The 44,133-nt window shown below is 63.2% G+C and carries 43 protein-coding genes; 30 read left to right on the top strand and 13 right to left on the bottom strand.

Going from position 1 to position 44,133, the window contains the following annotated elements:
* The first annotated feature begins 336 nt into the window (after nucleotides 1-336).
* Nucleotides 337-933, top strand: coding sequence for a hypothetical protein (locus C8J40_RS18505; protein ID WP_132898256.1), 597 nt, complete (start codon nucleotides 337-339; stop codon nucleotides 931-933).
* A gap of 97 nt (nucleotides 934-1,030) precedes the next feature.
* The gene (locus C8J40_RS18500; protein WP_132898255.1) at nucleotides 1,031-1,567 is read left to right on the top strand and encodes a hypothetical protein; all 537 of its coding nucleotides are present in this window, start codon (nucleotides 1,031-1,033) and stop codon (nucleotides 1,565-1,567) included.
* Between the two features lie 652 nt (nucleotides 1,568-2,219).
* Here C8J40_RS18500 and C8J40_RS20600 read toward each other — a convergent pair.
* On the bottom strand, nucleotides 2,220-2,465 hold the full coding sequence (locus C8J40_RS20600) for a hypothetical protein (protein ID WP_132898254.1): 246 nt from the start codon (nucleotides 2,463-2,465) through the stop codon (nucleotides 2,220-2,222).
* Nucleotides 2,466-2,685: 220 nt separating this feature from the next.
* Here C8J40_RS20600 and C8J40_RS20445 point away from each other — a divergent pair, with 220 nt between their 5' ends.
* On the top strand, nucleotides 2,686-2,865 hold the full coding sequence (locus C8J40_RS20445; protein WP_165911508.1) for a hypothetical protein: 180 nt from the start codon (nucleotides 2,686-2,688) through the stop codon (nucleotides 2,863-2,865).
* Nucleotides 2,866-3,017: 152 nt separating this feature from the next.
* On the top strand, nucleotides 3,018-3,482 hold the full coding sequence (locus C8J40_RS18490; protein ID WP_132898253.1) for a GAF domain-containing protein: 465 nt from the start codon (nucleotides 3,018-3,020) through the stop codon (nucleotides 3,480-3,482).
* 207 nt (nucleotides 3,483-3,689) lie between these two features.
* Here C8J40_RS18490 and C8J40_RS20440 read toward each other — a convergent pair whose 3' ends face one another.
* The 4 genes from C8J40_RS20440 to C8J40_RS18470 all read right to left on the bottom strand — a co-directional run bounded on the left by C8J40_RS20440 (nucleotide 3,690) and on the right by C8J40_RS18470 (nucleotide 6,993).
* Nucleotides 3,690-3,830 carry a hypothetical protein gene (locus C8J40_RS20440; protein WP_156362132.1) on the bottom strand — a complete coding sequence of 47 codons (141 nt, stop codon included), beginning with the start codon at nucleotides 3,828-3,830 and terminating at the stop codon, nucleotides 3,690-3,692.
* A gap of 389 nt (nucleotides 3,831-4,219) precedes the next feature.
* Nucleotides 4,220-4,957: a Crp/Fnr family transcriptional regulator gene (locus C8J40_RS18485; RefSeq protein WP_132898252.1), complete on the bottom strand. Its 738-nt coding sequence runs from the start codon at nucleotides 4,955-4,957 to the stop codon at nucleotides 4,220-4,222.
* 741 nt (nucleotides 4,958-5,698) lie between these two features.
* Nucleotides 5,699-6,109 (bottom strand): cupin domain-containing protein, encoded by a 411-nt coding sequence (locus C8J40_RS18475; protein WP_056024474.1) that lies wholly within the window; start codon nucleotides 6,107-6,109, stop codon nucleotides 5,699-5,701.
* Nucleotides 6,110-6,246: 137 nt separating this feature from the next.
* Nucleotides 6,247-6,993 carry an SDR family oxidoreductase gene (locus tag C8J40_RS18470; protein WP_132898251.1) on the bottom strand — a complete coding sequence of 249 codons (747 nt, stop codon included), beginning with the start codon at nucleotides 6,991-6,993 and terminating at the stop codon, nucleotides 6,247-6,249.
* Between the two features lie 287 nt (nucleotides 6,994-7,280).
* Between C8J40_RS18470 and C8J40_RS18465 the strand changes: the two genes are divergently transcribed.
* Complete coding sequence (locus C8J40_RS18465; RefSeq protein WP_243693490.1) at nucleotides 7,281-8,363, top strand: glycoside hydrolase family 43 protein; 1,083 nt, start codon at nucleotides 7,281-7,283, stop codon at nucleotides 8,361-8,363.
* On the opposite strand, the gene C8J40_RS18460 is transcribed toward C8J40_RS18465, so the two are convergent.
* Together C8J40_RS18460 and C8J40_RS18455 are read right to left on the bottom strand one after the other, a co-directional pair.
* Nucleotides 8,360-8,845, bottom strand: coding sequence for a PaaI family thioesterase (locus C8J40_RS18460; protein ID WP_056024468.1), 486 nt, complete (start codon nucleotides 8,843-8,845; stop codon nucleotides 8,360-8,362). The genes C8J40_RS18465 and C8J40_RS18460 overlap by 4 nt on opposite strands.
* Nucleotides 8,846-8,969: 124 nt before the next feature.
* Nucleotides 8,970-9,752, bottom strand: coding sequence for a glucose 1-dehydrogenase (locus C8J40_RS18455; protein ID WP_132898250.1), 783 nt, complete (start codon nucleotides 9,750-9,752; stop codon nucleotides 8,970-8,972).
* 179 nt (nucleotides 9,753-9,931) lie between these two features.
* On the opposite strand from C8J40_RS18455, the gene C8J40_RS18450 reads away from it, so the two are divergent.
* The 8 genes from C8J40_RS18450 (at nucleotide 9,932) to paoC (C8J40_RS18415) (ending at nucleotide 19,832) form a co-directional block, all read left to right on the top strand.
* The gene (locus C8J40_RS18450) at nucleotides 9,932-10,627 is read left to right on the top strand and encodes a RibD family protein (protein ID WP_056024461.1); all 696 of its coding nucleotides are present in this window, start codon (nucleotides 9,932-9,934) and stop codon (nucleotides 10,625-10,627) included.
* 210 nt (nucleotides 10,628-10,837) lie between these two features.
* Nucleotides 10,838-12,070, top strand: a complete 1,233-nt coding sequence (locus C8J40_RS18445; RefSeq protein WP_132898249.1) for an MFS transporter — start codon at nucleotides 10,838-10,840, stop codon at nucleotides 12,068-12,070.
* Nucleotides 12,067-13,185, top strand: coding sequence for an XdhC family protein (locus C8J40_RS18440; protein WP_056024456.1), 1,119 nt, complete (start codon nucleotides 12,067-12,069; stop codon nucleotides 13,183-13,185). The genes C8J40_RS18445 and C8J40_RS18440 overlap by 4 nt, the downstream gene beginning before the upstream one ends.
* Nucleotides 13,169-13,807: an aldehyde dehydrogenase iron-sulfur subunit PaoA gene (gene paoA, locus C8J40_RS18435; protein WP_132898248.1), complete on the top strand. Its 639-nt coding sequence runs from the start codon at nucleotides 13,169-13,171 to the stop codon at nucleotides 13,805-13,807. Before C8J40_RS18440 ends, paoA begins: the two co-directional genes overlap by 17 nt.
* Nucleotides 13,804-14,754: a xanthine dehydrogenase family protein subunit M gene (locus C8J40_RS18430; protein WP_132898247.1), complete on the top strand. Its 951-nt coding sequence runs from the start codon at nucleotides 13,804-13,806 to the stop codon at nucleotides 14,752-14,754. The genes paoA and C8J40_RS18430 overlap by 4 nt, the downstream gene beginning before the upstream one ends.
* Before the next feature lie 4 nt (nucleotides 14,755-14,758).
* Entirely contained in the window at nucleotides 14,759-16,966 is a 2,208-nt protein-coding gene (gene paoC, locus C8J40_RS18425) for an aldehyde oxidoreductase molybdenum-binding subunit PaoC (RefSeq protein WP_132898246.1), read from the top strand.
* Nucleotides 16,967-17,016: 50 nt separating this feature from the next.
* The gene (locus tag C8J40_RS18420; RefSeq protein ID WP_132898274.1) at nucleotides 17,017-17,625 is read left to right on the top strand and encodes a cysteine hydrolase; all 609 of its coding nucleotides are present in this window, start codon (nucleotides 17,017-17,019) and stop codon (nucleotides 17,623-17,625) included.
* Nucleotides 17,622-19,832 carry an aldehyde oxidoreductase molybdenum-binding subunit PaoC gene (paoC, locus tag C8J40_RS18415; RefSeq protein ID WP_132898245.1) on the top strand — a complete coding sequence of 737 codons (2,211 nt, stop codon included), beginning with the start codon at nucleotides 17,622-17,624 and terminating at the stop codon, nucleotides 19,830-19,832. The genes C8J40_RS18420 and paoC (C8J40_RS18415) overlap by 4 nt, the downstream gene beginning before the upstream one ends.
* 87 nt (nucleotides 19,833-19,919) lie before the next feature.
* Here paoC (C8J40_RS18415) and C8J40_RS18410 read toward each other — a convergent pair whose 3' ends face one another.
* Both C8J40_RS18410 and C8J40_RS20940 read right to left on the bottom strand, forming a co-directional pair.
* The gene (locus tag C8J40_RS18410) at nucleotides 19,920-21,116 is read right to left on the bottom strand and encodes an MFS transporter (RefSeq protein ID WP_200912158.1); all 1,197 of its coding nucleotides are present in this window, start codon (nucleotides 21,114-21,116) and stop codon (nucleotides 19,920-19,922) included.
* 218 nt (nucleotides 21,117-21,334) lie between these two features.
* Nucleotides 21,335-21,469 (bottom strand): hypothetical protein, encoded by a 135-nt coding sequence (locus C8J40_RS20940; RefSeq protein WP_261362621.1) that lies wholly within the window; start codon nucleotides 21,467-21,469, stop codon nucleotides 21,335-21,337.
* A 158-nt stretch (nucleotides 21,470-21,627) separates the two neighbouring features.
* Between C8J40_RS20940 and C8J40_RS18405 the strand changes: the two genes are divergently transcribed.
* Nucleotides 21,628-21,999, top strand: a complete 372-nt coding sequence (locus C8J40_RS18405; protein ID WP_056024445.1) for a cyclophilin-like fold protein — start codon at nucleotides 21,628-21,630, stop codon at nucleotides 21,997-21,999.
* A gap of 84 nt (nucleotides 22,000-22,083) precedes the next feature.
* Complete coding sequence (locus C8J40_RS18400; protein ID WP_132898244.1) at nucleotides 22,084-22,992, top strand: LysR family transcriptional regulator; 909 nt, start codon at nucleotides 22,084-22,086, stop codon at nucleotides 22,990-22,992.
* A 225-nt stretch (nucleotides 22,993-23,217) separates the two neighbouring features.
* Here C8J40_RS18400 and C8J40_RS18395 read toward each other — a convergent pair whose 3' ends face one another.
* Nucleotides 23,218-23,754: a J domain-containing protein gene (locus tag C8J40_RS18395; RefSeq protein ID WP_132898243.1), complete on the bottom strand. Its 537-nt coding sequence runs from the start codon at nucleotides 23,752-23,754 to the stop codon at nucleotides 23,218-23,220.
* Nucleotides 23,755-24,085: 331 nt separating this feature from the next.
* Here C8J40_RS18395 and C8J40_RS18390 point away from each other — a divergent pair, with 331 nt between their 5' ends.
* The 11 genes from C8J40_RS18390 (at nucleotide 24,086) to C8J40_RS18340 (ending at nucleotide 36,483) form a co-directional block, all read left to right on the top strand.
* Nucleotides 24,086-24,403, top strand: a complete 318-nt coding sequence (locus C8J40_RS18390) for an antibiotic biosynthesis monooxygenase (RefSeq protein WP_132898242.1) — start codon at nucleotides 24,086-24,088, stop codon at nucleotides 24,401-24,403.
* A complete protein-coding gene (locus tag C8J40_RS18385; protein WP_243693489.1) occupies nucleotides 24,400-25,866 on the top strand; it encodes a carotenoid oxygenase family protein in 1,467 nt (488 codons plus the stop codon). The genes C8J40_RS18390 and C8J40_RS18385 overlap by 4 nt, the downstream gene beginning before the upstream one ends.
* A 285-nt stretch (nucleotides 25,867-26,151) precedes the next feature.
* On the top strand, nucleotides 26,152-27,252 hold the full coding sequence (locus C8J40_RS18380; RefSeq protein ID WP_132898241.1) for a histidine kinase dimerization/phosphoacceptor domain -containing protein: 1,101 nt from the start codon (nucleotides 26,152-26,154) through the stop codon (nucleotides 27,250-27,252).
* The gene (locus C8J40_RS18375; RefSeq protein ID WP_132898240.1) at nucleotides 27,252-27,716 is read left to right on the top strand and encodes a response regulator; all 465 of its coding nucleotides are present in this window, start codon (nucleotides 27,252-27,254) and stop codon (nucleotides 27,714-27,716) included. The genes C8J40_RS18380 and C8J40_RS18375 overlap by 1 nt, the downstream gene beginning before the upstream one ends.
* A 118-nt stretch (nucleotides 27,717-27,834) precedes the next feature.
* Nucleotides 27,835-29,325, top strand: a complete 1,491-nt coding sequence (locus C8J40_RS18370; protein WP_132898239.1) for an HWE histidine kinase domain-containing protein — start codon at nucleotides 27,835-27,837, stop codon at nucleotides 29,323-29,325.
* Between the two features lie 91 nt (nucleotides 29,326-29,416).
* Nucleotides 29,417-29,767 (top strand): response regulator, encoded by a 351-nt coding sequence (locus tag C8J40_RS18365; protein WP_093401120.1) that lies wholly within the window; start codon nucleotides 29,417-29,419, stop codon nucleotides 29,765-29,767.
* 137 nt (nucleotides 29,768-29,904) lie between these two features.
* The gene (locus tag C8J40_RS18360) at nucleotides 29,905-30,786 is read left to right on the top strand and encodes an MBL fold metallo-hydrolase (RefSeq protein WP_165911507.1); all 882 of its coding nucleotides are present in this window, start codon (nucleotides 29,905-29,907) and stop codon (nucleotides 30,784-30,786) included.
* 90 nt (nucleotides 30,787-30,876) lie between these two features.
* Complete coding sequence (locus C8J40_RS18355; RefSeq protein WP_056476130.1) at nucleotides 30,877-31,752, top strand: SDR family oxidoreductase; 876 nt, start codon at nucleotides 30,877-30,879, stop codon at nucleotides 31,750-31,752.
* Between the two features lie 347 nt (nucleotides 31,753-32,099).
* Entirely contained in the window at nucleotides 32,100-33,611 is a 1,512-nt protein-coding gene (locus C8J40_RS18350; RefSeq protein ID WP_132898238.1) for an FAD-dependent oxidoreductase, read from the top strand.
* Nucleotides 33,596-34,939, top strand: coding sequence for an alpha/beta hydrolase (locus C8J40_RS18345; RefSeq protein WP_207901268.1), 1,344 nt, complete (start codon nucleotides 33,596-33,598; stop codon nucleotides 34,937-34,939). Before C8J40_RS18350 ends, C8J40_RS18345 begins: the two co-directional genes overlap by 16 nt.
* On the top strand, nucleotides 34,936-36,483 hold the full coding sequence (locus tag C8J40_RS18340; RefSeq protein ID WP_243693487.1) for a GMC family oxidoreductase: 1,548 nt from the start codon (nucleotides 34,936-34,938) through the stop codon (nucleotides 36,481-36,483). Before C8J40_RS18345 ends, C8J40_RS18340 begins: the two co-directional genes overlap by 4 nt.
* A 140-nt stretch (nucleotides 36,484-36,623) precedes the next feature.
* On the opposite strand, the gene C8J40_RS18335 is transcribed toward C8J40_RS18340, so the two are convergent.
* Nucleotides 36,624-37,400 carry an SDR family oxidoreductase gene (locus tag C8J40_RS18335; RefSeq protein WP_132898237.1) on the bottom strand — a complete coding sequence of 259 codons (777 nt, stop codon included), beginning with the start codon at nucleotides 37,398-37,400 and terminating at the stop codon, nucleotides 36,624-36,626.
* Between the two features lie 113 nt (nucleotides 37,401-37,513).
* Between C8J40_RS18335 and C8J40_RS20975 the strand changes: the two genes are divergently transcribed.
* A complete protein-coding gene (locus C8J40_RS20975) occupies nucleotides 37,514-37,870 on the top strand; it encodes a LysR family transcriptional regulator (RefSeq protein ID WP_347812485.1) in 357 nt (118 codons plus the stop codon).
* A gap of 6 nt (nucleotides 37,871-37,876) precedes the next feature.
* Nucleotides 37,877-38,425, top strand: coding sequence for a LysR substrate-binding domain-containing protein (locus C8J40_RS20970; RefSeq protein ID WP_347812486.1), 549 nt, complete (start codon nucleotides 37,877-37,879; stop codon nucleotides 38,423-38,425).
* Nucleotides 38,426-38,434: 9 nt separating this feature from the next.
* Here the strand turns inward: C8J40_RS20970 and C8J40_RS18325 are convergent, their stop codons facing one another.
* The gene (locus C8J40_RS18325; protein WP_243693486.1) at nucleotides 38,435-39,031 is read right to left on the bottom strand and encodes a TMEM175 family protein; all 597 of its coding nucleotides are present in this window, start codon (nucleotides 39,029-39,031) and stop codon (nucleotides 38,435-38,437) included.
* Between the two features lie 186 nt (nucleotides 39,032-39,217).
* Here C8J40_RS18325 and C8J40_RS18320 point away from each other — a divergent pair, with 186 nt between their 5' ends.
* Both C8J40_RS18320 and C8J40_RS18315 read left to right on the top strand, forming a co-directional pair.
* Nucleotides 39,218-40,000 (top strand): alpha/beta hydrolase, encoded by a 783-nt coding sequence (locus C8J40_RS18320; protein ID WP_132898236.1) that lies wholly within the window; start codon nucleotides 39,218-39,220, stop codon nucleotides 39,998-40,000.
* Between the two features lie 169 nt (nucleotides 40,001-40,169).
* A complete protein-coding gene (locus tag C8J40_RS18315) occupies nucleotides 40,170-41,012 on the top strand; it encodes an alpha/beta hydrolase (protein WP_165911506.1) in 843 nt (280 codons plus the stop codon).
* Between the two features lie 46 nt (nucleotides 41,013-41,058).
* Here the strand turns inward: C8J40_RS18315 and C8J40_RS18310 are convergent, their stop codons facing one another.
* Complete coding sequence (locus C8J40_RS18310; protein ID WP_243693485.1) at nucleotides 41,059-44,070, bottom strand: sensor histidine kinase; 3,012 nt, start codon at nucleotides 44,068-44,070, stop codon at nucleotides 41,059-41,061.
* Between the last annotated feature and the right edge of the window lie 63 nt (nucleotides 44,071-44,133).

The raw sequence follows: 44,133 nt of genomic DNA, 5'->3' as shown, positions 1-44,133 counted from the left end.
GTTGAAGAGTGGTCGGACGCGAAAGGCTACTCCCAGATCATAGCGTTAGATCAGGCGGTGCTCGAAGTGACGACATGGACCGGGCGTTGCCACGTCGATGCCGAGGACGGTCGCGTGGTCAACTGCTGGTTCACGAAGGTAATGTAGGAGCTTCTCAGCGTTCCCAAAAAACGAACCCTTTTGCAATCGACGTGCTGCTCGGGAAGCATCAGAGTTCTTCATCGAGGAAGGCCGCAAATTGGGCCGCCTTGAGGCCGATGCGAAATCCGTGAGTTTTGCATCAGATGGGTGCGGAAAGTCATAGGAAACGGGTCTGAGCCATTATAGCCTGCCCCTATGAAACATGCCGAACTACGGTCCATCGTTCACAACGTCGCCGATTCCCTCGGGAGCGGCATTGGTCTCATGATCGGCCATTACGAGATGGACGTTTATGGAGATGCCGAGCGCTCTCACGAGCGCGCGATCACGGTCGATTTCCTACACGGCGTTGTCATCGAAGGTGAACCGTCTACCTCGCTGGTGGAGTCGGTAGCGCTCTATAAGACCGCATTCGCTGACCTCTGTTCGAAAGCCGGTGGATCAATCGCTAACGTGGTAGAAGCAAAGGCCCGCTTTTGGTCCGACGCGTTGAACTGCCACTTCACAGTGACGATCACTGACCGCGACGGTCACCGCTCCGCAACAGACTATGCGGGCATACCTGGCCAACGGGTGAAGATCCTAGATCCCCTTGGGCGCTTGCGGCCTCGGCCAAGCGCCCAGGCCCGATGCAAAACTTTTGATTTTGCATCGGGATGGCCGGAATGGGAGGAAAGCGGAATGGCCGCTTTGGAGGCCACACCCCAAGAAACCGACCACTTAACGGGTATCCCAGATGCATCAATATTCTGCATCACAGGGGCCCTCGGCTTCCCGCTGTTTATGCGCTGATGCGAAATCCGTGAATTGTGCATCACGCCAACCCAAGCGCCATTTGTAGAAACAGTCATCACCGATACTGTATGAGACGTAAAAACACGGAGGGTTTATGGGCTTCTCGATATCATGGGTGGCGCTTCGACTACCGAAGGATCGCGCGCTCGAGATAATGGGTTTCAAAGACACTGGCGTGGCGGACGAGGCCAACGAAGCGCCATTTTCTGCCGCCTCACTACCAACTGGGTGGACAATCATTTGGTCTAATGATTTCGAATATGCGGTCAGTCCGAGTACCATTGGTCGCTCCTCCGATACCGAAATCGTTGGATGTCAGGTCGAAGAGCATGTGATGTTCAGTTCGTGTTTTGCGGCACAAAACGGCATCGTCACATGGAATGTCAGTCATGATGCACAGGAAGGAACATACGATGTTTCCTCAACCGGTCCGGTCCCGCACCAATTACGACAAATAGAAATTTCCAAGGTAGATTCGCAAAACGCAAGCGGTGGCGTAGATAGCGACGTTGATCACTTAATTGACGTTCCCATCGATCTAGCAGCGTCTTTTACAGGATATCGCTATGACGAATTCAACTATGATTGGGGTAGCCCAGAGTTCTCCATAATTGAGCAAGATCATAGTTGATCGCACGATTTGGCAGACACTCATAGTTACCGAAAAACGTTGTGGCCTGATGCAAAATTTTTGATTTCTGAATCAAGGAATGTCCGGGATGGGAAGGATAAGCGACGGTCCGCTTTCGGGCGAGAACCAGCACATAACTGCCGTTCACGGAATGCCGTGCATCCGATCCTTCTCAGTCCCAAGCCTTGTCCGAATAGTGACAAAACCGGCTCGCCGAACGGCACGCGTAGCCTCGCGAACGCATCGAACAGGCGTATCGGGAGTCGTAAGAACTTCAGCCCCTCTACCGACCTCATAGCCATTCTGCGTCAACGCGTCGGTAAGCTGGCGAGGGTTCAAGCCCGTGTCAGTAAGCGAGTAGGTGCAACTACGCCGATCTGCGGAAACCCAAACTCGATAGCTTTGGGAGAAATCCGCTTCGTTGGGGGCCGTCAGGGCGGCGGTAGCGAGAAGGGTGGCGAGCAGCATCAGCGGCGATGGTTGCACCAACCGTTGGTGTCCGCAATCAGGAACGGCTCAGGCTCTTCGCAATGTCTCGAAGTGGGCGTTCCGGTACGATCCGGCTTTCTCGCGAGGGATCGAGAAACGGGAAAGCGCCGGCATTCCCGATTGGGACCGATACGGGAATGGCCAGATTGTGGCGTCCGTTCGCTTACGAGTGCATTCTCGCCATCAAGTACATTAGCAGCAGCAAGACGGCGATCGTGATGACGATGAGCATCGCGATTGGGAACAACAGCCCGGCGCTGTTGTCGTGCCGCCAGGCCAGCACGAGAAACGTCACTACCACGCCTATCGTAAGCCCACGCGGACCAAAGCCGAAGCTTCCGATACCGACAATCAGGACGGCTAGGCCGACTGAAACCCCGACGCGTGAAGCCGTTTTTGAGAGTTCCATCGATCATTCATGTCATTGACGATCGTGAGGCGCAACATGACCTGCACGCCGACGCCGACGCCGACGCACTTCTCAAATGGTATGGTGAAACGGGAATGCGTATACCTTCCCAAATCCCCCGGTCGCATTGCAACTGAGGAGTAAACGAGCTTCGCCTTCTAACACCAAGATTGTATCGATCCCGCTCGACCCGATTGTTGCCTTCGAGCGTTACCAAACAATGAAACCAGACGAACCATTGTTAAGCGATGCGTATGAAGCGGGCTTAAAAAGCGGTCAAAGCGAAGGGGTTCCAGACCAATGCCCTTTTGAAGTTCATGATAAAATGTCAGAGCGTTTCGCGTGGCTTTCCGGTTTCAGCGTTGGAAAAGCTGTACGAAGGTTAAAGTACCAGTCCTGAGTTTGCTTCAAACGAAGGAAACGCGAGCTGGGAATGCAGGGCACCGGGTTTCGCCGCCTCCAGTTCGGTAAAGCGGCATCTACGCAAACCAAGTTGATGCGTGACGGTTCGGAACAGTTGCCGTCCTACCGCAGGACCGGGTAACGACCGGTATGCTCGATGAATTTGCAGCTGGCGCCGCTCGCGACGGTGATGACGACGGTATCCGCCAGATTTTAGACGAAGTTGCCGCTTCAACCGGAATGGGGTTTGTCGCCCTTGCTCGTGTTACCGATACACGCTGGATTGCCTGTCAAGTCGTCGATCAAATCGACTTTGGGATGTCACCAGGTGAGGAACTGAGGGTTTCAACGACTATCTGCAACGACATACGCGAGCACGGTAATACAGTGGTGATAGACGACGTGGCGGGAAATCCGAAGTGGCTAAGCCATCCCGCTCCGGCCCTATACGGGTTTAAGAGCTATGTTTCACTTCCCATCGTTCTCACCGACGGCTCGTTCTATGGCACTCTTTGCGCCATCGATCCCGAACCACGGAAGCTAGCTGGTCTCGGCAAAGTTTCGATGCTGAAGGGGTTTGCGGACAGGATCGCCTCGATACTATCTGCCGCTTGAACCAGACGCGAGTTAGGATAACGAACAGTGTTCCGTCGCGACCCCTAGTCCGGACGGGTCGCATCGTCCGGCGCAGACGATTATGGCGGAGCGCAGATCGCCCGCATAAACGTCCAGGTGTGGGCGTAAGCGGAATGGCCGGAATGGGAAACGAAGCGGACCGTCTTCTCATGGTGAGACAGGCGGCGATACCAGACATCGAACCGCTTAACGCCGAACGTTGGGCGTCAGGGTATCTAGTGCCTGAACAATGTAGAGGGCGAGAACACCACGCCCCTCCATTTTGTCGGCTATTACCAGCGCTTCCAGCAGAAGCGCTTTCAATTTTTCCTGTTGGTCGAACGTCATCCTCGGCCTCCTGTCTAGCATTCCGACGTGCACCGTAAGGCCTCTCGGGGATAACTTAGATCAAGAAAGGTAAATGATCCTACCAATATAGAATTGATTAGGATCAAGTGGGCTGACTATAGCGCCCTCGTCGATGGGGCCAGGGGCCGACCGAACGCGATTGATCTATCGCTTGCGCTTTTATCGATCGCATTCGGCTACGTTAAACAGGGATCTCCAGATGAATTTGACGGCAAAATGATCGACCTTAGCGTCCTTGTCGGGGCGCCAGCGGCATGGCTGGAATGGTTAGGAAAGTGGCCGGCCCCGCTTTTTTAGAGTTGAGTGACGATCGCCGAATTTGGACCAGACACCGAACGTCGGCCATCATGGTATCCATGATATGGCAATCAATGAGGCAGGTCGTCGACTAAGAGAAACCTTTCCGTGAATTGACCAGCCTGTCTAAAAGCATTGAGATCAACTATTTCATATCTTCTATTATTGTGCTTGATTAAGTCACTTTCAACTAGTGACCTGATAGATCTATTAACGTGAACAGGTGTGATTCCGACGCTCTCCCCAATCTGCTCCTGCGACATAGGTAGGGAAAAGCGCAACCCATCACTCAAGCCGCGCAACTTGGTTCTGGCAGCAAATTCGTTCAAGAAATGAGCTACACGAGTCCGTGCAGATCGCGCACTTATATTTAACAGCCACTCCCGTAACTGTCGAGACTCCGCCGTTGTGATTATATCCAAAGCCAACCGAATGGATGGGTGGGAATCAATTAACGATTCAAACTCGGATTTTTGCACAAACGCGATGATAGATTTTTCCGTACAGACCACGTTATAGTCCAGATTATTCACAAATCTATTTTCTGGATTAACTACGTCTCCGGGGATTATTAACGATACAATTTGTCGATGACCGTCTATATTCTGCTTTTGACGGAATAGATGTCCTGATATTACAAACGCATAGTCAGAAAATGACAAGCCTTCCCTGAATACGTAGCTTCCCGACTCAAAGGTTCTTGTTCGAGCTTTCAAACGGCCTAAAGCTTCGCTGTCGAATACTTGCTTCTGCGAATGCGCCGATAGGTTTTTTGCAATCAGACCACGAGAGTCAATTTCCGAGATCAAAACAAGGGTCCCGTTATATCGGCGGGAGCATTGCGTCTCTCAGTTGCCAAGGGCCGTGATCGGTCAGCAATTTATGATTTATACCATAGGTTGCCGAATGAACCTTGATTTAAATTAAAGTTGACGTCGGCAATCACGGTACAGCGGCAGTTAGGCCAGCAGTTCGGGGCATATGGGCAACTTTAAACCGGGAACGATGCGCTGAACGAATGGCCGTTACTGGGAGCTTTGATCGCCAGCCCGGGTGTCCGGATGTGGGCGAGCGGCCCCCTGCCCTACGGCTGCCGGCCAGACCCATAGCCGGTCATTCGCGGTTCGTTTTCGGCTTCCCAACTTCAGACATTTGTTCATCGAAATATTTGTGGTCGGCTTCCGGGCTGCCGACGCGGGAGCGAACTTATAAGACGCGATCGCTCGCCATCGACCGCGTGCCAAGCCTCAGTTTAGGATGGCGCCGCTGTTCGCCCGCGTGAAGGCTTCGTCCGGATCAGGCGTCGCGCCTCTGTCCTGAGGGCGATCGCCGTATCCCGGTCGCTTGGCGAGATCGTTCCATCGACCCAAAATATCGACCTTGTAGACCGGTTCGCTCCAGTCGTTCGCACGACCTCGTCAAACGCGATCGATACTGCGTCATCGCCATAGCGGAGGATGCCGGTCACCCTCTCCGTGATCGCGTCAGCAAGCCGGCTTCTGATCGTCCGACTTGCCCGGCCATAGCTTGACGATGACGTGCGGTACCACTCAGCCCTTCGCCAACGGCGCGAGATATTGCTCGTCGCTCACCTTTTCCATCCAGGTTACGGGTGTGCCATTCACAGATTCCTGGATGGCGATGTGAGTCATGGCGTCATGCGCGGTCGCGCCATGCCAGTGCTTGTGTTCAGGGGGACACCAGAGCTGGTCGCCCGCATGGAATTCGAGCTTCGGTCCGCCCTCGACCTGCGTCCAGCCGACACCTTCGGTGACGATGAGCGTCTGCCCGGCCGGGTGGGTATGCCAGGCGGTGCGTGCGCCCGGCTCGAAATGGACCACGGCACCGCCGACGCGCGACGGCTCGGGCCGCTGGAATTGTCCGGTGATCGTGACCTTGCCGGTGAAATACGCGTCGGGGCCGGGGACCGTCTTCAGGTCTGCCTTGCGGGATATATCCATCTTGCTCTTTCCTTGCTGTGCGTGTGCGACGCCATTGGACGCCAGGAGAATTGCCGAAATTGTCAGAACTCTGATCATCATCGTCCTCGATAAACAGTGCGCAACGCTGCGGTGGCCCTCTGCTGTGAAGCCAAAAATCATAATTGCTGCGCGGTCGGGCGGAAGATGATCTCGTTGACGTCGACATCATCGGGCTGACTGATCGCAAACGCCGCCATCCTGGCAAAGCTGTCGGCTGAGATACCGACCTTGCCGACATAATCGCTGTTTGCGGAGCGGACGCCCTCGGCCGAGATCTGCTCGAGCAACTCGGTCTTCACCGCGCCGGGGCACAGGATAGTGGTCCGGATGTTGTAGTCCTTCACTTCCTGACAGAAGCCTTCGCAGATGGCGCGGACCGCGAACTTCGTGCCGGAATAGACCGCCGATGCTGGGAAGACGACGTGGCCGGCAACGGAAGAGGTCGTGATCACCTGGCCCGATTTCTGCGCCTTCATATGCGGCAGCGCGGCCGCGATTCCGTACAGCACGCCCTTGATGTTGACGTCGACCATGCGGTCCCATTCATCCACCTTGAGGCTTTCCAAAGCCGACAGGGGCATAATCCCGGCATTGTTGATGAGGACGTCGATCCCGCCAAAGCGCTGTACGGCGGTGTCGACGAGGTTGGCGACCGCTGCACGGTCGGTAACGTCGGTCTGCACAGCCAGAGCCTGTCCGCCCGCCGCCACGATCTCTGCGACGAGCGTTTCGAGGCGACCTGTACGGCGCGCGCCGAGCACGACCGTCGCGCCGCACGCCGCCAGATGCCGTGCCGCCGCCTCGCCGAGGCCGCTCGAGGCGCCGGTAATCACGACGACCTTATCTTTGATACGGTCAGTCATTTCACTGCCCTCCATTTCAGCAATTGATCGGGGCGGCGATACGCCGACCTCGATGTGCTTACGTTGCAGACGGAATATGGGACACGCGGCAGGCTAGATTACCCGCTATCTGGTTGATGCTTCGATGAACAGATTTCATCAATCCGAACCATCAGCATCCAACGCGACTCCGCGATCGATTGGTCGACAAATCCGGGAGATTGTCTGGATGACACGCTGGTCATTCGCGTTAAATACGGCGAATACCGTTTCAAAGCACACCCGTCCAAACTGCAACGGACCCAGTAATGCCTTTGATCGATCGACGAATGCTGTTGGCGGGACTCGCCGTTGGCGCTGCCACTTCGAGGACTGCGTGGGCAGCCAATCCCGTTCTGCCGGGCTGGTACGCCGATCCGGAGATCCGCATTTTCGGCGATCGATACTGGATCTATCCGACCTATTCCGCCGACGGGCCCGTCCCCGCCCCGCCCAGCCGGTTCACCCGTTGGCAAACCCATGAACGCGCCTCGCCGACGATATGGAGCCCGTTTCTGCGACAGACGTTTCTCGACGCGTTCTCCTCGCCAGACCTGGTATCCTGGACCCGCCATCCGCGCGTCCTCGACGTCAAGGACGTCGACTGGGCGGCCTATGCGGTGTGGGCCCCTTCGGCGATCGAGCAGGATGGCCGCTATTTCCTGTTCTTCGGCGCGAACGACATCAAGACCGACCGACAGCGCGGCGGAATCGGCGTGGCGGTCAGCGACCGCCCGGAAGGCCCGTTCCGCGACGCGATCGGCAAACCCCTGATCGGCAGCATCGTCAACGGCGCGCAGCCGATCGACCAGATGGTGTTCCGCGACGACGATGGAACCTGCTACCTGTATTATGGCGGCTGGAAACACTGCAACGTTGTGAAGCTGTCGCGAGACCTCACCAGCCTCACCCCGTTCGCGGACGGCGAGACGTACAAGGCGATCACCCCCTCCGCCGACTATGTCGAGGGACCGTTCATGCTGAAGCGGCGCGGAATCTATTACCTGATGTGGTCGGAAGGCGAGTGGACGGGACCGCTGTACAGCGTCGCCTACGCTACGGCTTCCAACCCTCTCGGACCGTTCACACCGCGCGGCAAGATTCTCGAGCAGGACGCGCGCGTCGCTCGCGGCGCGGGGCATCATTCCGCTGTCTGCATCCCTGGAACGGATGATTGGTATATCGTCTATCACCGACGTCCCCTGGGTGAGACGAACGGCAATCATCGTCAGGTCGCGATCGAGCGGATGCATTTCCGTAAAGACGGCAGCATAGCGCCGGTCGTTCTGACCCAGGGCGGCGTGACGGCCCGACGCCTGCCGGTGGCGACTAAAGCGAGGCCAGGCTCTTAGGAGGCGCCATCAGCCGGATTTGCTACCGCTTTTCGTGGTCGAAGTTCGAAGACGAGCAGCGTCGACGTCGCCGTCGCGCAGAGCTGCCCCTTCTCGTTGACCAGGGTCGCCTCCGAAAATGCGGCGCGACCGCCCATCGACACAAGGCGTCCGACCGCCCGGATCTTCCCGCTGGAATCGTTCAGCGGGCGTAGAAACGACACCTTCAACTCCAGCGTCGTATAGCCGAAGCCCGGTTTCAACCCGGTGTGCGCAGCGATGCCGCAGGCACTGTCGAGGATTGCCGAGATATACCCGCCGTGCACCGTTCCCATCGGATTGTAGGACGTGCCGTCCGGCGTGGCTTCGAAGACGGCATGCCCGTATTCGACCTCGACCAGCGAGATGCCGAGCTTTTCCCCGAGCGGAGGCTGCCGCCCGGTCGCCAGCATCGCGCGAACCTGGGCAAGCCCGTCAGGAGTGATCGGAAGGTCAGTCGTCATGGGTCGATCTCACATAGCGGTTCTTGGTAAAGCAGAGGCAACGACTGGATCTCAACGATTTCCAGGCGCTCGGAACGAGGCAGCGGCGCCACGACTGGCCGCTGCGCGCGCTGCCAGTACCTGATCAACCGCCAAGACCGACCGTCTGTCCACCATCCACGACCATCGCATGACCGACCATGAACGCAGCCGAGTCGGAGCAAATGTAGAGCACCGCGGCGGCGATCTCCTCGGGCTTGCCCATGCGGCCGATCGGCTCCTGCGCGATCATCTTCTTCTGGCCTTCCTCGGTACCGCCAGACACCCGGTCGGTGATCATCGGCGTTTCGATGATGCCGGGGCAGATGACGTTCACGCGGACATTGTCGCCGATATATTCGAGCGCAGCCGACTTGCTCATTCCGATCACGCCGTGCTTGACGGCAACGTACCCGGCCTGCCCTGCAATTCCGACGACGCCTGCGCCCGACGAGGTGTTGACGATCGCGCCGCCGCCCCGCTTCTGCATCAGCGGAATCTGGTATTTCATGCAGAGGAACACGCCGCGCAGATCGATCGCGGTCATGCGGTCGAAATCCTCCTCACTGAGGTCCGCCAGCAGGATCTGCTGCTGCTCGATACCGGCGTTGTTGAACGCGATGTCGATGCCGCCAAAGGCCTCGACCGTCTTGTCGAGCGCGGTACGAACGTCCTCGCTCTTCGAGACGTCGCAGGTGATCCCGACCGCGCTGCCCCCCGCTGCCTCGATCGCCGCGACGACCTCGGCAACGCCGTCTCCGTTCAGATCAACGACGGCGACATGTGCACCAGCCTCGGCGAAGGCGATGGCAGTGGTGCGCCCGATTCCATTGGCGGCGCCGGTGACGAAGGCGATCTTGCCTGCGTAATTCTGGTTCTGGTCGGCCATCTCGATTTCCTTCGCGCTGAAGCGGCTCGATCGCCGCGGATATGGTTCAGAACGAAGTCGGTCGATGCCGCTTCCATGAAATCCCCTCACCGATCCGGTGCAGTAGCCTCATTGGGCCGACAGGCCGCTGCGGTCGTTCCTCGTGACTAGATTTAAAGACAAGCCCGGGATGCCCGTACATGAAGCCGCATATCATCTGTCACATGGCCAGCAGCATCGACGGCAGGATCCTGCCTGAACGCTGGACGCCAAGCGGCGCGCATTCGCATGATATTTACGAGGACCTGCATGACAGGCTCGGAGGCGGGTCATGGCTCGTCGGCCGTGTCACCGGCCAAGAGTTCGCCAAGCGCGACGCGTATCCGGACCAGCCGGAGGCGAGCTTTCTCCGTACCGCCTGGCTCCCGAACCACGCGGCGGAAGCGTATGGCATCGTGTTGGACGCTCATGGCAAGATCGCGTGGGGGCGTAGCGATGTAAGCGGCGATCCTATCGTGGTCGTGCTAACCAAGGCGGTATCGGACGCGCATCTCGCGGGACTGCGCGAGGACGGCGTCGGCTATGTCTTTGCCGGCGAGACCGACCTCGACCCGCACGAGGTCGTAGAAATTCTGAATACCGAACTGGGGATCGACCGCCTGCTCCTCGAAGGCGGCGGTCACCTCAACGGCGGCTTTCTCCGTGCCGGCCTCATCGACGAGATCAGCCTGATGCTCGTGCCTGCGATCGACGGGGCATCGGGCGCTCCGGCCGTTTTCGAAGGCTCCGGCACGGCGGCTTCGGAACGGTTGCCGATCGATACTCTGGCGTTGATGAGTCATGACGTCATGGACGGCGGGACCGTCTGGCTTCGGTACCGGGTCACTCCAGCCTGACGGTTCGCGGTTTTACGGGCGTGTGCATGAGCAGCGCTCACCAAGGCATCAACGTCTGGCTGAATTGTCGGTCGGATCGTCCTTCCCTAAATTAGCATTCTTCGCAGCCAACCGTTCGTCCCCGAACCGGCACGGCACGAGCGCCCGGATCCGTCGCGATCCCCCTCCACGACGGGTCCGGGCGCATTTGGCACAATCAGGAGAGCCATCATGGCAAGTCCCATCGCCGCGGTTGCGGACACGGATGCCGCGCGCATCGACGATCGGCCCGCCCGCTGGGGCGCGGTATATGCAATGGCGCTGTGCAGCTTCGTGCTGATCGCGTCCGAGTTCATGCCGGTCAGCCTGCTGAGCCCGATCGCACACACGCTGAATCTGACCGAGGGCAAGGCCGGACAGGCGATTTCCATATCCGGGCTGTTCGCGGTCATCACTAGCCTGTCGCTGTCCTCCGTACTGGGGAAAACGGACCGTCGGATCGTGCTGCTCGTCCTGACCAGCCTGCTGGTGGTCTCCGGTGCCATCGTCGCGTTTGCGCCGACCTATCTGGTCTTCATGGCCGGCCGCGCGCTGCTCGGTATCGCCATCGGCGGGTTCTGGTCGATGTCGGCTGCGATCGCCATGCGACTGGTGCCGAGCCACGCGGTCCCCAAAGCGCTCGCGGTCATCAGTGGCGGCAATGCACTGGCCACCGTGCTCGCGGCGCCGCTGGGCAGTTTCGTCGGCAGCCTGATCGGGTGGCGCGGCGCATTCTTCTGCGTGGTACCGGTCGCCGTCGCGGCCGTGATCTGGCAGGCGCTGACGCTGCCACCGCTTCCGGTTGCAGAACGACAGAGCGCCCGCGGCATGTTCGCCCTGCTGCGCCGGTCGCCCGTGGTATTCGGCCTGCTGACCGTCGCGATGCTGTTCGTCGGGCAGTTCGCGCTGTTCACCTATCTCCGCCCGTTCCTCGAGCAGGTGACGCATGTCTCGCCGGCCATGCTGTCGATCATGCTGCTCATTCTCGGCGTATCCGGATTCATCGGCACCGTCCTGATCGGGCGGGTGCTGAACGGGGGCCTGTTCCTCACCCTTGCCGTGCTGCCAGCGTTGATGGCGGCAACGGCGGCGGCACTGACGGTGCTTGGTACGTCCGTCGTGGCGGTCGGAATATTGCTTGCGGTTTGGGGTTTCGCAGGCACGTCCGCGCCGGTGGCGTGGTGGACATGGCTGGCGCGCACGGTGCCCGACGAGGCCGAGGCTGGCGGCGGGCTGATGGTGGCGATCGTGCAGCTCGCGATTACGCTGGGCGCGACGATGGGCGGCATCGTCTTCGATGCAGCGGGTCCGCGCGCCGAGTTTCTCGCCAGCGCCGGCCTTCTTGCGATTGCAGCACTCGCCGCGGTCGCGATCGGCCGAGCCGATCGTCGCCCCGCCGCCCCTGCCCAAGCCGTAGCGGCATGAAGCAGGCGCTGGCGATCCTGCGCTTCCTGCGCGACTGTGACGAACGGGGAGAGCGGGCCGCGCTGGTGACGCTGACCGACGTCACCGGCAGCGCGGCCCGCGCGCCGGGCGAGCATATGGCGGTGGCCGAAAGCGGACGGTCGCTGGGCTCGTTTTCCGGTGGGTGCGTGGAAGCCGCCGTGATCGCAGAGGCGCAGGAGGCCCTTGCCGAAGGGCGCGCACGTCACGTGCGCTATGGCGACGGTTCGCGCTACATCGACATTCGGCTGCCCTGCGGCGGGGGCATCGACCTGCTGTTCACGCCGACACCGGATCGTCGGCAGATCGATCGCGCCATCGCCATTCTGGAACGGCGCGAGCCGGTCGTGCTCCACCTCTCGCTCGACGGGACTATCATTGCCGCTTGGTCTCGCGACGGTGATCGCACGCGGTGGCTCGATACGATTTTCAGCGTACGTCACGATCCGGTCCTTCGGCTGGTCGTCATGGGACATGGCGCAGAGCCCGCCGCGATGCTCGACATCGCCCACGCCTATGGCGCCGACGCGACGCTGTTGAGCCCCCAGGCCTCGCTCGTCGAGGACACACGGCGGCAGGGACGATCCGCGGATCTTCTCCGGTTCGTCGGCCGCGTGGACGGATTGGCGATCGATCCCTGGACCGCGGTCGTGACGCTGTTCCACGATCACGACTGGGAGACGCCACTCCTGCTCCAGGTCCTGGAGCAACGCCCGTTCTTCATCGGCGCGATGGGCAGCATGAAAACGCATATCGAGCGTCAGCGGCGCCTTCTGGAAGCATGGGCGGAGCGCGATGATATCGCGCGGGTTGTCGGCCCCGTCGGTCTGATCAAGGCGACACGCGATCCCCAGACGCTAGCGCTCTCGATCATGGCGCAATTGGTCCAGGCCTATGAAGCGACAACGGCGCTCGAAAAGCCTCGCCCGGAGAGTTGGGCCATGAGCCATCCTCATGGTTTCATTGAACATCATGCACGCTCCAAACGGCACGGCGACGCGTTACAGTCCGAGACAATCGTTGATGTAGATCAGACAGTTACCGCGGACGCGCGGTACGGCAGCAAGAGAGATGAAGCCCATGCCCAGCATATCTGAAGTAGAGCTTTCGCGCCGTGGGCTCCTCGCGGGCAGCGCGGCGACAGCCGTGATCGCCGCATCGCCGGCCGGCGCCGTCGCGACGACGCCGCCCCAGGCTAGCGCCACGCCGACCATGCCGGCGCGGTTCAAGGTCAATGGTGAGAAGCGCGAGCTCAGCCTCGATCCGCGGACGACCCTGCTCGACGCGCTGCGCGAACACCTGCACCTGACGGGCACCAAGAAGGGCTGCGATCATGGCCAGTGCGGCGCCTGCACCGTGATGGTCGATGGGGTCCGCATCAATTCCTGCCTGAGCCTCGCGGTGATGCACGAAGGCGACGAGATCACGACGATCGAGGGCCTCGGCACGCCGGACAAGCTGCACCCGATGCAGGCGGCCTTCATCAAGCATGACGGCTATCAATGCGGCTATTGCACGCCGGGTCAGATCTGCTCGGCCGTCGCGGTCCTCGACGAGATCAAGCGTGGCGTGCCCAGCCATGCGCAGGGCGACCTGATGACCAAGCCGACCGCGACGAACGTCGAGATGCGCGAGCGCATGAGCGGCAACATCTGCCGCTGCGGTGCCTATTCCAACATCGCCGAGGCCATGGCCGAAGTCGCGGGAGCAAAAGCATGAGAGCTTTCACCTATGAGCGCGCGAAGGATGCGAGCGCCGCGGCGCGCGCGGTCGCCGGCAACCCGGCGGCCAAGTTCATCGCCGGCGGGACCAACCTGCTCGACCTGATGAAGATCGAGGTCGAGACGCCGACGCATCTCGTCGACGTGCAGGATCTCGGTTTCGACAAGATCGAGGCGACGCGTGAAGGCGGGCTGCGCATCGGCGCACTGGTGACCAACACTAACCTCGCCGCCGACGAGCGGGTTATGCGCGATTACGGCGTGCTGACGCGCGCGATCGTCGCGGGGGCATCGGGCCAGTTGCGTAACAAGGCGTCGACCGCCGGCAATCTGCTCCAGCGCACGCGATGCCCGTATTTCTACGACACCAACATGGCGTGCAACAAGCGCAAGCCGGGTTCGGGCTGCGCCGCGATCGGCGGATACTCGCGCCAGTTGGGCGTCATCGGCGTCAGCGACAGCTGCATCGCGACGTTCCCGGGTGACATGGCCGTGGCGATGCGCGTGCTGGATGCGGTGGTCGAGACGGTCGATGCGACCGGCCAGCGCCGGTCGATCGCGATCGCCGACTTCCACCGGCTATGGGGTGACACGCCCGAGCAGGATACCGTGCTGAAGCAGGGCGAACTGATCACCGCGGTGACGTTGCCCAAGCCGCTAGGTGGCAAGCATTTCTACGAGAAGGTGCGCGATCGTGCGTCCTACGCCTACGCGCTGGTGTCAGTGGCGGCGGTGATCCAGCCAGACGGTACCGGGCGCGTCGCGTTCGGCGGCGTGGCCCCCCGCCCCTGGCGTGTCGAGGCAGCGGACGCGCTGCTGCCACGCGGTGCCGCCGCGGTGACCGCGCGTGCGTTCCAGGGCGCGACGCCGACCAAGGACAACGCGTTCAAGCTCCCGCTTGCCACCCGCGCACTGGCCTCGGTCATCGCCGAAGCGAAGGCATAATCGCATGAAGTTCGATACACCCGCCGTCGCCAACCCGATCGACCGGATGAAGGTTGTCGGGCGCGCGCATACCCGCATCGACGGCCCGCTCAAGACGACCGGGCTGGCGCCCTATGCCTATGAGCATCATCGCGAGATCGAGAACGCCGCTTATGGCTATGCCGTAGGCACAGCCGTCGCCAAGGGCCGCATCAACGCGATCGACACGGTCGCGGCGAAGGCTGCACCGGGCGTAATCGCGATCGTCACCGCCGCGGATGTGGGCAAGCTTGGCAAGGGTAAGTTCAACACCGTCAAGCTACTCGCCGGGCCGGACGTCGATCATTATCACCAGGCAGTGGCGGTCGTCGTCGCCGAGACGTTCGAGCAGGCCCGCGCCGCGGCCGGCTTGGTCCGCGTCGATTATGCGCGCGGCAAGGGCAGGTTCGATCTGGATGCGGCGTTGAAGACGGCGCCGCTGACCGACGCGGACAAGCCCGGCAAGGGCGAAGACCGGGTCGGCACGTTCGAAACCGCCTTCGCATCCGCGCCGGTCAAGCTCGATGCGCACTATACCACGCCGGATCACAGCCATGCGATGATGGAGCCGTTCGCCTCGATCGCCGCCTGGAACGGCGACGCGCTGACGGTGTGGACGTCGAACCAGATGATCGACTGGGGTCGCACCGATCTCGCCACCACGCTGAACATGCCGAAGGAGAAGGTCACCTTCCTTTCGCCCTATGTCGGCGGCGGTTTTGGCGGGAAGCTGTTCCTGCGCAGCGATGCGGTCCTCGCGGCGCTCGGCGCGAAGGCGGCAGGGCGTCCGGTCAAGCTGGCGATGAGCCGGCCGTTCATGGCCAACAACACGACGCATCGGCCGGCGACGCGCCAGCGCATCCGCATCGGCGCAGCGAAGGACGGCACGATCACCGCGATCGCGCATGAGAGCGGCTCGGGCGACCAGCCGAACGGCAGTCCGGAAGCGGCAGTCCTGCAGACGAACCTGCTCTATGCTGGCGCGAACCGCCTGACGTCGATGCGCCTCGCGGTGCTCGACCTGCCCGAGGGCAACGCGATGCGCGCGCCGGGCGAAGCGCCGGGCCTGATGGCGCTTGAGATCGCGATGGACGAGATGGCGGAAAAGCTCCGCATGGATCCGATCGCCTTCCGCGTGAAGAACGACACGCAGGTCGATCCGAAGGATCCCAAGCGACGCTTCTCGCAGCGTGAGCTGGTCCGCTGCCTGACCGAGGGTGCACAGCAGTTCGGCTGGTCGCGTCGCAACGCGCAGCCCGGCCAGGTTCGCGACGGGCGCTGGCTGGTCGGGATGGGCGTGGCATCCGCGTTCCGTAATCACATGAACATGACGTCGGGTGCTCGCGTCCGGCTCGGCAATGACGGCATCGTCACCGTCGAGACCGACATGACCGACATCGGCACCGGCAGCTACACGATCATCGCGCAGACCGCGGCGGAGATGATGGGCGTCCCCCTCGACGCGGTCGTCGTCAAGCTCGGCAGCTCGGCATTCCCGGTCTCCGCCGGGTCGGGCGGCCAGTTCGGCGCCGCCAACGCGACGGCGGGGGTGTATGCGGCGTGCGTCAAGCTGCGCGAGGCCGTCGCCCAGCGTCTCGGCTATAATTCGGCCGATGCGGTGTTCGACGGCGGCAAGGTCACGAGCGGCAATCGCTCGGCCGACCTTCGCCAAGCCGCCTCCTCAGGCGAGTTGGTTGCCGAGGACAAGATCGAATATGGCGATCTCGACAAGAGCTGGCAGCTGTCAACCTTCGGCGCACACTTCGTCGAGGTCGGCGTCGATAGCTATACGGGCGCGACCCGCCTGCGTCGCATGCTGGCGGTCTGCGCATCCGGGCGGATCATCAATCCGACCTCGGCGCGTAGCCAGGTGATCGGCGCGATGACGATGGGTGTCGGCTCAGCGTTGATGGAGGAACTGGCGGTCGACAAGCGCTTCGGCTTCTTCGTCAACCACGACCTGGCCAGCTACGAGGTGCCGGTCCACGCCGACATCCCGCACCAGGACGTGATCTTGCTCGACGAGGCCGACGACAAGGCCAATCCGATGAAGGCTAAGGGCATCGGCGAGCTCGGCCTGTGCGGCGTCGGCGCGGCGGTAGCGAACGCCATGTACAACGCGACGGGCGTCCGCCTTCGCGATTATCCACTGACCCTCGACAAGCATTTCGATCGGCTGCCGGCGGTGGCGTGAGCCACGCCGCACTGGTCGAATGTGCTCTAGGGCGAATGGGAGACAAGATGATGATACCCGAAAAGACCGCCCTGTTGCTGATCGAGTACCAGAACGACTTCGTCAGCGAAGGCGGCGCCCAGCATGATGCGGTGAAGGCGGTGATGGCCGACACCGACATGCTGGCGCACAGCCGGGCGGTCGTCGAACGAGCGCGCGCGCAGGGCGTGACCGTGATGCACGCGCCAATCACCTTTGCGGAGGGTTATCCGGAGATCCCGTCCGATCCTTACGGTATCCTCGCCGGCATCAAGCAGGCTAACGCGTTCCGGAAAGACAGCTGGGGCGCGGCGATTGCCGATGCGATGGCACCGGTCGACGGCGACATCGTGATCGAGGGCAAGCGGGGCCTCGATTGCTTCGCGAGCACCAATATCGACTTCATCCTGCGTCAGCGTGGCATCACCGATCTGGCGATCGCCGGGTTCCTGACAAATTGCTGCGTCGAATCGACCATGCGCTCGGCGTACGAACGCGGCTTTCGCGTTGTCACGCTGACCGACTGCACGGCGACGCTGAGCCCCGAAGAGGAGCACGCTGCGGTCACGAAGAACTTCCCGATGTTCTCCAAGCCGATGACGCACGACCAGTTCCTGGCCGATCTGGAGACGAGTGCATGAAGTTCGACACGCCTGCGGGCACGACTCCAATCGACCGCCTGACCGTGGTTGGACGCGCACACACGCGCGTCGAAGGTCCCCTGAAGACGACCGGCACGGCACGCTACGCCGCCGAGCATCACGATTTCGCGCCAGATGCGGCCCATGGCTACATCCTGGGTGCAGCGATCGGCAAGGGACGCATCGACCGCATCGATACCGCGGCGGCACATGCCGCGCCCGGCGTCCGTGCGATCGTCACCTATGAAAATTCGGGCCCGATCGGCAAGGGCGAGTTCTACACCCAGCGCATTCTGGCCGGCCCGATGGTCGATCATTATCATCAGGCGGTCGCGGTCGTCGTCGCCGACACCTTCGAACAGGCGCGCGCGGCGGCGTCGCTGATCCGCGTCACGTATGCGCGCGGGAAGGGGCGCTTCGATCTGGCCGCGCAAAAATCATCGGCCCCGATCGCGCCGGAGGAACCGTTCGGTGGCTCGACGAACGCGTCGGTCGGCAACTTCGCAAGCGCGTTTGCCAGCGCGCCGGTCAAGGTCGACGAATCTTATACGGTCCCCGATCAGGCGCATGCGATGATGGAACCCCATGCGAGTATTGCGCGGTGGGATGGTGACAAGCTCACCTGCTGGACGTCGATTCAGGCGATGAACTGGGGCTGTCGCGACCTGGGCCTCATCATCGGCACGCCAAAAGAAAATATCCGCCTGCATTCCCCCTTCATCGGCGGCGGCTTTGGCGGCAAGGGCACGACGCAGAGCGATCTGGCACTCGCGGCGATCGCCGCGCGGGTATCGGGCCGTCCGGTCAAGGTCGTGCTGCAACGCCCGCTGATGTTCAACAATACCATTCACCGCCCCAAGACGATCCAGCGCGTTCGACTGGGCGCCGGCAAGGACGGCCGTCTCGTTGCCATCGGTCACGATAGCTGGTCGGGCAACCTGGCGGGTGGCCGCACCGAGCCCACCAACCTGCCGACGCAGTTGATGTATGCCGGCGAGAACCGCCAGTTGCGGCGCTATCTCAGCCCTCTCGATCTCGCCGAGGGCAACGCCATGCGCGCGCCGGGCGAGGCCCCGGGGATGATGGCGCTGGAAGTCGCGATGGACGAGCTTGCGGAAAAGCTCGAAATGGATCCGGTCGCTCTGCGGATCGCTAACGACACGCAGGTCGACCCTTCGAAGCCCGAGCGCAAATTCTCCACCCGGCCGTTCGTGCAGTGCCTGAAAGAGGGCGCGGACCGGTTCGGCTGGAATGCGCGGGTCGCCAAACCCGGCAGCCGTCGCGAAGGCAAGTGGCTGATCGGCATGGGCGTCGCCAGCGCGATCCGTGGAGCACCGATCATGAAGGCCGGCGCCCGCGTGCGACTGGGCAAGGACGGACACGTCACGGTCGAGACCGACATGACCGACATCGGCCAGGGCAGCTACACGATTGTCGCGCAGACCGCCGCCGAGATGATGGGCGTTCCGCTCGAACGGGTGACCGCCAAGCTCGGCGATTCCACCTTCCCCGAAACACCCGGCTCGGGCGGCCAGGCGGGTGCCGCGTCGGCTGCGGCTGGCGTATATGCCGCGTGCGCGAAGCTGCGCGAATTGGTGGCGCAGCGGATGGGCTTCAACACGACCGACGTGACGTTCGCGGACGGGCGCGTCAGTTCGGCGGGCCGTTCGGTCCCGCTGGCCGATGCCGCCAGGGACGGCGAGATCGTCGCCGAGGATGTCATGGAATTTGGCGACCTGAACAAGGAGTATGCGCAGCAGACCGTCGGCGCGCATTTTGCCGAGGTTGGAGTGGATGCCTATACCGGCGCGGTCCGCGTCCGACGGATGCTGGCGGTCTGCGCCGCCGGGCGTATACTCAACCCGATCACGGCGCGCAGCCAGGTGATCGGGGGGATGACGATGGGGATCGGCGCCGCACTGATGGAGGAAATGGCCGTCGACACCCGCTTCGGCTTCTTCGTCAATCACGACCTTGCCGGCTACGAGGTGCCCGTCCACGCCGACGTCCCGCATCTCGAGGCGCATTTCATCGACGAGGTCGATGCGACGATGTCGCCGTTGAAGGCAAAGGGGGTCGGCGAGCTGGGTTTGGTCGGCGTCGCGCCGGCGATCGCCAACGCGGTGTACAACGCGACCGGCGTTCGGGTGCGCGAATATCCGGTGACGCTCGACAAGCACTTCGCAGGCCTGCCGGAAATCGCGTGACGCGACAGATCTGCAGCTGCGTTGCGAGGGGCGCGGCTGCGGTCGTCCACGCCGGTACGCTATAGCGTGCACGCAGCCGCCATCGCGTCAATGTTCGGTTCGAGCACCCGGCGTGAAGCCGTTGGCTGAAGCGGCGTAGGCAATGGCGAAGGCGACGCCCAGCAAGGCCAGCATCGCGGGGAAAAACGCAACGACACCTGCGCTGCGATAGATCAGCGCGCCGACCGCGCCGCCGCACGCGATGCTCACGTTCCAGACCGTCGTCAGCATGGCGCCGACGATATCGACGCCCTCGCCCGCCGCGTCGGAGGCCGCCGTCTGGATCGAGGTCGCAGCCCCGCCGAACGTCAGGCCCCACAGGACGACGCCGACAAGGATGACGCTGTTGCTGTGCGGCAGAAAGCCGAGCACCGCAGTCGCAGCGGCGAACACCGCGAGGCTGGCGAGGACGTGGAGGCGCAGGTGGCGGTCCACAGCGGCACCCGCGATCCAGATCCCTGCGAGCGCGGCGCATCCGAACACCAGCAGGAGCAAGCTCACCCGGCTACCGTCGCCGGCCCATTCCGCGTACGGCGCGACATAGGTGTAGAGGATGTAATGCGCCGTCACCCAAGCGAACGCGGTGGCAAGGATCGGCGCCACGCCCGGCATCCGCAGCACGGCCAGGTTCGAAAGCTTGCGCTCGGGCGGCTGGCCGGCGCTGTCCGGCATCTTCCACGCGACCGCCCCGGCCAGGCATAGCGCGAGCGCGGCTAGCACCAGGAACGCGATCCGCCAGCCGATCGCCCCGCCCGCGAACGTGCCCAGCGGCACGCCGACCGACAGCGCCAGCGGGGTGCCGATCATCGCCAGTGCGAGCGCGCGGCCCTTCAACCGATCCACTACCAACCGGCGCGCATAGCCTCCGAGGATGCCCCAGCCGAGCCCGGCGGAAACGCCCGCCGCAAACCGCGCGACGAGCGTTACCGCATAGCTGTGGGAGAGCGCGGTCACGACATCGAACACCAGCAGGCCGAAGATTGCCGCGAGCAGGAGTGGCTTGCGCGCATAGCTCTGCGTGACACTGACGAGCGGAATGGCCGCCATCACCGATCCGACGGCATAGACCGTCACCATCTGGCCGGCGAGCGCGCGCGAAATGTTCAGATCATCGGCGACCTGGGGCAACAGACCTGCGGGGAGCGTCTCGGTCACGATCGCGGTGAACCCGGTCAGCGCGAGCAGGATGAGCGCGCCAACGGGGAGCGTATCGCGCTCGGCGCGCGCCTGTGGTTCGATATCCAAGACTTCACCTTTGTGCGATCGCCGGACGAGCGACGTGCCCGATCGATGGGAGAAGACTGTCCTACGATCCGCCCGCGCAATCGCGGCATGGCGGCTGCTCAACGCCCGGATGAGCAGGCGTCATGACGGCCGTTACGTGGCGCGGACACCGTCGCACGCTGAGCGCCGCTCATCATGGCATCAACGCAAGACCGTGTTGTTCGGGTCGGGGGCGGCGGTTAGATCAAGATAGACACACGTGCCGGCCGAGGATCGCCGCGCTTGAAGCCGCCCTTGCCGATACGCTGGCGACCAAACCGCGACGCCACGGCTTGCTGCTTCAGCTTGGCGATGATCCGGCGGTCGCGTGCCATGCGGGCGTAAGGGGAAGGTGACGATGCGCGCTATCGAGGCAGGACGCCCCCTTCTCTGTCTGTTGGCTCTGCTGACGGCATGCGGCCAACCAGCAGCGACCGCGAAGGCAAGCAACGCCTTGATATCCTATGCAAACAGCGCGCGAGAGACACGAACAATGACGACTATCGAAATCGATGCCGGGACGCGTCAGTGGACTGCGCAGATTGCGGACTCCCCCTCGGCACGCGATTTCCTCGCGCAGCTGCCGCTCGACCTGACGCTGACCGATTATGCAGCGACGGAAAAGGTCGCCACTTTGCCCCGACCGCTGACCCGCGACGGCGCCCCGGCCGCGGTCACGCCGCGCGCCGGAGAGATCGGCTATTACGCGCCATGGGGGAACATCGCGCTTTACCACAAGGACGGCCCGCACTCTCCCGGCCTCGTGATCCTCGGTCGGATCGACGGCCCTTACGCCGATCTCGCGAGCCCCGGTGCCGTGAAGGTTACAATTCGACAGCGCGTCGCTCCTCCGACCGAACGCTGATCCTTCGAGGGAGGACGCCCCTGCCGATCCCGCAGTCGCCCGTCGATCGCTTGCGAGGCTAAACCATAGAGCCCAGGATACACTATGCCGACCAGCCGATCCGATCTCGCCGACCTGACCTACTTCCTGGCAATCTCCCGACATCGAAGTTTCAGGCTCGCCGGGCTCGAACTCGGGGTCAGCGCATCGGCGCTCAGCCATGCCTTGAAGGGGCTCGAGGCACGGCTCGGCGTCCGCCTCCTCCACCGCACGAACCGGAGCGTCACCCTGACTGCCGCTGGCGAGGAGTTGCGAGACAAGGTGGCTGAGCCGTTCGGCACGATCGATCAGGCTGTCGAGAGCCTCAACCGCTATCGCGACGCGCCAACCGGGCGGGTTCGTCTGAACGTCGCCGCCGAAGCGGCGCCCTTATTGCTCGCGCCGGTCATGCCGATCTTCATCGATCGGTATCCCGATATCGAGATCGACATCGCCGCGCGGGACCAGATGACCGACGTCATCGAAGATGGCTTCGACGCCGGGATCCGTTACGCCGGAACGGTGCCCGAGGACATGGTGGCGCAACGTCTTTCGGGCGAGCTTCGCTGGATAGTCGTCGCATCCCCCGCCTATCTCGAGAAGTTCGGCGTTCCGCAGCACCCGTCGGATTTGGAACACCACCATTGTCTCGGCGTCCGCCTCGGAAATGCGCATATCTACCGCTGGGAATTCGAAGGCCCCGAGGGCGAATTCTCGGTCCCCGTCGCGAGCAAGGTCCTCGTCAACGGGGGGCGCGCGATGCTGGCCATGGCGCTCGCGGGGACCGGACTTATGTACGGCATGGAGGCAACCTTCGCCCCCTATATCGCGCGCGGAGAACTACGCCCGGTGCTAGAGGACTGGTCAACGATGGGCCCGGCATACCACATCTATTATTCCAGCCGTCGCCAAGTGCCGACTGGCCTGAAACTTTTGATCGAACTCATTCGCGAGTTGCGTCCGCTAGGCCTTTAGACACGCGAATTGGAAATGCGCATGCAACGTCGGCGCTCATCGCGAACTGCTCGTACCATCGGTTGTCGTAGACATGCGCCATACGCTCCTTGGCATCGAAGACCCAGAAGCAGACGTCCCCGCCCCCTTCCCAGCTTCCCAACTTCGGCCGCTCGTTCATCTCCGCGTTACGACTGCTTTTGGCACCTGACCCTGCGATTTCGAATGTCGCGATTGGGCGATAGTTTAGGAAGCAGGCTGTCCAAGTCCGAGTTTTGTGCCCGATGAGCTGCGGACGGCTTTTGGAAAAGGCTCAGGCACGGGATGAGCGGCGACGCTATGTCGAACCGTAGGTGCCAATCCGGATTCCTCATTCCACAAAACCAGGACTGTAGCGATCGGTGCGGCGGTGAGGATCAGCAGGAAAAGGCCCATCAGCCATTCGTTGGTCTCTAGCGGCTTTGAGAGGCTACCGCCGGGCTGCATCGAGGGGCTAGGTCGCATCGCGCGCCTGCCGGCTTTCCTGGGGTGAAACGGTCGGTCCGCGGTCGCTCGGTGGGCAGACGGCCTGATCTGCGACCGATCATAGGCGGCGCGTGCTTCCTTCTTTCCCAAAACGGAATACGCCTCGTTGATCGCTTTCGCACGAGCAGAAACATCCACACCATGATTGGCATCGGGGTGATATTGACGGAGCAGCGCTTTCCACGCGGCGTGGATAGTGACGCGACTTGCCGTCGAGGGAACACCTAAAACAGAATAATAGTCGGGTGAGACAGCCATTTAGCCGTTACTTGCGGCGAAAACGCGAAAAAGGAAAGGCCGCCTGGCGCGTGATCTTAACCGGACGTTCTCAGTGATGCAAAGGGCGGCTTTAGGCGCCAACGGTCAGATGGCTACCATTCCCATCCGCAACTTCGTGCTTTTGACGACACCACGCCGCCTCCCCCACCGGCGCTGACCCACATCCGCCGTTTAGCTCATCTTGATCGCCTTCCCCTCTCGGACATTCGCTCAGATGAGGCTTTCAACTCATATCGCGCATCATCGCCCTCGCATCCCGTCCCGCTAAACCCCACCTTAGGCCTGCCAGTCGACACAGGAGCTTGCCCCCGTGTTCATCGCCATGAACCGATTTCAGGTGATCCCCGGTGAGGAGGGGGCGTTCGAGCGGGTCTGGCTGTCGCGCGACTCGTACCTTGCCGGCGTCCCGGGTTTCGTCGAGTTCCACATGCTGCGCGGGCCCGCGGCCGACGATCACGTCCTCTATTCGTCGCATACCGTTTGGCTGTCGCGCGGGGACTTCGAAAACTGGACTCGGTCCGAGGCGTTTCGCGCGGCCCATCGCGGCGCAGGCGACCACAAGCCGTTGTACCTGGCGCCGCCTCGCTTCGAAGGCTTCGACGTCATCCAAACCGTCACGACATCGTGACGGTCACCCGACGTCCGACGTTCGCCAGCCGCTTCGAGCAGGCGATCGACAACGTCGTCGGCGCAATTGCCTCGCCGATCGTCACCGGCATCGCCGCGTTCAACAAGCGCCGCCTGCCGCCCCGCGATGCGCCGCACCCGTTGCTTACGGGCATCCACGAGCCGATGACTGAGGAACTGACCCTCACCGACCTTGCCGTCGAGGGTATCATCCCGCTTGAGCTTGACGGCCGCTACGTTCGTATCGGACCAAACCCCGCCGACGCCGACCCACGCTCTTACCACTTCTTCACGGGCGATGGGATGCTGCACGGCATCCGGCTCGAGGACGGGCAAGCCCGGTGGTACCGGAATCGCTGGATCCGCTCGACCGATGTCGCGGCGGCCAGGCATGTGCCGGCGGCTCCAGGGCCACGGCACATCTTCGACACCGTCAACACTAGCGTACTGGACCATGCCGGCAGTGGATGGGCGCTGGTAGAAGCCGGCAGTACGCCGGTCCGCTTCGACGAGCATTTGGAGACGCAGCGCTACGACGATTTCGGCGGCACCCTGCCCGGCTCGTTCACCGCCCATCCGCGCCGCGACCCGGCGACCGGCGAGTTGCACGCGCTGTGTTACGAGGCGACCGATCCCAAGCGCATTCGCTACAACGTCGTCGATGTCGCCGGCCGGGTACGACGATCGGTGACGATCCCGGTGTCGCACGGGCCGCTGATCCACGACTGCGCGATCACGCAGCGCTACGTCGTCGTCATGGACCTGCCGCTTACCCTGTCGATGCGCACTGTGCTGGCGGGGCATGGGTTTCCCTATCGGTGGAACGAGAAGCATCCGGCCCGGATCGGGCTGCTGCCGCGCGACGGTGAGGCGGAGGAAATCCGGTGGTTCCCGCTCGATCCGTGCTTCGTGTTCCACACTGCCAACGCGCATGATCTGCCGAACGGGAGCGTGGCGCTCGACGTGGTCGCGTACGACCGCATGTTCGCTAGCGACAATCTGGCACCGGACGAGCAGCCGCGCGGCCTCGAGCGATGGACGATCGACCCTTTGACTGGATCGGTGGACCAGCGCGCGATCGACCCCTCGCCGCAGGAACTGCCGACGATAGACGAGCGTCGCAATGGCCGCCCTTACCGCCATATCTATGCGCTCGGGCTGCCCGAACAGATGACGGAAACGCTGGTTGGCGAGGCGCCGCTCATCAAGCATGATTTAGAAGATGACACGCGACGACTGCACGAGTTCGGACCGGGACGCATCGCGGGCGAGTTCGTGTTCGTGCCGCGCTCGCCGGACTCTGGCGAGGATGATGGCTGGCTCGTCGGGCTCGTGATCGACGCCGGTGGGCACACCACCGCGCTGGAGATACTGGATGCGCGGAACTTCGAGGCACCGCCCGTGGCATCCGTCCGTATTCCGCATTGTGTGCCGCCAGGCATCCATGGCGCATGGCTGAAGTAACCTGATCCACGCAGCCGCCGCGCATTCGTTCAGCCTGACACTCGACCCACAAGCGGACACTCACGAGCCATTTCCTCTTTCCCCATGTCTGCCGTTCGTTGAGCTCCCAGCCTGCAGACGGGTCGCCGATTTTCGATCTCAAAGAGGCTTTGTACGCGCAAGCCATGCCGCCCAATGGTATTGCCTCAGGGAGACGAACTCGATCCCTCAGCGGAACGGAAGCCGATCAAAACGATTTAGTCCCGGCATGGAGTTCGGCTGGTCGGCACGCTCCACGGAGGCGTGATGAAGCAGCGAGACGATTGGCATCTGACGGAAGCGCTCGATTACGAGCACGGACGAGCGGACCCTTTTGCCGCGGCTGTTCGGGCTACCCGAATGCCTATGGTCATTACGGACCCCGCGCAGACCGATAACCCGATCGTCTTCTGCAACGAAGCCTTTCAAACGCTGTCGGGCTATGACCGAAGTGAAATCATCGGCCGTAACTGCCGCTTCCTGCAAGGTCCCGACACCGACCGAGAGCAGGTGGCTAAAGTGCGTCAGGCAATCGACGCCCAGACCGACATTGCCGTGGACCTTCTAAACTATCGGAAGGATGGATCTGCGTTCTGGAACGCATTGTATCTGAGTCCTGTACGCAACGACGCCGGTAAGGTTGTATTCTTCTTCGCCTCCCAGCTTGATGTTACTGACCGCGTCAAAGCGCAGACTATTATTTCAAAGCAGAAATTATTGGTCGAACAGGAGGTCGAGGCGCGCACGTCAGACCTGGAGGCCGCGTTAGATGCAAAAACTCTGCTGCTTCACGAAGTCGACCACCGGGTAAAGAACAACCTTACGATGATCGGTTCGCTCCTGCGTTTGCAGGCGCGTAGCATATCAGACCCGGCCGTTTCATCAAAACTTGAAACCATGCTCGAACGGGTTGATGCGCTGGCGACAGTGCATCGCCGTCTTTATCAGTCGGACGACGTCACCCGGTTCGACGTCGGGGCGTTTACCGAAAATCTAATAAGCGACGTCGTTGGTGCGAGCCGACGCGACGACATCAAGCTGGTTTCGAACATTTCGCAAATAGAGGTGCCGTCCAGTAAGGCGGCATCGCTTGGGTTGATCCTCAACGAAATAGCGACCAACGCCATCAAGCATGCATTTGCCGACGGGCGAGCGGGTACGATTTCCGTCCGCACCGCCCTAGAAGGCAATAATGCCCTGATCGAAATCACCGATGATGGGCATGGGCTTGCCAGCAATGACGTTCAGCCGGACGGCATTGGCAAAATGCTTATTTCCCGCCTCGCCAAGCAAGTCAGGGCCGACGTCGTATGGTCCGACGCCGCCCCCGGTGTTCGTGTATCTCTCTCATTCCCGGTGGACGATTAATGAGTGGACGTGCCAAACCGCCGTTGAATGTGCTGATCGTCGAGGACGAAGCTCTTTTGGCGATGGATATTGAAGCGATGATCGAAGACGCCGGTCACCGTGTCGTCGGCGAGGCCGCGTCTCTCTACGAAGTTGAAGACCTAGCAGGCGATCTCCACCCGGACCTGGCTTTTGTCGACATACAGCTTGCGAAAGGCACCAGCGGCCTGGATGTCTGTGCGTTGATCCGGAAGCGATGGACGGACGCGATAGTCGTCTTCGTCACTGCAAACCCACTCAAGATTCCAGCCGACTTTGCCGGTGGCCATGGCGTCATACCCAAGCCCTTCTCCCGGAATGGTCTGATGTCCGCAATGCGCTACATCGAAGAAGGTGTCTGCGATCCACCGCCCGTATCCCCGCAGCCAGCGAGCTTCATTGCGGCGCCCGCGTTTGCCGCAGAGTGGTCCCAGACCAGTCCCTGATTTCCGGGTGATAAGCGACAATCCACGGCCTCACGAAGTGGGACGACAGATGACAGAAGTTCTACATAAATTCGATTACGTTGATCCATCAACGTCTTACCGCTAGGACGTTCCCGCTTTGGACCGTCAGCCACTCCCACCTTCGCCTATTCGACCGCACGATGCCTCAGGTGTCGTACGCGAGGCTGTCGACGCCTTTGCGTCCCGCCTCAACGAGCATGACCCCTTCGTTGCGGCGTTCGATCACTGCATTACGCCGATGGTCGTCAGCGATCCAACGCTACCGGATAACCCGCTGGTTTACGTCAATCGTGCGTTCGAGGCTTTGACGGGGTTCTCGGCAGTCGAGGTCGTTGGCCGGAACTGCCGTTTTATGCAGGGACCGTTGACCGATCAGGCCGACGTCCGACGCATGAAGGACGCAATTGCTCTTCGTAAGCCGATCGATATCGACCTTCTGAATCACCGTCGTGACGGCACGCCGTTCTGGAACCGCCTCATGGTCGCGCCCGTGCATGACGCGACCGGCAGCCTACGCTACTTCGTGGCATCCCAGCTCGATGTCACACTCGAGCGGCACGGGCTGTTGCAGTTGGAACGCGACCGCGACACGCTGAGTGCCGAGCTTGCGAAGCGCGAAGTTGCGCTAGCCGAACGAGAGGCCCGCCTGGCACTTGCGCTCGATGCTGGCGGACTGGGCACTTGGACCATCGACCTGCCGGAATGGCGGCTCAGCTACTCGCCAAGTTGCCTGACGAACTTTGGCCGGCCTGTCGGCGAAAAGTTGTCGATGAAAGGTATGCTGGCATGCGTTCATCCAGAGGATCGAGACCTCCTCACGACCTCGCTGAACAACGCTATCGAGCATGGCACGCGGTATAACGTCGAATACCGCATATTGACGCCTGAAGGCGAGCAACGCTGGATCCATTCCCAAGGCTCGCTGCAGCGCCGTGCGGATGGCACGCCGTTGGCGGTTTCGGGCTTTTCGAGCAATGTTTCAGCGCGCAAATTCGCCGAGGAGCAACGTTCGGTTCTGGCCCATGAACTGACACACCGCGTGAAAAACACGCTTGCGACAGTCAGTGCCGTTGTCAGTCAGACGCTACGCGATGCTGCGTCCCTCGCTGAGGCTCGGGATGCGGTATCGGGCCGCATCGCCAGCCTAGCGTCTGCCCACGAACTGCTGCTCAAGGACGAGATCGAAGGCGCGGCGATCGGTGAGATCGTCGAGCGGGTGCTCGCGCCGTTCATGGACAGCAACGGTCGACGGTTTTCCGCTGTCGGCCCGACGATACGGCTGACCCCGGAAGTGACACTTGCGTTGTCGATGGCGCTGCACGAGCTGGCGACCAATGCGATCAAATATGGTGCGCTCTCGGTACCGGAGGGTCAGGTGAGCATACGCTGGGACCTGAACGGCAATGGGACGGAACGTCGACTTACCTTCTCCTGGGCAGAGCAGGATGGTCCTGTCGTTGCCGTGCCTACGCGTATTGGATTTGGTACGCGAATGATTGAGCGTGTCCTGTCACGCCACATCCGCGGCAGGGCGGAAATCCAATATTTGCCGGAAGGTGTTCGCTTCGCAATCGAAGCGCCGATCTAAGCTCTCGACCATGTCTGACATTTATTAACGCCGTGGCGGGCCCATTGCGTGACCACATTGGTTAAGAGCTCAGCTTATCGGGATCTGTCATATGTGCCATGTGCTCGTCATCGAGGATGATTTCCTCATCGCCGATCACATCATTCAGCTGATCGAGCGGGCTGGCGGCACATCCTTTGATCAGGCCGCCTCGCAAGATGAGGCAATCGATGCCGCGAGATTGCGGCCTCCCTCCATCATCATGTCCGACGTCAATCTCTCAGCCGGTACCGGTCCTGCCGCGGTGGAAGCCATCATCTTGGAGCATGGGCCGACGCCCGTGATCTTCGTTACCGGCACGCGCGAAGCATGCCATGTAAGTCGGCCATCGATGATCGTTCTCGACAAACCGATCAACGAACAGGCTCTTATCGCGGCGTTCCAAAGTCTGGCGCCCGCCTGAGCCAGCGATCGCCGACGGTCAGTGAAGCAGTCGCCCCATCGGCCTTACCTGTAAGACCTGGTACCTCATCAAGTTGTCTCAGGTCACTGAACCCGCCACGTTCCTTACCATATCCAACAATCATCATGGGAATGTAGATGACCCTTCGTTCGATAGCCGCGCTCGGAGTTGCCGTATTCTTGGGGGCGACGGTGCTGGCAAAGCCGGTGCCGATCGGGCCTGCGGCGGTGCCGTTCAGCATCGGCTCGATGCGTACTGTGGCCTTGCGGGACATGATCAACCGCGTTCCGAACGACGGCAGCGTGTTCGGCAAGAAGGAAGGCCCGGCAGCTGTCGCGGATATATTGCGGAAAGCAGGCGCGCCAACCGACGCGCTATCGCTCGGTGTCGATGCGCTGCTTGTCCGCATGCCGGGCCGTATGGTCCTTATCGACACTGGCCTGGGCCCCAAGGTTGGTGGCGTCCTGATGCAGAGCCTGGCGCTCGCCAAAGTATCGCCGGCGGACATTACTGACGTCCTCATCACGCATTCGCACGGCGATCATGTCGGCGGCCTGTCGAGCGCGGACGGCAAACTGGCGTTTCCCAACGCGACGATCCGTATGACGCGCGCCGAATGGGCGTTCATGAAGAGCCAGCCCGACAATGCCGCGCTAGTCGCGACGATCACGCCGAAGGTCATGCCGTTTGATCCTGGCGCGGCCGTGATCCCGGGTATCCGCGCGGTCCCGCTGGCGGGGCACACGCCCGGCCATAGCGGCTACGAAATCACGTCAGACAGCCAGAAGCTACTCGACATGGGCGACGCTGCTCATAGCGCTATCGTGTCTCTCGCCAGGCCCGAATGGATCATCGGCTACGACACCGACGGCGAGCAGGGGCGCCAGCGGCGGACGGCCGAGCTGGCCAAGTTGGCAGCGAGCGGCGAACATGTGTTCAGCCCGCATTTTCCGTTCCCAGGGCTCGGCCAGATCGTCAAGGCCGGCACTGCTTATCGCTGGCAACCGGTGAAACGCTGACACCGACGGGATGCCGTCGTCACGTGCGGCCGCCCGGCACGTTATTCCTCCTGAGCCGTTTGCTGCTGATATCCACCAGCAGGAACCGCTATGACCGACGATCCGCGTACCAGCCAGCCGACAAGTTTTCCTGATGAGCCGCGGCAGCCAAGACCCGGTTTGACGGCGAGGATGCGAACCAAACCCGATCACGGCGAGGAGAGCTACGTCGGCAAGGGCCTGCTGAAGGGCAAGGTGGCGCTGATAACCGGAGGGGACTCCGGTATCGGCCGGGCAGTGGCGATTGCTTATGCCCGTGAGGGAGCCGACGTTGCGATCTCCTACCTTGCCGACGAGCAAGCCGACGCCGAAGAGACACTGACGTGGGTAGAAAAGGCGGGGCAACGTTGTGTTTTGCTTCCGGGCGATCTTCGCGACCGGGATCACTGCATAACCCTGGTTGAGCGTACGATCGCGGAACTCGGTGGCATCGATGTGCTCGTCAACAACGCTGCCGCTCAGACAATGAACGAGGGCCTTGATAGCATCGACGACGACGAGATGCAGGCCGCGTTCGCCGCTAACGTCTTTGCCATGATCCGTTTGGCCAAGGCAGCAGCGCCGCACATGAAGCCGGGTTCGGCGATCATCAACACGACCAGCGAACAGGCAAAGGTCGCTGGCAAGAACATGATTGTCTACGCAGCAACCAAGGGCGCTATCTCTAGCCTGACGGTGGGCCTGTCCAACCTTCTATCCGGCGAAGGCATTCGCGTGAACGCGGTGGCGCCAGGCCCGATCTGGACGCCAATCCAGCCGATCGCCAAGTCACCGGAGGAACTGGAAACGCTCGGCCAGAACACGCCGCTCGGCCGCGCTGGACAGCCAGGCGAACTCGCTTCCGCCTATGTGATGCTCGCGTCGGCGGAGGGGAGCTACATGTCCGGTAATGTCGTGGCCGTGACCGGCGGGGTTCCAATTTCCTGATTCTGATGGCTAAACCTCAGCCGGCTGCACGTCCGCAGTCAGCTGAGGTGGCCATAGGATCTATGGTGCACCAAGGCTTTCAGGACGCCACGATTGGGCCAGCGTCAGCCGCTATTACCAGAGCAGAGGGGTCGGTGATCCGCTTGCCCCAGCTAGCAGGCCCAGAGGCGGTTCTAAGCACGATTGTTGTAGCAGACGGTTTCCGAGCGCGAATCATCTTACTTGGCGAGCTTGGTAATCGTTGATGCAAAGCACTTTTGCAGTCGAAGCTGCTGACCGAGAACGAATTTCCACGGCACCGGATGTCGATTTGCATCGTTCACTCCGGAATTTGGGAGATTTGGAACATGGCAACGATCGATCTCGGCAAGGGCATGCCCGCAGCGGACCTGCACGACGACAAACCGGTCGCGGGATCATTCGGCAGCGAGGACGTTATTCTGGTCCGGCATCGCGGCAAGGTCTGCGCGTTCGCTGGCAAATGCACCCATCAGGGCGCACCGCTGGAAACCGGCCTCGTGATCGACGGGACAGTGCGCTGCCCGTGGCACCACGCGCGCTTTTCGCTCAGTGACGGCGAGGCTGTCGCCGCCCCTGCGTTCGCGCCGCTCGACACGTTCACCGTGGTCGAGAAGGACGGCGTCGTCACCATTACCGGCAAGGAGGAGCAGACGCGGGCCACCCCGTCGACCCGGTCGATCGGCAAGGTCGTCATCGTCGGCGGCGGTGCGGCGGGGCACGCCTGCGCCGACATGCTCGCACGCTCGGGTCTCGGCGGCGACGTCACGATCCTGTCCGACGACGCCGATGCGCCCTATGACCGGACCGCGGTTTCGAAGGACTATCTCGCAGGCGATGCCGAGCGCGACGATACCGCACTCCCCGAACCCGGCCTGGGTCGCGGTCCTGCGCCGAACGTCCGGACCGGCGTTGCTGTCGCGTTGATCGACGTAGAAGGTCACGCTGTCGTCACCGCCGACCAAGACCGCGTACCCTACGACGTTCTCATCCTCGCCACCGGCGCGACGCCGGTCACGCCGGACACCGTGAAGGCCGCGGATAACGTGTTCGTGCTGCGCACGCTTGCCGACGCTGACGCAGTCAAAGCCGCGGCAAAGGACGCGAAGCGCGCGATCGTGCTGGGCGCGAGCTTCATCGGGCTCGAGGCCGCCGCATCGCTTACCCAAGCCGGGCTTTCGGTGACGGTGATCGCCAGGGACAGCGTACCGCTCGCCAAGGTCGCAGGGCCGGAAGTGGGTAAGTTCGTGCAGGCGCTCCACGAGGAGAAGGGCGTGACCTTCCACCTCGACTGCGAACTCGCGCAGTACGACGGCCACACCGCGATGCTCGACGATGGCACGGCTATCGAAGGCGACTTGCTCGTGGTCGGCGTCGGTGTCGAACCACGGATCGACCTCGCCAAGGCGGCAGGGCTGAAGATCGCAGAAAAGGACGCTGGCGGCGGCGTCTCGGTCGATGCGCAGTTACGGACCTCGGCCGACGGTATCTACGCGATCGGCGATATCGCGAGCTATGCCGACCCAAGGCTCGGCCACCCGATCCGCGTCGAGCACTGGGTCCATGCGCAACGGCAGGGCCAATGGCTGGCGCGCTCGCTGCTCGGCGCAGTCACCGGCGGCTATGGCGACACACCGTTCTTCTGGACCGGGCAGTATGACACCAGCCTCCATTATGTTGGTCACGTAGCCAAACCCGACGACCGCCGCATCGAAGGCGATGTGGCCGCTGGCGACTTCGCAGTCTTCCTGAAGGAGGACGGCAAGGAGCAGGCCGTGATGACCTGCGGCAACCACGACGAGATCGCGCTCAAAAAGGAGGCCGCATGGGACGCGGCGTGATGCGCCCGACGCTGTTCTTCCTGCATGCGCTGGGCGGCAGCGCCCGGTCGTGGGACGCGGTGATCGCGCGACTCGGCGCGTTCGACTGCCGACCGCTCGACCTGAACGGCTTCGGCGATGCGTCCGACGCGACCGGGTTCACGGTGGAGGAGATGGCCGACACCATCGCCGAACAGATCCGCGCGGAAAACGCGGACCGATGGATGCTCGTCGGCCACAGCATGGGCGGCAAGATCGCGACGATTCTCGCGCAGCGATCGGAGGCGGGACGCCTCTCCGGGCTGGCCGGCGTAGTGCTTATGGCCGCGTCGCCCCCCTCGCCCGAGCCGATCGACGACGAACGCCGCACGACGATGATCGACTGGGTGAAGCAGGGCCCAGTCGGTATCGAAGACGCCCGCGACTTCGTCGACCAGAACATCGCCGCCCCGCTGCCGCCTGCTGTCTATGACGCCGCCGTCGCCGACGTTCAGCGCGCCAATCCCCAGGCATGGCGAGCATGGCTCGAACAGGGCTATCGCGAGGACTGGTCGGATCAGGTCGGCACGCTCAACACCCCTGCCGTGATCATCGCCGGCGCCGAAGACGGCGATTTGGGCGAGGCGAACCAGCGCAAGCTCAACGTGCCGCATTATACCCACGCCCGGTTCCAGAGCATCGCCGGCGCCGCGCATCTTCTCCCGTTCGAACAGCCGGACAGCGTCGCCCACCTGATCCGCGATCACGCGCACGCCGTCGGTGCAGCGAGCATCCCCGCCGACTATGAACGCCTGATCGCCTCCGACCGCGTGAGCGCACGCACCCGCGCGACGCTGGCCGAACGCGCGATCGCAGACGACCCCGACTATCAACCCAAGATCGTGTCGGCGAAGCAACTCGAAACCCTGCGCGCGCTCGTCGACCGCGTGATCCCGCAGCACGGGATCGACCTCGCCGCGCGGATCGACACGCAACTCGCGGGCGGCGAAGGCGATGGCTGGCGGTTCGCCGCGCTTCCCGTCGACGCCGACGCCTATCGCGCAGGGCTCGACACGCTCGACACACTTGCGAACGGGGCTTTCGCCAAACTCGCTGGTGAAGACCGCGACGCCCTGCTCCACACGATCGAAGCCGCCGACTGGTCCGCCAAGACCCCGCTTACCCTCGAGCAAATGACCTTGTGGTTCGAGGACGTTCGCGCCGACGCCGTGCGGTTGTGGCTCGCGCATCCGGCAACGATGGCGCGGGTCGGCTATGACGGCTTTGCCATTGGTGGCGATGGCGTCCGCAAGCAGGGCTATGCGCTGACCGCCGCCGAGGAACGCGAAGGCTGGGAGCCCGCACGATGAACCTTGACCAGATGCGCGCCTATGCCGAGACCGATGTCGTCGATGTCGTGGTGATCGGCACCGGTGCCGGCGGCGCACCGTTGCTGGCCCGCCTCGCCAAGGCCGGGCTGAAGGTGGTCGCGCTCGAAGCCGGCCCCAACGGCGAACCCCAACGGCACACGCCGGATGAACTCGCGGCGAGCGACATCTACTGGATCGACGAGCGGCTGAGCGACGGCGCAACGCCGCAGGCGTTCGGCGGCAACAACAGCGGCACCGGCGTTGGCGGGTCGACGCTGCACTGGGGCGCGTTCTGCCCTCGTCCCGATCCGCGCGATCTGCGCCTAAAGACGCTGACCGGCCAAGGAGAAGACTGGCCGATCGAGCACGCCGAGCTGATCCGCTACATCGAACAGGTCGAGGCGTTCATTGGCGTTTCGGGCCCCGCCGATTACCCCTGGGACGCGGCCCGCCGCTATCAACTGCCCGCGGTCAAGCGCAATGCGCCCGCCGATGCGATGGCGGCGGGGTGCGCCGCGGTAGGCATCACCGCGACCGACGCCCCCGCTGCGCTGGTCTCGCGCGACTGGCGGCAGGAAGGCGGCGGGTTGCGTCAGGCCTGCGTCAATTGCGGCGCTTGCCATCAGGGGTGCCGCAACGGCGCGAAGGCGTCGATGGATACCACCTATCTCCCGCTCGCGGTCGCCGCCGGCGCCGAGATGCGCCCCGGCTGCCGGATGACCGGGGTCGAGCGCGACGCCGCCGGCCGGATCGTCGCGGTAGTCTACCGCAACGGCCGGCAGGAGCACCGTCAGCGGTGCGCCGCGGTCGTGCTCAGCGCCGGCGGCGTCGAGACCCCGCGCCTGCTGCTCCATATGGGTATCGGCAATGCGAGCGGTCAGGTCGGCCGCAACTTCATGGCGCATGTCGCGACGCAGGTCTGGGGCCGCTTCGACGCCGAGATGCGCTGCAACCGCGGCTATCCCTCATCGCTGATCAGCGAGGATATGCTGCGCCCCGACGGCGCGGACTTCGCGGGCGGCTATCTCATGCAGAGCCTCGGCGTGCAGCCGGTCACGTTGGCGACATCGTTCGCGCGCGGCGGCGGGCGCTGGGGCCAGGGGCTGGTCGACGTGATGGACAGATACCTCCATCTCGCGGGCATCGGCATCAACGGCGAATGCCTACCGAGCGACGACAACCGGCTGGTGCTCGCCGACGAGACCGATGCGTTCGGCGTGCCCAAGGCGCGCGTGACGTTCGGCTATGGCGCCAACGAGCAGGCGATCGACAATCACGCGGTCGCGACGATGACCGCGATCTGGCAGGCGGCGGGCGCGCACGATATCGTCACCCTGCCCCGCGCCGCGCATACCATCGGCACCTGCCGGATGGGCGAGAACGGCGACACCGCGGTCGTCGATCCGTGGGGTCGCAGCTTCGAGGTCGACAATCTGTGGATCTGCGACAATTCGGTCTTCCCGAGCTCGCTCGCCGCCAACCCCGCGCTGACCATCATGGCGCTGAGCCTGCGTACCGCGGATCGGATACTCGGGAGCGGTTGAGGATGGCGAGTACGGCAGGACCCACAAACGGACGTTCGCACCTACTTAGCCAGCGCCCAACTTGTGCCATTCGTTCATATTCTGCAAACAAGAAACCGCTCCGATGCGCGCTGAATCAAGTTCGATGGGTCAGGTCTTCGCTACACAATCGTTGGCGTGATCCCGCCATCAACGCGCAACGCGGCACCGTTGGTCGCCGCAGCCAGCGGGCTTGCAACATAGGCGACCATGCTGGCGACCTCTTCCGGCTCGATCATCCGCTGGATCAGCGAGGTCGGTCGGTCCCGGCTGAAGAATTCGCGTTCGATCTCGGCATCCGATTGCGAGGCATCGCTTGCCACGCTCTTGAGGAAGCTCACGATACCCTCGGAGCGCGTGGTGCCCGGCATCACTGTATTGACCGTGACGTTGGTGCCTTTCGTCAGCGCCGCGAGACCGCGCGAGATGGCGAGCTGCGCGGTCTTGGTCATGCCGTAGTGAATCATGTCGGGCGGGATCAGCACGGCGGATTCGCTCGAGATGAAGATGATCCGCCCCCAGTCGCGCGCCAGCATGCCGGGAAAATAGGCACGCGCAAGCCGCGCGCCGGACAGCACGTTGACCTCGAAGAAGCGACGCCAGTCGTCGTCGGTGATCTCGGCGAACGGTTTGGATTCGTAGATGCCAAGGTTGTTCACAAGGATGTCGACCGCCGGCACTGCCGCGACGAGCGCCGCTGCGCCCTCGGCTGTCGCTGCATCGGCGAGGATGGCACGCGCTGCACCGATGTCGGCGGCGGCAGCATCTAGCTTGCCCTGGTCGCGACCGCAGATGATGACGTCTGCACCCTCGGTGGCGAGCTGGCGGGCGATCTCAAGTCCGATGCCGGCGGTCGATCCGGTGACGAGGGCGCTCTTGCCGCGAAGTTTCAGGTCCATGCGAATGTCCTTGATTAGTTCAGTGTCCGTTAAACCCCAGGTAGGACTGCTCCCCGCGCTTGATAATCGCGCAGCTTGGCGCTTTACCCGTGAAGCAATTTCACAGGTGGCCGATGGATAACCGCGCGGGCGAGATGCAGGTCTTCCTGCGAGTGGTGGACACCGGCAGCTTTTCCGAGGCTGCGCGGGCGTTGCTGATGACACCGTCGACGGTGAGCAAGCTGATCGCGCGGATCGAAGCCCGGATCGGGGTGCGGTTGATCGAGCGATCGACGCGGCAACTGTCTTTGACCGCCGAGGGGCAGCTCTATTACGAGCGCGCCCAGATGCTGCTGGCGGACCTGGACGACCTCGACAGCCAGTTGATGCAAGGCGCCGCTAGCCCCGGTGGCACGGTACGGATCACGGCATCGGTCGGGTTCGGTACGCTCGCGATCGAGCCGTTGCTGCCCTCATTCTGGCAGCTCTAACCCAATATCGTCGTCGATCTCTCGCTGTCGGACGATATCGTCGACCTCTATCTCGACCGGACCGACATCGCGTTTCGGATCGGCATCCTGCCTGACTCGTCATTGACCGCGCACAAGCTCGGGACCGCACGCCGCGTCATCGTCGCATCGCCGGACTATCTCGCACGCCGCGGCGTTCCGGTCGATTTCGCGGATCTTGCCGACCACGACTGTTTGGGCTTCAACTTCCGCCGGACGATCACGTCGTGGCCGATCGCGGACGGGGGACGGATCGTCGAGCGCGCCGTCAGGGGATCGCTGATCGCCAACAACGGCGAGACGGTCCGGCGCATGGCGGTTGCCGGCGTCGGTTTGGCGCGGCTCGCCGATTTCCATGTCCGCGACGAACTGGCTGAGGGTCGCCTAGTCGAAGTGCTCCCCGGTCCCTCCGCCGGCGACACCGAAAGCGTCCACGCGCTGTCGGTCGGCGCGCGCGAACTGCCACGCCGGGTGCGCGCCTTCCTCGATTTCGCGGTTCCGCGCCTGCGCGCGTTCGTACAGGGCTCAGGCGGCTGAGCGTGCGCGTCAGTCGGCGGCGTCGAGCACGCGGATGATACGGCGGTCCGGAATCAGCCACAGCGCGATAACGGATACGTACAGCCCGATCGCGATCCAGCGGCTGACGAACGCCAGCGGCACCGCCAGCGTATAGAGCGCAATGCTGCCCCAGCCCTTCCAGTCCGAGCCGATCGCGCGGGCGACCGCGGAGGTCTTTCCGTTGCAGGCGATGATCGCGCGCTCGGTCAGCGTATAGCCGATCGCGGCAAGCCCGAGGACGATCCCGTAGGCGGCAGTCGCACCCGCCGCGAACTGGCTTTCGTCGAGCCAGCGGATCACGAACGGCACCAGGCTGAGCCAGAACAGCAGGAAAAGGTTCGCCCACAACACCCGCCCGTCGATCCGATCGACCGCGTGGAACATGTGGTGGTGATTGTTCCAGTAGAGCCCGACGTTCACGAAGCTCAGCAGATAGGCGAGCAGAACCGGCGCGGCATCCACCAGACCGTAGAGATCGCCGGTTTCGGGGACCTTCAGTTCCAGCACCATGATCGTGATGATGATCGCGACGACGCCGTCGGTGAACGCCTCCAGCCGCCCCGGCCCCATTCGACGTCCGCTCATACTCGCTCCGTGCCGCTGGTGATTGTCGGGGGAAGCGTAGCCGCGCAATTTCCGGAAGTCCCGGCGGCGGTGGTCGCCCGCGACGGAATATGTCGGTTATCCGCAAATTTCGTTTCGGTTCGACAATAATGGTGCGGGATCGGCGCGCATTGACGAGCGGACGCCTGCCTTTTGGGAGCTAAGCACATGAAAATCTGGATCGCTTGCCTTGCGACGGTCACGACGATGCTCGCCCCTCTGGCCAGCGCGGACGCCCAGCAGACGCCGCGGCCGACGATCGTGCTCGTCCACGGCGCGTTCGCGGAGTCCGGGTCGTGGAACGGGGTGATCGAGCGGCTGCGCGCGGACGGCTATACCGTGATCGCCGCGTCGAACCCGTTGCGCGGCGTGGCGAGCGATGCCGCGTCGGTCGCGGGCGTGGTCACTGCGGTGACGACGCCGGTGGTGCTGGTCGGGCATTCCTATGGTGGGCCCGTCATCACCGAAGCGGCGGCACACGCGGGCAACGTCAAGGCGCTGGTCTATGTCGCGGCGTTCGCGCCGGATACCGGCGAGAGCGCGATCGCGCTGACCGGCAAGTTTCCCGGTGCCACGCTGGGCGCCGCGCTGGCGCCACCGGTCGTGCTGCCCGACGGGACCAGGGATCTCTACATCCAGCGCGACAAGTTCGCGCACCAGTTCGCCGCCGACGTGCCGGCCGCGCAGGCCGCACTGATGGCCGCGACGCAGCGCCCGGTTGCCGAGGCCGCGCTCAACGAGAAGGCGGTGACGCCGTCGTGGAAAACGATCCCGTCCTGGTTCATCTACGGCAGCGCCGACCTGAACATTCCGCCCCCCGTACAGGCGTTCATGGCGAAGCGCGCGGGGTCGAGAAAGACGGTCGTCGTCGCCGACGCCTCGCATGTCGTGATGACGTCCAATCCGCAGGCGGTCGCCGCGCTCATCGAAGAGGCCGCCGCCGCGCAATAGCGTCAGTGTCACACCCGCAAACAATCAGGACATTCCGATGCCAGACATGATGCGCGAAATCTCCCGGCGAGCCGTCGTCATCGGCGCCGCAACCACCGCGGCGGCGGCCAGCTTGCTGCCAGCGACGGCATTCGCCTCCCCCCTTCCCCACCCAGACGGAGTACCGAGAATGAGCAGCGGATTCATCAAGACCAAGGACGGCGTCGACATCTTCTACAAGGACTGGGGTCCAAAGGCCGCCCAGCCGATCGTGTTCCATCATGGCTGGCCGCTGTCGTCGGACGACTGGGACACGCAGATGCTGTACTTCCTCGCCGAGGGCTACCGCGTTGTCGCGCATGATCGCCGCGGGCATGGCCGCTCGTCGCAGGCCGATACCGGCAACGACATGGATCACTACGCCGCCGATGCCTCTGCGGTCGCCGAGCATCTCGACCTCAGGAATGCGGTCCATATCGGCCACTCGACCGGCGGCGGGGAAGTCGCACGCTATGTCGCCAAGTTCGGCCAGCCACAGGGTCGCGTCGCCAAAATGGTACTGGTCAGCGCGGTGCCGCCAATGATGCTCAAGACCGCGAGCAATCCGGGCGGCCTGCCGATGTCGGTGTTCGATGGCCTGCGCAAGGCGCTCGCCGACAACCGCGCGCAATTCTACCTCGATCTCGCCTCGGGGCCGTTCTACGGCTTCAACCGCCCGACCGAAATGCTCTCGCAGGGGGTCGTCGACAATTGGTGGCGCCAGGGCATGATGGGCGGCGCGCTCGCGCATTACGACGGGATCAAGGCGTTCTCCGAGACCGATCAGACTGCGGACCTGAAGGCGATCACCGTGCCGACGCTCGTCCTGCAGGGCGACGACGACCAGATCGTGCCGTATGAAAACGCGGCGGCGCTGCAGGCCAAGCTGCTGAAGAGCGCCACGCTAAAGATCTACAAGGGGTATCCGCACGGTATGCTGACGACGCATGCCGACGTCATCAATCCGGACCTGCTCGCATTTGTGAAAGGGTGATCGCAGGATGACTCTGGCGAGAGGGTGGCGGTCGTCGCTCTCTCGCTCAGCGATAGGCGACGCGCGCCGGGATCGTCACTTTGATCTCGGTGCCGGTTTCGGCGTGCATCGCCAGGGTCCCGCCTAGCGCGACGGCGCGTTCGCGCATGCCGATCAGGCCATAATGGCCGGGTCGATGCCCCGCCTCGCGGACGTCGGGCGGAAGGCCGATACCGTCGTCCGACACGCTGACGACGAGCTTGTCGGAGGTTGAGCGGATCACGACGACCAGCCGGTTCGCACCCGCATGCCGCACCGCGTTGGCGAGCGCTTCGCGGACGATCTGCGCGATCTCGTCCGCGACGGGCGCGCAGACCGGGTACTGGGTGCCCTCCACCGCTAAGTTCCAGGTAAGCGGCAACGGCACGACATCCTCGGCGATCGCGGCGAGCAACGCGGGCAAAGCGACCGGCTCCATCGTCTCGCGTAGCGACCGAACCCGGTCGCGGCCGTCGAGCAGCACGTCATCGGCGCTCTCCAGCGCGGTTTCGAGGCTGGTGCGCGCACGGTCGCCGGGTGGCAGCAGTTCGACCACCGACTGAAAGCGCAGCATCAGCCCCTGGAAGCCTTGCAGCAACGTATCGTGGAGTTCGCGGGCGATCCGTTCGCGCTCCGCCAGCTGGACCTCGAAGCGGCCACGCGTACGGTCGGCGATCCCGCGGACGCGGCGGCGATAGAGCAGCCAGATCAGGATCAGCGCACCCACGATGCACACCGCCATGAACGCATATGTCTGGTAGAACCGCGGCGCGATCGTGAACGCCAGCGTGGCGCCCTCGCGGTTCCAGACGCCGTCGTTGTTGGCGGCGATGACCTGGAACCGGTATGTGCCGGGACCGAGGTTGGTATACAGCGCGTCGCGCGTGGTGCCGGCGTCGATCCAGTCGCGATCGATCCCCTCGATCCGGTAGCGGAAGCGGTTGGCGGTCGCGTTGGTGAGGCTGAGCGCGGTGTAGGCGATCCGGACATGATCGGTACCGGCGGGAAATGCGATCGCCTGATCGCCGGGGGGTTGCGCCGCGCCACCGGCATCGAGCGAACGGATCTGCACGGTCGGCGGCAACCGGTTTCGCGACAGATGCCGTGGGTCGATCATCGCCAGCCCCTTGTTGGTCGCGAACCACAACCGCCCCGCGGCATCCTGCGCGACATCGTTCGCCTCGACCATGTTCGAGCGCGCGCGGAAATCTTCCTGATACCCGAACCGCTCGTACGGGATCGGAATCCCCGGGTCCGCGAACGCGGCCTCCACAGCCGACGTTGGCATCCGGACGATACCGTCCGCGCCGATCGTCCAGGTCGATCCGTCCGCCGTCTGGAGCAGTCCGGTCAGTCCGGCGAGAAACGGATAGCTCCGGTCGCGTAGCGACTGGAGACGCTTTCCGTCATACCGTGCGAGCCCCTGATCACCGACGATGACCAGTCCGCGATCGGTCGGCACCCAGGTCGCGGTCCTGCCGGTCACCTGATCCTTGCTGCGCCACAGCAGCGTTTCGATACCGTCGTGCAGGCGGGACACCCCTTGCCCGATCCGTCCGAACAGGACGCCCCCCGCCCCATCCGACCGTACGCGGTGGATCGATCCGGCGGGAGTACCGCCTGGCTTGGCGACCGGCTGCAACCGGCGTCCGACCAGGCGGTACAGCTGTTCGAAGCCGGCCCAGAAGGCGCCCGCGTCATCCATCGTGCAGGTGATCGACAGCGGCCCGAGAACCGGCGTCACCTTGGCGACACTACCCGCGGGATTGAGATCGAGCAGGTATTTGCCTGACATGCCGATGACAAGCAGTCGGCGATCGTCGCCACACAACACGCCGATGTCGGGTTGCGCAAAGACGAGTGCGGGGACCCCGGATCGGCCGATGCGGTAAACGCCCGAGAGGCCGGCGACGAACAGATTGCGCGAGGACACGCTGCCAACGAAGCCGGATACGATCGCCTCGGTCTGCGCAGGCTGAGCGATGTTGCTAGGCGAGAACCGGTCGAGCCCCGATTCCGTCCCGACCCAGATATTGCCCTCGCGATCGTCCAGAAGCGCCATCGTCAAGGCGGCGGTCAGGCCCTGTTTCTCGGTGAACAACTCGATCCGGTCGGATGCCGAAGGGGGTTGAAACGCCGCCGCGGACAGTCGGCCCAACCCCGAATCCTGACCTGCGATCCAAAGATTGCCGTCATGGTCGAATATCATGCGCTCGACGACATAGGGCGTGGTGGCCGTGCCGGTCCGATACGCGCGCGCGGTGCGATCGATCGGCATGATCTGCGTCCCGGTGCGCCGCCAAACCACCCCGTTCCGGTCCTGCGCGAGCGAAGTCGGCCCCTTGATCGCAATGCCGGTCTCCTCGAAGCGATTGCTCCCCGGTTTGAGGCGAAGCATCCGCGGCATGAGCGACAGGTAGATGCCTCCCGGCGTACTCAGGATATCGCCCGTCTCGCTGTCGGGGACACCGCGCCCGGCGCCGAACGCCGTCCATTTGCCCGCCAACAGCCGACTGAGAACCAGCTTCCCCATCGAATCGCCCGCAACCCAGATTGCGCCGTCCTGCCCCTCGACGATGCTGTTCACGCCGCCGTTCGGTGCCCAGGGGTTCGCATCCTTCAACACGCCGCCGCGAACGACGGAGATGCCGCCAAAGTCGTACCCTACCCAGATGTCGCCGTTGCGCGCGGCAAGCAGTGCGGTGACCTGCGGCGAGCGATAGCGATCCTGATCGACGGGCACGAAGCGTTCGAAGACCACGCCGTCGAACCGATAGAGCCCCGTTGCGGTCCCGAGCCACAGATAGCCATCGCGTCCCTGAACGATCGCGCGGATGTTGCCCGGGGCACCATCGCCTAGCGTCCAGCGCGAATGGCGCATCTGAGCGATACTCCGTGCCGGATCGCGTGCGGACGCGCTGCTGACACTCAGGAAGCAGCACAGGATACCGAACAGGACGCGCGACAGGTCGCGGACAAGCGCTCTGCCGCGCTCGAAGCGTAGAAAGCTGTTTTGCGCGATCAAGCGGACGATACCCAAGCAGAGCTGATGATGATCGACGTTGCGCTCGCGGAACGAACAAATGCAAGGCCGGATCGCCTT

Origin of the sequence: Sphingomonas sp. PP-CC-3A-396 (assembly GCF_004343105.1) — a bacterium.
GTDB lineage: Bacteria > Pseudomonadota > Alphaproteobacteria > Sphingomonadales > Sphingomonadaceae > Sphingomonas.
This window is presented reverse-complemented; position numbering and strand designations above follow the sequence as displayed.

Coding starts and splice junctions, on each gene's coding strand:
- C8J40_RS20600 (WP_132898254.1), bottom strand. CDS start 2,465: ATGGAACTCTCAAAAACGGCTTCACGCGTCGGGGTTTCAGTCGGCCTA.
- C8J40_RS18395 (WP_132898243.1), bottom strand. CDS start 23,754: ATGGCTGTCTCACCCGACTATTATTCTGTTTTAGGTGTTCCCTCGACG.
- C8J40_RS18445 (WP_132898249.1), top strand. CDS start 10,838: ATGGCAAGTCCCATCGCCGCGGTTGCGGACACGGATGCCGCGCGCATC.
- C8J40_RS18475 (WP_056024474.1), bottom strand. CDS start 6,109: ATGGATATATCCCGCAAGGCAGACCTGAAGACGGTCCCCGGCCCCGAC.
- C8J40_RS20440 (WP_156362132.1), bottom strand. CDS start 3,830: ATGACGTTCGACCAACAGGAAAAATTGAAAGCGCTTCTGCTGGAAGCG.
- C8J40_RS18365 (WP_093401120.1), top strand. CDS start 29,417: ATGTGCCATGTGCTCGTCATCGAGGATGATTTCCTCATCGCCGATCAC.
- C8J40_RS18460 (WP_056024468.1), bottom strand. CDS start 8,845: ATGACGACTGACCTTCCGATCACTCCTGACGGGCTTGCCCAGGTTCGC.
- paoC (WP_132898245.1), top strand. CDS start 17,622: ATGAAGTTCGACACGCCTGCGGGCACGACTCCAATCGACCGCCTGACC.
- C8J40_RS18490 (WP_132898253.1), top strand. CDS start 3,018: ATGCTCGATGAATTTGCAGCTGGCGCCGCTCGCGACGGTGATGACGAC.
- C8J40_RS18455 (WP_132898250.1), bottom strand. CDS start 9,752: ATGGCCGACCAGAACCAGAATTACGCAGGCAAGATCGCCTTCGTCACC.
- C8J40_RS18355 (WP_056476130.1), top strand. CDS start 30,877: ATGACCGACGATCCGCGTACCAGCCAGCCGACAAGTTTTCCTGATGAG.
- C8J40_RS18505 (WP_132898256.1), top strand. CDS start 337: ATGAAACATGCCGAACTACGGTCCATCGTTCACAACGTCGCCGATTCC.
- C8J40_RS18465 (WP_243693490.1), top strand. CDS start 7,281: ATGCCTTTGATCGATCGACGAATGCTGTTGGCGGGACTCGCCGTTGGC.
- C8J40_RS18450 (WP_056024461.1), top strand. CDS start 9,932: ATGAAGCCGCATATCATCTGTCACATGGCCAGCAGCATCGACGGCAGG.
- C8J40_RS18380 (WP_132898241.1), top strand. CDS start 26,152: ATGAAGCAGCGAGACGATTGGCATCTGACGGAAGCGCTCGATTACGAG.
- C8J40_RS18440 (WP_056024456.1), top strand. CDS start 12,067: ATGAAGCAGGCGCTGGCGATCCTGCGCTTCCTGCGCGACTGTGACGAA.
- C8J40_RS18320 (WP_132898236.1), top strand. CDS start 39,218: ATGAAAATCTGGATCGCTTGCCTTGCGACGGTCACGACGATGCTCGCC.
- C8J40_RS18350 (WP_132898238.1), top strand. CDS start 32,100: ATGGCAACGATCGATCTCGGCAAGGGCATGCCCGCAGCGGACCTGCAC.
- C8J40_RS18360 (WP_165911507.1), top strand. CDS start 29,905: ATGACCCTTCGTTCGATAGCCGCGCTCGGAGTTGCCGTATTCTTGGGG.
- C8J40_RS18340 (WP_243693487.1), top strand. CDS start 34,936: ATGAACCTTGACCAGATGCGCGCCTATGCCGAGACCGATGTCGTCGAT.
- paoC (WP_132898246.1), top strand. CDS start 14,759: ATGAAGTTCGATACACCCGCCGTCGCCAACCCGATCGACCGGATGAAG.
- paoA (WP_132898248.1), top strand. CDS start 13,169: ATGCCCAGCATATCTGAAGTAGAGCTTTCGCGCCGTGGGCTCCTCGCG.
- C8J40_RS20445 (WP_165911508.1), top strand. CDS start 2,686: ATGAAACCAGACGAACCATTGTTAAGCGATGCGTATGAAGCGGGCTTA.
- C8J40_RS20940 (WP_261362621.1), bottom strand. CDS start 21,469: ATGGCACGCGACCGCCGGATCATCGCCAAGCTGAAGCAGCAAGCCGTG.
- C8J40_RS18405 (WP_056024445.1), top strand. CDS start 21,628: ATGACGACTATCGAAATCGATGCCGGGACGCGTCAGTGGACTGCGCAG.
- C8J40_RS18470 (WP_132898251.1), bottom strand. CDS start 6,993: ATGACTGACCGTATCAAAGATAAGGTCGTCGTGATTACCGGCGCCTCG.
- C8J40_RS18345 (WP_207901268.1), top strand. CDS start 33,596: ATGGGACGCGGCGTGATGCGCCCGACGCTGTTCTTCCTGCATGCGCTG.
- C8J40_RS18315 (WP_165911506.1), top strand. CDS start 40,170: ATGAGCAGCGGATTCATCAAGACCAAGGACGGCGTCGACATCTTCTAC.
- C8J40_RS18375 (WP_132898240.1), top strand. CDS start 27,252: ATGAGTGGACGTGCCAAACCGCCGTTGAATGTGCTGATCGTCGAGGAC.
- C8J40_RS20975 (WP_347812485.1), top strand. CDS start 37,514: ATGGATAACCGCGCGGGCGAGATGCAGGTCTTCCTGCGAGTGGTGGAC.
- C8J40_RS18335 (WP_132898237.1), bottom strand. CDS start 37,400: ATGGACCTGAAACTTCGCGGCAAGAGCGCCCTCGTCACCGGATCGACC.
- C8J40_RS18325 (WP_243693486.1), bottom strand. CDS start 39,031: ATGAGCGGACGTCGAATGGGGCCGGGGCGGCTGGAGGCGTTCACCGAC.
- C8J40_RS18420 (WP_132898274.1), top strand. CDS start 17,017: ATGATACCCGAAAAGACCGCCCTGTTGCTGATCGAGTACCAGAACGAC.
- C8J40_RS18500 (WP_132898255.1), top strand. CDS start 1,031: ATGGGCTTCTCGATATCATGGGTGGCGCTTCGACTACCGAAGGATCGC.
- C8J40_RS18430 (WP_132898247.1), top strand. CDS start 13,804: ATGAGAGCTTTCACCTATGAGCGCGCGAAGGATGCGAGCGCCGCGGCG.
- C8J40_RS18400 (WP_132898244.1), top strand. CDS start 22,084: ATGCCGACCAGCCGATCCGATCTCGCCGACCTGACCTACTTCCTGGCA.